56 protein-coding genes and 1 other RNA gene (2 of these 57 running past the window's edge) are annotated in these 57671 nt (G+C 39.9%); 25 read left to right on the top strand and 32 right to left on the bottom strand.

Annotated elements, in window-relative coordinates; genetic code table 11:
• The 4 genes from HMPREF2750_RS03450 to HMPREF2750_RS03435 all read left to right on the top strand — a co-directional run.
• Positions 1-486, top strand: partial view of a hypothetical protein gene (locus HMPREF2750_RS03450; RefSeq protein ID WP_070582575.1) — the 3' portion only. 60 nt of this gene lie to the left of the window's left edge; 486 of the gene's 546 nt are visible here — the last part of the coding sequence; the start codon falls outside the window, past its left edge; its stop codon occupies positions 484-486.
• Positions 487-564: 78 nt separating this feature from the next.
• On the top strand, positions 565-1137 hold the full coding sequence (locus HMPREF2750_RS03445) for a hypothetical protein (protein WP_243583385.1): 573 nt from the start codon (positions 565-567) through the stop codon (positions 1135-1137).
• Positions 1138-1252: 115 nt separating this feature from the next.
• Positions 1253-2515 carry a serine hydroxymethyltransferase gene (gene glyA / locus HMPREF2750_RS03440; RefSeq protein WP_049364889.1) on the top strand — a complete coding sequence of 421 codons (1263 nt, stop codon included), beginning with the start codon at positions 1253-1255 and terminating at the stop codon, positions 2513-2515.
• Positions 2515-2790, top strand: coding sequence for a DUF1294 domain-containing protein (locus tag HMPREF2750_RS03435; protein WP_070582573.1), 276 nt, complete (start codon positions 2515-2517; stop codon positions 2788-2790). Before glyA ends, HMPREF2750_RS03435 begins: the two co-directional genes overlap by 1 nt.
• Positions 2791-2864: 74 nt before the next feature.
• Here the strand turns inward: HMPREF2750_RS03435 and dsbB are convergent, their stop codons facing one another.
• Together dsbB and nhaB are read right to left on the bottom strand one after the other, a co-directional pair.
• Positions 2865-3398: a disulfide bond formation protein DsbB gene (gene dsbB, locus HMPREF2750_RS03430; RefSeq protein ID WP_070582572.1), complete on the bottom strand. Its 534-nt coding sequence runs from the start codon at positions 3396-3398 to the stop codon at positions 2865-2867.
• A gap of 19 nt (positions 3399-3417) precedes the next feature.
• Positions 3418-4956 (bottom strand): Na(+)/H(+) antiporter NhaB, encoded by a 1539-nt coding sequence (nhaB, locus tag HMPREF2750_RS03425; protein ID WP_070582571.1) that lies wholly within the window; start codon positions 4954-4956, stop codon positions 3418-3420.
• Positions 4957-5091: 135 nt separating this feature from the next.
• On the opposite strand from nhaB, the gene fadR reads away from it, so the two are divergent.
• The 4 genes from fadR to ruvX are packed head-to-tail and all read left to right on the top strand — an operon-like array spanning position 5092 to position 7592.
• A complete protein-coding gene (gene fadR / locus HMPREF2750_RS03420; protein WP_070582570.1) occupies positions 5092-5820 on the top strand; it encodes a fatty acid metabolism transcriptional regulator FadR in 729 nt (242 codons plus the stop codon).
• A 58-nt stretch (positions 5821-5878) separates the two neighbouring features.
• On the top strand, positions 5879-6613 hold the full coding sequence (rsmE, locus tag HMPREF2750_RS03415) for a 16S rRNA (uracil(1498)-N(3))-methyltransferase (protein WP_070582873.1): 735 nt from the start codon (positions 5879-5881) through the stop codon (positions 6611-6613).
• Positions 6613-7173 (top strand): YqgE/AlgH family protein, encoded by a 561-nt coding sequence (locus HMPREF2750_RS03410; RefSeq protein WP_070582569.1) that lies wholly within the window; start codon positions 6613-6615, stop codon positions 7171-7173. Before rsmE ends, HMPREF2750_RS03410 begins: the two co-directional genes overlap by 1 nt.
• A complete protein-coding gene (gene ruvX, locus HMPREF2750_RS03405) occupies positions 7173-7592 on the top strand; it encodes a Holliday junction resolvase RuvX (protein ID WP_014064097.1) in 420 nt (139 codons plus the stop codon). The genes HMPREF2750_RS03410 and ruvX overlap by 1 nt, the downstream gene beginning before the upstream one ends.
• A 48-nt stretch (positions 7593-7640) precedes the next feature.
• Here ruvX and pgeF read toward each other — a convergent pair whose 3' ends face one another.
• A complete protein-coding gene (gene pgeF / locus HMPREF2750_RS03400; protein WP_070582568.1) occupies positions 7641-8378 on the bottom strand; it encodes a peptidoglycan editing factor PgeF in 738 nt (245 codons plus the stop codon).
• 1 nt (position 8379) lies between these two features.
• A complete protein-coding gene (gene rluD / locus HMPREF2750_RS03395; protein WP_070582567.1) occupies positions 8380-9354 on the bottom strand; it encodes a 23S rRNA pseudouridine(1911/1915/1917) synthase RluD in 975 nt (324 codons plus the stop codon).
• 109 nt (positions 9355-9463) lie between these two features.
• Here rluD and HMPREF2750_RS03390 point away from each other — a divergent pair, with 109 nt between their 5' ends.
• The 7 genes from HMPREF2750_RS03390 to HMPREF2750_RS03360 all read left to right on the top strand — a co-directional run bounded on the left by HMPREF2750_RS03390 (position 9464) and on the right by HMPREF2750_RS03360 (position 15933).
• Positions 9464-10255, top strand: coding sequence for an outer membrane protein assembly factor BamD (locus HMPREF2750_RS03390; RefSeq protein ID WP_049369527.1), 792 nt, complete (start codon positions 9464-9466; stop codon positions 10253-10255).
• 90 nt (positions 10256-10345) lie between these two features.
• Positions 10346-10543, top strand: a non-coding RNA gene (ssrS, locus tag HMPREF2750_RS03385) — 6S RNA.
• 26 nt (positions 10544-10569) lie between these two features.
• A complete protein-coding gene (locus tag HMPREF2750_RS03380) occupies positions 10570-11142 on the top strand; it encodes a 5-formyltetrahydrofolate cyclo-ligase (protein ID WP_070582566.1) in 573 nt (190 codons plus the stop codon).
• A gap of 135 nt (positions 11143-11277) precedes the next feature.
• On the top strand, positions 11278-13848 hold the full coding sequence (gene clpB, locus HMPREF2750_RS03375; protein ID WP_070582565.1) for an ATP-dependent chaperone ClpB: 2571 nt from the start codon (positions 11278-11280) through the stop codon (positions 13846-13848).
• A 111-nt stretch (positions 13849-13959) separates the two neighbouring features.
• Entirely contained in the window at positions 13960-14553 is a 594-nt protein-coding gene (gene mog, locus HMPREF2750_RS03370) for a molybdopterin adenylyltransferase (protein WP_070582564.1), read from the top strand.
• Between the two features lies 1 nt (position 14554).
• On the top strand, positions 14555-14893 hold the full coding sequence (gene glnB / locus HMPREF2750_RS03365; RefSeq protein ID WP_005697836.1) for a nitrogen regulatory protein P-II: 339 nt from the start codon (positions 14555-14557) through the stop codon (positions 14891-14893).
• The gene (locus HMPREF2750_RS03360; RefSeq protein ID WP_070582563.1) at positions 14893-15933 is read left to right on the top strand and encodes an AI-2E family transporter; all 1041 of its coding nucleotides are present in this window, start codon (positions 14893-14895) and stop codon (positions 15931-15933) included. Before glnB ends, HMPREF2750_RS03360 begins: the two co-directional genes overlap by 1 nt.
• An 82-nt stretch (positions 15934-16015) precedes the next feature.
• Here the strand turns inward: HMPREF2750_RS03360 and secF are convergent, their stop codons facing one another.
• The 9 genes from secF to HMPREF2750_RS03315 form a co-directional block, all read right to left on the bottom strand.
• Positions 16016-16990, bottom strand: coding sequence for a protein translocase subunit SecF (gene secF / locus HMPREF2750_RS03355; protein ID WP_005697896.1), 975 nt, complete (start codon positions 16988-16990; stop codon positions 16016-16018).
• A 10-nt stretch (positions 16991-17000) separates the two neighbouring features.
• Positions 17001-18851 carry a protein translocase subunit SecD gene (secD, locus tag HMPREF2750_RS03350; protein ID WP_032827432.1) on the bottom strand — a complete coding sequence of 617 codons (1851 nt, stop codon included), beginning with the start codon at positions 18849-18851 and terminating at the stop codon, positions 17001-17003.
• 23 nt (positions 18852-18874) lie between these two features.
• Positions 18875-19165 carry a preprotein translocase subunit YajC gene (gene yajC / locus HMPREF2750_RS03345; protein WP_005695468.1) on the bottom strand — a complete coding sequence of 97 codons (291 nt, stop codon included), beginning with the start codon at positions 19163-19165 and terminating at the stop codon, positions 18875-18877.
• A gap of 101 nt (positions 19166-19266) precedes the next feature.
• A complete protein-coding gene (locus tag HMPREF2750_RS03340) occupies positions 19267-19494 on the bottom strand; it encodes a sulfurtransferase TusA family protein (protein WP_005697892.1) in 228 nt (75 codons plus the stop codon).
• Positions 19495-19497: 3 nt separating this feature from the next.
• Entirely contained in the window at positions 19498-20010 is a 513-nt protein-coding gene (locus tag HMPREF2750_RS03335) for a hemerythrin domain-containing protein (protein WP_032827434.1), read from the bottom strand.
• 64 nt (positions 20011-20074) lie between these two features.
• Positions 20075-21223 carry a tRNA guanosine(34) transglycosylase Tgt gene (gene tgt, locus HMPREF2750_RS03330; RefSeq protein ID WP_070582562.1) on the bottom strand — a complete coding sequence of 383 codons (1149 nt, stop codon included), beginning with the start codon at positions 21221-21223 and terminating at the stop codon, positions 20075-20077.
• Between the two features lie 111 nt (positions 21224-21334).
• On the bottom strand, positions 21335-22426 hold the full coding sequence (gene queA, locus HMPREF2750_RS03325; protein ID WP_070582561.1) for a tRNA preQ1(34) S-adenosylmethionine ribosyltransferase-isomerase QueA: 1092 nt from the start codon (positions 22424-22426) through the stop codon (positions 21335-21337).
• Positions 22427-22619: 193 nt separating this feature from the next.
• A complete protein-coding gene (gene yegQ, locus HMPREF2750_RS03320; RefSeq protein WP_070582560.1) occupies positions 22620-23999 on the bottom strand; it encodes a prephenate-dependent tRNA uridine(34) hydroxylase TrhP in 1380 nt (459 codons plus the stop codon).
• A gap of 178 nt (positions 24000-24177) precedes the next feature.
• Complete coding sequence (locus tag HMPREF2750_RS03315; RefSeq protein WP_005700018.1) at positions 24178-25494, bottom strand: NCS2 family permease; 1317 nt, start codon at positions 25492-25494, stop codon at positions 24178-24180.
• A gap of 197 nt (positions 25495-25691) precedes the next feature.
• Between HMPREF2750_RS03315 and HMPREF2750_RS03310 the strand changes: the two genes are divergently transcribed.
• Positions 25692-26222: an inorganic diphosphatase gene (locus tag HMPREF2750_RS03310; protein ID WP_005695476.1), complete on the top strand. Its 531-nt coding sequence runs from the start codon at positions 25692-25694 to the stop codon at positions 26220-26222.
• A 970-nt stretch (positions 26223-27192) separates the two neighbouring features.
• On the opposite strand, the gene HMPREF2750_RS03300 is transcribed toward HMPREF2750_RS03310, so the two are convergent.
• Positions 27193-30426: a S8 family serine peptidase gene (locus tag HMPREF2750_RS03300; protein ID WP_070582558.1), complete on the bottom strand. Its 3234-nt coding sequence runs from the start codon at positions 30424-30426 to the stop codon at positions 27193-27195.
• A gap of 205 nt (positions 30427-30631) precedes the next feature.
• Between HMPREF2750_RS03300 and galE the strand changes: the two genes are divergently transcribed.
• The 4 genes from galE (at position 30632) to HMPREF2750_RS03280 (ending at position 35868) form a co-directional block, all read left to right on the top strand.
• The gene (gene galE / locus HMPREF2750_RS03295) at positions 30632-31648 is read left to right on the top strand and encodes a UDP-glucose 4-epimerase GalE (protein WP_070582557.1); all 1017 of its coding nucleotides are present in this window, start codon (positions 30632-30634) and stop codon (positions 31646-31648) included.
• Positions 31649-31728: 80 nt separating this feature from the next.
• Positions 31729-33003: an MFS transporter gene (locus HMPREF2750_RS03290; protein ID WP_070582556.1), complete on the top strand. Its 1275-nt coding sequence runs from the start codon at positions 31729-31731 to the stop codon at positions 33001-33003.
• Positions 33004-33101: 98 nt separating this feature from the next.
• The gene (adk, locus tag HMPREF2750_RS03285) at positions 33102-33746 is read left to right on the top strand and encodes an adenylate kinase (RefSeq protein ID WP_070582555.1); all 645 of its coding nucleotides are present in this window, start codon (positions 33102-33104) and stop codon (positions 33744-33746) included.
• A gap of 97 nt (positions 33747-33843) precedes the next feature.
• On the top strand, positions 33844-35868 hold the full coding sequence (locus HMPREF2750_RS03280; RefSeq protein ID WP_070582554.1) for a hypothetical protein: 2025 nt from the start codon (positions 33844-33846) through the stop codon (positions 35866-35868).
• A gap of 70 nt (positions 35869-35938) precedes the next feature.
• Here HMPREF2750_RS03280 and lipA read toward each other — a convergent pair whose 3' ends face one another.
• The 10 genes from lipA to HMPREF2750_RS03230 all read right to left on the bottom strand — a co-directional run bounded on the left by lipA (position 35939) and on the right by HMPREF2750_RS03230 (position 45841).
• On the bottom strand, positions 35939-36901 hold the full coding sequence (gene lipA, locus HMPREF2750_RS03275) for a lipoyl synthase (protein ID WP_014064079.1): 963 nt from the start codon (positions 36899-36901) through the stop codon (positions 35939-35941).
• Between the two features lie 62 nt (positions 36902-36963).
• Entirely contained in the window at positions 36964-37605 is a 642-nt protein-coding gene (lipB, locus tag HMPREF2750_RS03270; RefSeq protein ID WP_049364919.1) for a lipoyl(octanoyl) transferase LipB, read from the bottom strand.
• 1 nt (position 37606) lies between these two features.
• On the bottom strand, positions 37607-37885 hold the full coding sequence (gene ybeD / locus HMPREF2750_RS03265; RefSeq protein WP_049364920.1) for a DUF493 family protein YbeD: 279 nt from the start codon (positions 37883-37885) through the stop codon (positions 37607-37609).
• Positions 37886-37992: 107 nt separating this feature from the next.
• Positions 37993-39180, bottom strand: coding sequence for a D-alanyl-D-alanine carboxypeptidase family protein (locus HMPREF2750_RS03260; RefSeq protein WP_049364921.1), 1188 nt, complete (start codon positions 39178-39180; stop codon positions 37993-37995).
• Positions 39181-39198: 18 nt separating this feature from the next.
• On the bottom strand, positions 39199-40059 hold the full coding sequence (locus HMPREF2750_RS03255) for a septal ring lytic transglycosylase RlpA family protein (protein WP_049364922.1): 861 nt from the start codon (positions 40057-40059) through the stop codon (positions 39199-39201).
• Positions 40060-40112: 53 nt separating this feature from the next.
• Positions 40113-41228: a rod shape-determining protein RodA gene (gene rodA, locus HMPREF2750_RS03250; RefSeq protein WP_049364923.1), complete on the bottom strand. Its 1116-nt coding sequence runs from the start codon at positions 41226-41228 to the stop codon at positions 40113-40115.
• Complete coding sequence (gene mrdA, locus HMPREF2750_RS03245; RefSeq protein WP_070582553.1) at positions 41228-43204, bottom strand: penicillin-binding protein 2; 1977 nt, start codon at positions 43202-43204, stop codon at positions 41228-41230. Before mrdA ends, rodA begins: the two co-directional genes overlap by 1 nt.
• A 15-nt stretch (positions 43205-43219) precedes the next feature.
• Positions 43220-43687, bottom strand: coding sequence for a 23S rRNA (pseudouridine(1915)-N(3))-methyltransferase RlmH (rlmH, locus tag HMPREF2750_RS03240; protein WP_049372831.1), 468 nt, complete (start codon positions 43685-43687; stop codon positions 43220-43222).
• A 39-nt stretch (positions 43688-43726) separates the two neighbouring features.
• Positions 43727-44035 carry a ribosome silencing factor gene (gene rsfS, locus HMPREF2750_RS03235; RefSeq protein ID WP_070582552.1) on the bottom strand — a complete coding sequence of 103 codons (309 nt, stop codon included), beginning with the start codon at positions 44033-44035 and terminating at the stop codon, positions 43727-43729.
• Between the two features lie 153 nt (positions 44036-44188).
• Positions 44189-45841: a putative transporter gene (locus HMPREF2750_RS03230; RefSeq protein WP_070582551.1), complete on the bottom strand. Its 1653-nt coding sequence runs from the start codon at positions 45839-45841 to the stop codon at positions 44189-44191.
• 165 nt (positions 45842-46006) lie between these two features.
• On the opposite strand from HMPREF2750_RS03230, the gene HMPREF2750_RS03225 reads away from it, so the two are divergent.
• The 4 genes from HMPREF2750_RS03225 to mreD all read left to right on the top strand — a co-directional run bounded on the left by HMPREF2750_RS03225 (position 46007) and on the right by mreD (position 50663).
• Positions 46007-47797, top strand: coding sequence for an ABC transporter ATP-binding protein/permease (locus HMPREF2750_RS03225; RefSeq protein WP_070582550.1), 1791 nt, complete (start codon positions 46007-46009; stop codon positions 47795-47797).
• A 171-nt stretch (positions 47798-47968) separates the two neighbouring features.
• Positions 47969-49024 carry a rod shape-determining protein gene (locus HMPREF2750_RS03220; RefSeq protein WP_070582549.1) on the top strand — a complete coding sequence of 352 codons (1056 nt, stop codon included), beginning with the start codon at positions 47969-47971 and terminating at the stop codon, positions 49022-49024.
• An 86-nt stretch (positions 49025-49110) separates the two neighbouring features.
• Positions 49111-50175 carry a rod shape-determining protein MreC gene (mreC, locus tag HMPREF2750_RS03215; RefSeq protein WP_070582548.1) on the top strand — a complete coding sequence of 355 codons (1065 nt, stop codon included), beginning with the start codon at positions 49111-49113 and terminating at the stop codon, positions 50173-50175.
• Complete coding sequence (gene mreD / locus HMPREF2750_RS03210; RefSeq protein WP_070582547.1) at positions 50175-50663, top strand: rod shape-determining protein MreD; 489 nt, start codon at positions 50175-50177, stop codon at positions 50661-50663. Before mreC ends, mreD begins: the two co-directional genes overlap by 1 nt.
• A gap of 41 nt (positions 50664-50704) precedes the next feature.
• On the opposite strand, the gene rhlB is transcribed toward mreD, so the two are convergent.
• From rhlB to HMPREF2750_RS03170, 8 genes are all read right to left on the bottom strand, one after another.
• A complete protein-coding gene (gene rhlB / locus HMPREF2750_RS03205; RefSeq protein WP_070582871.1) occupies positions 50705-51964 on the bottom strand; it encodes an ATP-dependent RNA helicase RhlB in 1260 nt (419 codons plus the stop codon).
• A 90-nt stretch (positions 51965-52054) separates the two neighbouring features.
• The gene (locus HMPREF2750_RS03200; protein ID WP_070582546.1) at positions 52055-52336 is read right to left on the bottom strand and encodes a GNAT family N-acetyltransferase; all 282 of its coding nucleotides are present in this window, start codon (positions 52334-52336) and stop codon (positions 52055-52057) included.
• On the bottom strand, positions 52333-52539 hold the full coding sequence (gene yacG, locus HMPREF2750_RS03195; protein ID WP_070582545.1) for a DNA gyrase inhibitor YacG: 207 nt from the start codon (positions 52537-52539) through the stop codon (positions 52333-52335). The genes HMPREF2750_RS03200 and yacG overlap by 4 nt, the downstream gene beginning before the upstream one ends.
• Positions 52532-53152, bottom strand: a complete 621-nt coding sequence (coaE, locus tag HMPREF2750_RS03190) for a dephospho-CoA kinase (RefSeq protein WP_070582544.1) — start codon at positions 53150-53152, stop codon at positions 52532-52534. The genes yacG and coaE overlap by 8 nt, the downstream gene beginning before the upstream one ends.
• A gap of 84 nt (positions 53153-53236) precedes the next feature.
• Positions 53237-53914, bottom strand: coding sequence for a prepilin peptidase (locus HMPREF2750_RS03185; RefSeq protein WP_070582543.1), 678 nt, complete (start codon positions 53912-53914; stop codon positions 53237-53239).
• On the bottom strand, positions 53911-55134 hold the full coding sequence (locus tag HMPREF2750_RS03180) for a type II secretion system F family protein (RefSeq protein WP_070582542.1): 1224 nt from the start codon (positions 55132-55134) through the stop codon (positions 53911-53913). The genes HMPREF2750_RS03185 and HMPREF2750_RS03180 overlap by 4 nt, the downstream gene beginning before the upstream one ends.
• A gap of 8 nt (positions 55135-55142) precedes the next feature.
• Positions 55143-56522, bottom strand: coding sequence for a GspE/PulE family protein (locus HMPREF2750_RS03175; protein ID WP_070582541.1), 1380 nt, complete (start codon positions 56520-56522; stop codon positions 55143-55145).
• Between the two features lie 6 nt (positions 56523-56528).
• Positions 56529-56972 (bottom strand): prepilin-type N-terminal cleavage/methylation domain-containing protein, encoded by a 444-nt coding sequence (locus HMPREF2750_RS03170; RefSeq protein WP_049369499.1) that lies wholly within the window; start codon positions 56970-56972, stop codon positions 56529-56531.
• Positions 56973-57114: 142 nt separating this feature from the next.
• On the opposite strand from HMPREF2750_RS03170, the gene ampD reads away from it, so the two are divergent.
• Positions 57115-57671, top strand: the 5' portion of a protein-coding gene (ampD, locus tag HMPREF2750_RS03165) for a 1,6-anhydro-N-acetylmuramyl-L-alanine amidase AmpD (RefSeq protein ID WP_070582540.1). The gene runs 7 nt beyond the window's last position; 557 of the gene's 564 nt are visible here — the first part of the coding sequence; the start codon lies at positions 57115-57117; the stop codon falls past the right edge of the window.

Below are 57671 nucleotides of genomic sequence, written 5' to 3'. Positions count from 1 at the left end.
TCAAATGTTTCACAAAGCTCAACGTTAGATGGCGAATGGATTTGTCATACTATCCCGACGAAAGATAAACAAACTTATGATCGTTTAGATCATTTTGTCTTGAAATCTGATGGAACAGGTGCCTTGCGAGGAATTTCCTACATCGAATTGGATAAAGAAAAAGCTATTCGTTATTTAATAAAAGGCAAGGTGAAATGGCAGAGCCAAAATAATGTCTTGAGTTTTGATTTTATCAATCGTTCTATGGTACCGGCTCATAGTAAAAATGTGGCTAAAGTCATCAAGCAAAATAAAGTTCTACAAAAACAAGAAAAAGAAGAGTTGGCTGCATTTTATAGTAAATCTGCCAATCATACAGATATGCCAATTGAGCTGAAAAAAAATGGCAATCAATTTATTCTCGGTAAGGATTATGCGACCTGCCGACGAGTAACAGAGAATGACAAGGACATTCAGTTATTGAATAAGTGGTTTGTAAAGAAATAGGGTCGATTAAGAAAAACGAATACGATTTCAACCGCACTTTATTTTTAGGAGCGGGGACTGATTAATAAAAGGAGAATTATGATGAGAAAATTAGTATTAAGTAGTCTTGTCGCTGTATTGTTATCGGGATGTGCAACGGCGCATCAACAAACTGAACAGGAAAAAGCCTTAGTGGGCGATTGGATTTGCCATGTAAAACCTGCAGCCAAATCTCCTTTACCTGTTGAGCATTTTGATTATGTCACCTATCACGCAGATCAAACTGTACTTCTACGTGGTATTTCACAGATTGATACAAAAGAAGGCTGGATGCGTTATTTATTGCAAGCTAAAGCCAAATGGCAGGCGAATGATGGTAAGTTAAGTTATGACTTTACGGATCGTCTATTTAAAACTGCGCATTCACCAGAAGTTGCGAAAATTATTGAACGATCTCCAGAATTTAAAGAATTAGATAAGGAATTTGTTTCACCTTGTAATAACTGTGGTAATCATTTGGATATGAAGATTAAAATGAAAAGCCCAACAAGGATGACAAATTTTAATACTTATACGAAAGAAACCAGTCAATGCCATAAACTGGGAGCTGGCGAGAAAACAAAAGAAGTTAAACTAATTGAGAAATTAGTGAAAGAAAAAGGCTCGATTTAGATAAATGAATGTTTTTCATTGTAATAATGAAAAATATGATCGAAATTTTTGATTAAGTTTTTACTTGGAAACAGGTAAACTATACACAAATAATTCAAACAACGAGGAAAACACAATGTTTAAAAAAAGTATGAACATCGCTGATTACGATCCGGTTCTCTGGCAAGCCATTCAGGGCGAAAATCGTCGTCAAGAAGAGCATATCGAGCTTATCGCATCTGAAAACTATGCGAGCCCACGCGTAATGGAAGCGCAAGGTTCACAGTTTACTAACAAGTATGCTGAAGGCTACCCAGGTAAACGTTACTACGGCGGTTGTGAGTACGCAGACATTGTCGAGCAGTTAGCGATTGATCGTGCTAAAGAGTTGTTTGGTGCGGATTATGTAAACGTACAACCACACTCAGGTTCACAAGCCAATGCGGCGGTATATGGCGCATTAATCAATGCTGGCGATACTATTTTAGGGATGGATTTAGCACACGGTGGTCACTTAACCCATGGGGCGAAAGTGAGCTTCTCCGGTAAAATCTATAATTCTGTACTTTATGGTATCACTGCTGATGGTTTAATTGACTATGAAGATGTCCGTCAAAAAGCATTAGAGCACAAACCAAAGATGATTGTGGCGGGTTTCTCTGCTTATTCTCAAGTCGTAGATTGGAAAAAAATGCGTGAAATCGCGGATGAAGTAGGCGCGTATTTATTTGTGGATATGGCACACGTTGCAGGCTTAATCGCAGCAGGTTTATATCCAAATCCATTACCATACGCACATGTTGTCACAACAACTACCCATAAAACCTTAGGTGGTCCACGTGGTGGTTTAATCCTTTCTTCTTGCGGTGATGAAGAGCTTTATAAACGCTTACAATCTTCTGTTTTCCCTGCAAATCAAGGTGGTCCATTAGTTCACATTATTGCGGCGAAAGCAGTATGTTTCAAAGAAGCGTTAGAACCAGCTTATAAAGAATACCAAGCCAACGTAATTAAAAATGCGAAAGCAATGGTGGAAGTGTTTAAACAACGCGGTTATGACGTGGTTTCAAACGGCACAGAAAACCATTTATTCTTAGTGAGCTTCATCAAACAAGGCTTAACCGGTAAAGCAGCAGATGCAGCGTTAGGTAAAGCGAATATCACGGTGAATAAAAACTCAGTACCAAATGATCCACAAAAACCATTTGTGACCTCTGGTATTCGTGTTGGTACACCAGCGGTGACTCGTCGTGGCTTTAACGAACAAGACTGTCGTGAGTTAGCCGGCTGGATGTGTGATGTATTAGATGCATTAGGCAAAGAAAACGAAGAACAAGTGATTGCAGCAACCAAAGAAAAAGTATTGGCAATCTGCAAACGTCTTCCAGTTTACGCATAATGCTGATTCAGCTTTTATTTGTAATGTTAGCGGCGGTAAATATCGCCGCTTATTTTTTAATGTGGAAAGATAAAGTCCGCGCGGTTCGTCACGGCTGGCGAATTTCTGAAAATACTTTCTTTCTATTAAGCCTGCTTGGTGGGTTTATTGGTGTTTATTGCGGGATGAAACGCTTTCGTCATAAAACCAAACACTTTAGTTTTAAATTTGTCGTTATGCTCAGTGCCTTTATTTGGTTTATCTTAATGCCTTATTGGTATTTTTTTCTTGAATAACGTTGAGAACTGAATGATTTTCAATAATAAAAAAGCCTAGAGAATCTCTCTAGGCTTTTTAGTATGTAATTAGACTATTTAAAAATAAGGCGTCGATTTCGACTTTTCTTCACTTGTGAAAGTGTAATTAATCCCAACACAATGACATAGACAGCGAAAATAAATACCAACCATTGCACCATCGTGATGCCGAAAAGTGACCATTGGCTTTCGTTACAGCTGCCTGTTGGATTGAACACCGCAGGTAGCCATTTATGGAATGGTAACGTTTCTGGAAAGTTTGGTATAAATTCACATTGTTTCCATGGCGCAGGGTTCATTTGTAAATCAAGGTGACGAATGGAAATCATTAATCCTTTGATTGCACTAAATAAACCCACAATAAGAGCAAGAATGCGGACAATAAGCGAACTGGGGGCTAAGGCGCCGATAAAACCAGCAATAAATACCCCTACCATAGCTAAACGTTCGTAAACACAAAGCACGCAAGGTTGTAAACCCATGCCGTATTGAAAGTAAAGTGCGGTCGATTCTAAGGCAAATGCGGAAAATGCCAAAAAGATCCACGCTGAACGTTTAAGGGATAATTGCTTAAAAAAGTCGAGCATTCTTTCTCCTTATGCTTCATTAAATTGGAAGAATTAAGCCAAGGTTTGCAAGCCAAATCGTCATTCCTGGTAGGATAAATTCGATTGCAAGGAAACCAACTAGCGTTAATACGATAGTGTAAGGCAATGCCATGTAGACCATTCTACCATAAGAAAGTTTAATTAACGGTGCAAGCGATGATGTTAATAAGAACAAGAATGCTGCTTGACCGTTTGGTGTAGCGACAGAAGGTAAGTTTGTACCTGTATTGATTGCTACCGCAAGTAATTCAAATTGGTGCGGTGCAATTGCGCCTGTCGCAAGGGCATGTTTTGCTTCATTGATATAAACTGTTGCTACGAATACGTTATCAGAAATCGCAGAAAGTAAACCATTGAAACCGTAGAATAATGCTAACTGTGTTTTCTCTTCAGAACTTAATACAAAGTGAATAATTGGCGCAAAGAGTTTTTGATCGATAATCACCGCAACGACAGAGAAAAATACGACTAATAATGCCGTGAAAGGTAAACTTTCTTGGAATGCTTTACCAATAGCGTGTTCATCAGTTACACCAGTAAAGGTTGTTGCAAGGATAATCACACTTAAACCAATCATGCCTACAGCCGCTAAATGGAAGGCTAAACCTAAGATCAACCAAACCGCGATAACCGCTTGGACAGAAAGACGAATCTTATCTTGTTTAGACATTTTTTGTGCGTTTTCACGATCTAAATCCGCTAAGACTTGCCATACTTCTTCCGGTAGTTTTTCACCATAACCGAATAATTTAAATTTTTCGACTAAAATACAAGTGAGTAATCCGCAGATAAATACAGGGACTGTCACAGGAGCCATGCGGAAGAAAAATTCAATGAAATTCCATTTAGCTTGTTCTGCAATGATTAAGTTTTGTGGTTCACCTACCATGGTCATTACACCACCGAGTGCAGTACCGACACCAGCATGCATCATTAAGCTACGTAAGAAAGAGCGGAATTTTTCGAGAGTTTCATGATTTTTGATTTTGTTATCATCGGCAATATCAACCGCATCCTGTAGATTTTTCCCTGATGCCACTTTGTGATAAACCCCATAGAAACCCATGGCAACACTGATGATTACAGCAACAACAGTTAGTGCATCTAAGAAAGCTGAAAGAAATGCTGCACTAAAACAGAATGCTAAAGAGAGGACGATTTTAGAACGGATACGCACTAATAATTTGGTAAAGACATAAAGCAAAAGTTGCTTCATAAAATAAATACCGGCGACCATGAAGATTAAAAGTAAAACCACTTCAAAGTTTGCCACGATCTCCGCTTTAACGTGTTCGGCATTCGTCATGCCAATGGCAATGGCTTCAAATGCTAATAAACCACCTGGTTGAAGAGGGTAGCATTTTAATGCCATGGCTAGCGTGAAAATAAACTCCGCAACGAGTAGCCAGCCTGCAAAAAATGGACTAACAAAAAAGAATAAAATCGGGTTAATTACCAAGAAGGCAATAATGGTTAATTTATACCAATCTGGACTTGCGCCCAGAAAGTTTTTCATGAATGCTTGTGTGTAAGTCATATCGAACTCCGTTTTTTTATAGTCCTGTCATTGTAATATATACTGCTTTAAAGGATAATAGACCAGTTGAAGATTTATTGAATAAATCACATTTTTTTGATCTTTTTTAGATTTTTTTATATTTATTTCATACTCATGCAAACAGATAATACCCTTTTACGGGCTCAAAGCCCAGCCGCTCTTGCCGAAGAATATATTGTTAGAAGTATTTGGGATAATGTATTTCCCGCAGGCACCAATCTTCCTTCTGAGCGTGATTTAGCTGATAAAATTGGTGTAACACGCACCACATTACGCGAAGTATTGCAGCGTTTGGCTCGTGATGGCTGGCTTACCATTCAACACGGCAAGCCGACAAAAGTCAATAATATTTGGGATACAGCTGGTCCAAGCATTATTGAAACCTTAATTACTTTAGATCGTCAAAGTGCGCCATTAATCATTGAAAATATGCTTTCGTTGCGTAGTCGTATGTCTGAATCTTATATTTATGAAGCCGTAAAAAATTCGCCTAAAGCCTCGGTTGCTTTGTTTAAAGGGCTAGATTCATTAGAAAACACCGCTGAAAGTTACATGGAATTCGATTATGCCTTATTCCGTCAGTTTACCGTAATGGCAAATAAACCTTTTTATCGTTTAATTTTCAATAGCTTGCGTGGGGTTTATCATAAAATTGGTTTGCTATTCTTTAGTGATGAAAAACATCGCCAAGTGACACATGATTTTTATGTAGAATTGCGTGATATTTGTGAAAGAGGTCAATCCGATTTAGTGGTGGAATGTATTCGTAAACATAAGCAAGTGACTTCCGCTTATTGGCGAGCCATTTTAGAAAGCTTGCCAAAAGATTTAGCAACAGAATAATATGAAAAGTGCGGTTGAAAATGACCGCACTTTTTCCTTATATCAAAGACTCAATATTATGCGTATTCCAAGAATTTATCATCCAGAATCCCTTAAAAATCAATCTACTTGCCAACTTTCAGAGGAGGCGGCTAATCACGTAGGGCGTGTACTTCGTATGACTGAAGGTGAGCAAATTGAATTATTTGATGGAAGTAATCATATTTATCCAGCAAAAATTATTGAAGCGAGCAAAAAAGCCGTTAAGGTGGAAATTCTTGGTTGTGAATTGAGTGATAAAGAGTCGAATTTATTGATTCACTTAGGGCAGGTTATTTCCCGTGGTGATCGAATGGAATTCACCATTCAGAAATCTGTAGAGTTAGGCGTTAACGTGATTACACCATTATGGTCAGAACGCTGTGGCGTGAAGCTAGACGGCGAACGCATGGATAAGAAAATCCAGCAATGGCAAAAAATTGCTATTGCGGCTTGTGAACAATGTGGCCGTAACGTTGTGCCAGAAATTCGTCCGTTAATGAAGTTGCAAGATTGGTGTGCAGAAAATGATGGCGCGCTGAAATTGAATTTACATCCAAGAGCCCAATATTCAATAAAAACCTTGCCTTCGATTCCTAAAGAAGGGGTTCGTTTACTTATTGGTTCAGAAGGCGGTTTATCACCTCAAGAAATCGCACAGACTGAACAACAAGGATTTACTGAAATTTTATTAGGAAAGCGTGTACTACGCACAGAAACGGCTTCTTTAGCAGCCATTAGTGCGTTACAAATTTGTTTTGGAGATTTGGGATAATGATGGATTTACAAGGACAATTTTTAATTGCGATGCCACAGTTGGAGGATTATTTCCAAAATACCGTGGTGTATATGTGCGAGCATAATGAGCAAGGTTCGATGGGTTTAGTGATTAATCAACCCACCGATTTAAGCATTGCTGAACTGTATTCAAAAATGAATTTTATGATGAAAAATGACCGCACTTTTAGCAATGAACTTGTACTTGCGGGTGGGCCAGTACATTCTGAGCGTGGTTTTATTCTGCATAAGAAAGCCGCGAAGGAATTTGAGCATAGTTATAAAATTACCGATGAGATGTTTCTGACCACTTCGGCAGATATTGTGGAAACCTTTGGTTCAGAGGATGCGCCCGAAAAATATCTTGTTGCTCTCGGTTGTGCAAGTTGGACCGTAGGGCAGTTAGAACAAGAGATTGCAGATAATGCGTGGTTAGTGGCACCTGCTTCAGACACCATTTTATTTGAAACTATTTATGAAGATCGTTATCCCGCAGCGAATCAATTATTGGGGATTAATCCTCATAATTTTGTCTTTTCACAAGTAGGGCATAGTTAATGGGTATCACGGCAATCGCATTTGATTTCGGCACAAAAAGTATTGGTTGTGCGGTCGGGCAAAGTATCACGGGTACGGCGCAAGCATTACCAGCATTTAAAGCGCAAGATGGGATTCCCAATTGGGATGCTATTGAAAAATGCTTAAAAGACTGGAAACCTGATGTTATTGTGGTGGGACTGCCTTTAAATATGGATGGTACTGAGCAAGATTTAACACTTCGTGCGAAAAAATTTGCTAATCGCTTAAATGGTCGTTTCGGTATCAAAGTAGAACTGCAAGATGAGCGCTTAACGACGGTTTCTGCTAGAGATGAAATTTTCCAGCGTGGTGGTTATCGTGCTCTCAATAAAGGTAAAGTAGATGGAATTTCTGCTTGCTTGATTTTAGAAAGTTGGTTCGAAAACTATTCAGAATAAGCCAAAAACAAACCGCACTTTAAGGTGCGGTTTGTTGTATTTATGAGTTTATTTTTTTATCCAAATCAGACTCGCCATTCGGCCTGTTTTGCCATCTCGACGATAGGAAAAGAAGGTCTCTTTTTCTGTGAATGTGCAATGTTCACCGCCGTAAATTTGGGTAATCCCTAATTTATTGAGACGTTGTGTAGCGATTTGATAAAGATTACCAAGGTATTTTCCTACTTCATTTGGATCGGGTCGAAAAGCAGTTTCTGCAATTGGATCAAAAGCCATAAATTGCTTAATCACTTCTTTTCCTACTTGGAACGTATTAGGTCCGATAGCAGGCCCAAACCACGCAATAATCTCTTTTGGATCTGATTGGAAACATTTGACGGTTTCTTCTAAAACACCATCACAGAGTCCGCGCCAGCCCGCATGGGATGCAGCCACTTCAGTGCCTTGTTTATTGGTGAATAAAACTGGCAAACAATCAGCTGTCATCACCAAACAGACTTGGTTAGGTTGATTGGTGTAAACTGCATCAGCCTCTAAATTATTTCCCTCATAAGGTACTGTAATCACACGAGTGCTGTGCGTTTGAGTTAAAAACAACGGGAAATGTGGCAGATTAAGTTTTTCGACTAATAAAGTGCGGTTAGTTTTGACCGCACTTTTATCATCTTCGACATGATCACCCAAATTGAAACTATCGAAAGGCGGTAGGCTTACGCCACCTTCTCTTGTGGTTGTAAAAGCTTGAATATGTGGCGGAACAGTCCAGTTTGGAACAATGCTTTTCATCTTAATAATCCAATTCGTCTTTGTGTTCGAGGTAATCCGCTTTTAAGGCATTCAGTAATTCGACAAAGTCATCTGGTAATGGGGCATACCATTCCATCATTTCACCTGTAATAGGGTGAGTTAAACGCAACATAACCGCATGTAAAGCTTGGCGTTTAAAATTACGCAGAACCTCATTGAAGGCTTCGCTTGCATTTTTAGGTGGGCGAGGACGACCTCCGTAAGTTTGATCACCTAATAATGGATGTGCGATATGCGCCATGTGCACACGAATTTGGTGAGTACGGCCTGTTTCTAAACGTAAGCGTAAACGTGTGTAATTACGGAAATTCTCCATAATGCGATAGTGCGTCACAGCCGGTTTACCCATTGGGTGAACCGCCATCAATGTGCGTTTTGTGGCATGACGAGCCATTGGCTGATCTACTGTGCCGCCTTTGGTCATAATGCCACAGGCGACGGCTTCGTATTCACGAGTGATTTTACGTTTTTGTAAGTCACGCACGAGTTTGGTTTGCGCTGGAATGGTTTTAGCGACAACCATGAGACCCGTTGTGTCTTTATCTAAACGATGCACAATTCCTGCGCGCGGTACTTCGGCAATAGGTGGATAGTGATAGAGTAGCGCGTTAAGTACCGTGCCATCCGGATTGCCCGCACCAGGGTGAACCACAAGATCTTTAGGTTTGTTTATCACGATAATATCGTCATCTTCATAAACGATATTGAGTGGAATATTTTGTGGCTCAAAACGGTTTTCATCTTCCACTTCTACCGAAATTTCAATTTGCTCTCCGCCATAAACTTTTGCACGTGGAATATCGGCAATTTCACCGTTCATTTTTACCTGTTTTGCTTCAATCCAGGTTTTTAAACGCGAACGGGAATATTCTGGGAACAACTCTGCGAGGGTTTGGTCTAAACGCTGTCCCATTTGTTCGGGCTGAATTTCAGCCGTTAAGGTCATTTGTGGCATAAAAAATCCATCTAAAAATTTAAAAAGTTGGCTTATTGTGTAATGTTCTATACAATATTCGTTAATTGTAACTTATTTATTGATTTTCGTAAAAATTAAGGAAAAAAGAATGCGTAAAATAAAATCTCTTGCACTTATTGCATTGACCTCATTCGCGATTGCAGCTTGTAGCAGTGGTAATAAAGAAGTAGAGCAAGCTTCTGTTGATGATCTTTATGCAAAAGGGGCAGCAGCATTGCAAGAAGGAAGCTATTCTGACTCGATTCGTTATTTAAAAGCAGCAACAGAACGTTTCCCTGGTAGTACTTACCAAGAACAAGCAATGCTTGATTTAATTTATGCAAACTATAAAACACAAGATTACACAGCAACGTTGGTTACCGTAGATAACTACTTACACCAATTCCCACAAAGTCCAAACCGTGACTATGCAGTGTATATGGCGGGTTTAACAAACTTAGCAACGGCCGATAACATGATCCAAGATTTCTTTGGTATCGATCGTGCAACGCGTGAAACAACTTCAATGAAAACGGCGTTTTCTAACTTCCAAAGTTTAGTACGTGCGTTCCCAAATAGCCCATATTCACAAGATGCAGTAGCACGTATGGCGTATATTAAAGACTCATTAGCTCGTCATGAATTAGAAATTGCGAAATTCTATGCAAAACGTGATGCGTGGGTCGCGGTATCAAATCGTGTAGTGGGTATGTTACAACAATATCCGGATGCAAAAGCGACTTACGAAGGCTTATTCTTAATGAAAGAAGCTTACGACAAAATGGGTTTACAACAATTAGCAAGTCAAACTCAACAAGTCATCGATGCGAATAAAGATAAACAGTTTGCAGATGTGAAAAAACCGGAAGAGTCTGATTTAATTCAACCTGTTAAAAAATAATCCCGTCCCTTGTGGGACGTGCTTGAATAAGCAAATTATTCAAATAAAGGCTAGTCAAACTAATCAAATTGAGCTAGTATAAATTTAAAAGATTTCCTGGGGTGTTCGTGGATGGGTTATGTCCCTGAGCCGATACTTAGAACTTTATAAATCGGTTTCCCGCCATTGGTGTGTAGGCTTGACCTTTGACTTTGTCATTGGACTAAAGAAACCTAAAAATGGCCTTACCGGTTTCCTTGGACCGTCGGGTTCAAGGACTACTACTCGTAGCGGCACTCTGGGACCTTCCTTTAAAATCCATTCCTTCCAATCGAATGAAATCAACACAGCAAACGCTTCGCCATCAACTCCGTCAACAAATTCGTAAAACACGAGCAAATTTGACCGCACTTCAGCAACAACAGGCAGAAGATTCCATTACTCAGCAAGCGCTTGCATTAATTGAAGAACGAAATGCGCAGCATATTGCTTTGTATATTTCCTTTGATGGAGAAATTTCAACAGAAAAACTGATCAAAATTCTTTGGATGCAAGGCAAACAGGTTTATTTGCCTGTCTTACACCCTTTCAATCCGAATCACCTTTTGTTCTTACGCTATTTGCCTGAGACACCGATGCTGAAAAATAAATTTGGCATTTTGGAGCCCAAACTTAATGTACAAAACGTATTGCCTTTGAAAGAGTTAGATATTCTTTTTACGCCACTCGTCGCGTTTGATAAACAAGGAAATCGTCTAGGCATGGGCGGTGGTTTTTATGACCGAACTTTACAAAATTGGCGAAATTCTTCTTTTATCCCCGTGGGATTAGCTCATCAATGTCAGCAAGTCGAACAACTTCCAACAGAAGTATGGGACGTGCCACTTCATCAAATCTTAGTTGCTTAAACCTATCAAGAAGTAAAATTTGATAGAAAAAATTAAAAATTGTCGATTTTTTCTCTTGAAATACCAAAAAAGGGTCTTATCTAATTACTCATAAAGGGGATGACCCCGAGTATTTAATGCAGGAGAAGATAAGATATGAATATTGAAAAATTTACCACTAAATTCCAACAAGCACTCAGTGAAGCACAGTCATTAGCGCTTGGTAAAGATAATCAGTTTATCGAACCAGTGCATTTATTGGCCGCACTTTTAAATCAACAAGACGGTTCAATTGCACCTATTTTGACAGCAAGTGGCGTGAATGTGTCGTTATTACGTAATGAATTAAACGCAGAATTGAATAAATTGCCACAAGTGTCAGGTAACGGCGGTGACGTACAAATTTCTCGTCAATTACTCAACTTATTGAATTTATGTGACAAATTAGCACAACAAAAACAAGATAAATTTATTTCCAGTGAATTGTTCTTATTGGCAGCGCTTGAAGAGCGTGGCGCATTAAATGACATTTTGAAAAAATGTGGTGCGAAAAAAGAACAAATTTTACAAGCGATTCAACATATTCGTGGAGGAGAAAGCGTGAACGATCAAAATGCAGAAGAAAGCAGACAAGCTCTTGAAAAATATACCATTGATTTAACAGCTCGTGCTGAAAGTGGCAAACTCGACCCAGTTATTGGCCGTGATGAAGAGATTCGTCGAGCGATTCAAGTATTACAACGTCGTACCAAAAACAACCCAGTATTAATCGGTGAGCCTGGTGTTGGTAAAACTGCTATCGTGGAAGGTTTGGCACAACGTATTGTTAATGGTGAAGTACCTGAAGGCTTAAAAAACAAACGTGTACTTTCTTTAGATATGGGTGCTTTGATTGCCGGTGCGAAATACCGCGGTGAGTTTGAAGAGCGCTTAAAAGCTGTTTTAAATGAATTATCAAAAGAAGAAGGTCGCGTGATCCTCTTTATTGATGAAATTCATACCATGGTTGGTGCAGGTAAAACTGATGGTGCGATGGATGCCGGTAACTTATTAAAACCAAGTTTAGCACGTGGTGAATTACACTGTGTGGGGGCAACAACACTAGACGAATATCGTCAATATATCGAAAAAGATGCGGCACTTGAACGTCGTTTCCAAAAAGTCTTTGTGGATGAGCCAAGTGTAGAAGATACCATTGCGATCTTACGTGGTTTGAAAGAGCGTTATGAGATCCATCACCATGTAGATATTACTGACCCAGCAATCGTAGCAGCGGCAACACTTTCACATCGTTATATTTCCGATCGTCAATTGCCGGATAAAGCCATCGACTTAATCGATGAAGCTGCTTCTAGCATTCGTATGGAAATTGACTCTAAACCAGAGCCGCTCGATCGTCTTGAGCGCCGTATCATCCAATTAAAATTGGAACAACAGGCATTACAAAAAGAAGAGGACGAAGCCAGCCGTAAACGTTTAGAAATGTTAGAAAAAGAGCTTGCTGATAAAGAACGTGAATATGCCGAACTTGAAGAAGTATGGAAGTCAGAAAAAGCAGCACTCTCTGGTTCTCAACACATCAAACAAGCGTTAGATGCAGCGAAAACTGAAATGGAGCAAGCGCGTCGTGCTGGCGATTTAAGTAAAATGTCTGAGCTTCAATACGGTCGTATTCCAGAATTGGAAAAACAACTTGCTGCCGCTGAAACTGGTGAAGGCAAAGAAATGAGCCTATTACGTTATCGTGTGACTGATGAAGAAATTGCGGAAGTGCTTTCTAAAGCAACAGGTATTCCTGTTTCTAAAATGATGGAAGGCGAGAAAGAAAAACTCTTACGCATGGAAGAAGAATTGCACAAACGTGTGATCGGTCAAGAAGAAGCAGTAGATGCCGTAGCGAACGCGATTCGTCGTAGCCGTGCAGGGCTTTCTGATCCTAACCGCCCAATTGGTTCATTCTTATTCTTAGGACCAACGGGTGTAGGTAAAACCGAGCTTTGCAAAACCTTGGCGAAATTCCTCTTTGACAGTGAAGATGCGATGGTTCGTATTGATATGTCAGAGTTTATGGAAAAACACAGCGTATCTCGTTTAGTGGGTGCGCCTCCAGGCTATGTCGGCTATGAAGAAGGTGGTTACTTAACGGAAGCGGTGCGTCGTCGTCCATATTCGGTGATTTTATTGGATGAAGTGGAAAAAGCACATGCGGACGTATTCAATATCTTATTACAAGTATTGGATGATGGTCGTTTAACTGATGGTCAAGGTCGTACAGTGGACTTCCGTAACACCGTGGTGATTATGACCTCTAACTTGGGTTCTGATTTAATCCAAGGTAGCAAAGACGAAAGCTATGGTGAAATGAAAGCCTTAGTGATGTCAGTGGTGAGCCAACATTTCCGTCCGGAATTCATCAACCGTATTGACGAAACTGTGGTATTCCACCCACTTGGTAAAGATAATATCCGTGCGATTGCAAGCATCCAATTAGAACGTTTAGCAAAACGTATGGAAACTCGCGGTTACGAATTAGTGTTTACTGAAGCGTTATTAGATTTCATTGGTGAAGTGGGTTACGACCCAATTTATGGGGCGCGTCCATTAAAACGTGCAATTCAACAAGAGATCGAAAACAGCTTGGCACAACAAGTTCTATCTGGTCAATTATTACCAGGTAAAGTGGTCACAGTGGATTATGTGGATGGCAAAGTTCAAGCCAGACAATAATTTGTAAAATGAAAGCCATTTAGTGAAAGCTAAATGGCTTTTTTATGCTTTGGTAAAAGATAAAATAGGGTAGAATGACGCTGTGTATTGCGTATAAAAATGAGGAAAAAAATGACCGCACTTTTAAAAATTGGTTTGGTTTCAGTATCAGATCGTGCATCAAGTGGTGTGTATCAAGATCAAGGGATTCCAGAATTACAACAATGGTTAGAGCTAGCGTTGGTGGATCCTTTTGAAGTGGAAACGCGATTAATTCCAGATGAGCAACCATTAATCGAACAAACGCTGAAAGAATTAGTGGATGAGCACCATTGTCATTTAGTGCTCACAACGGGCGGTACAGGACCTGCAAAACGTGATGTGACACCTGATGCAACGTTAGCAGTAGCTGATCGTGAAATGCCAGGATTTGGTGAGCAAATGCGTCAAGTGAGTTTACATTTTGTGCCAACAGCAATTTTATCTCGTCAAGTTGGTGTGATTCGTAAAAACAGTCTAATCTTGAATTTACCAGGTCAGCCAAAAGCCATCAAAGAAACCTTAGAAGGCGTGAAAGATGAGCAAGGCAAGGTCTTAGTGAAAGGGATTTTTAGTGCAGTGCCTTACTGCTTGCAATTAATCGACGGTATTTATATTGATACGAAACCAGAAGTGATTGCGAGCTTCCGCCCGAAAGCCGCACGCCGTGAAAATTTGGAGAAATAAAATGAAAAAAATCGAAGCCATTATTAAGCCATTTAAATTAGATGATGTGCGTGAAAATTTATCTGATATTGGCATTAGCGGAATGACCGTGACTGAAGTCCGTGGTTTTGGTCGCCAAAAAGGGCATACAGAGCTTTATCGCGGTGCGGAATATATGGTGGATTTTCTACCTAAAGTGAAAATGGAAATTGTCGTGCCGGATGATTTACTTGAACAGTGCCTTGAAACCATTGTTGAAACTTGCCAAACAGGGAAAATCGGTGATGGGAAGATCTTTGTTTATGATGTAGAACGCGTGATCCGTGTTCGTACAGGCGAAGAAAATGAGGAAGCCATTTAGTGGAAAAAAACTTAAATTTTAACCGCACTTTAGTCGCAATGGCGGCTTTAGTGATTGTGTTTGCGGGAATTAAACTGGCGGCGGAGATTGTCGTGCCTTTTTTATTGGCATTATTTATCGCCATTATTTGTTCGCCAGTGATTAAAGCGATGACACAACGCAAAGTGCCACATGGCATCGCCATAGCCTTGTTGTTTATCTTAATTTTAATCGTATTCTTTTTCCTGGTGGGATTAATTAACAGCAGCGTGCAGGAATTCACACGCTCGATTCCTCAATATAAAGTGCTGCTTTCGGAACGTATAAATGACGTCATGGCGTTAGCTCAAAAACTGAAATTGCCGATTGTGATTTCTCGCGAAGCCATTATGGAGCATTTTGATCCAAGTGTGATCATGAACTTTGTGAGCCGTTTATTATTAAACTTTTCTGGCGTGGTGACGAATGTTTTTGTGTTGATCTTAGCGGTGATTTTTATGCTGCTTGAAGCGCCAACCATGAAGCATAAACTTGCTTTAGTTTTAAGTGATAATGAACATGATGTTGTCGCGGAAGAACATCACATCGATCGTATTTTAGATGGTGTGATTAGTTATCTTGGTGTGAAAACGGTGATTAGTCTGCTTACCGGCGTCTCGACGTGGATTTTGTTGGATGTAATGGATGTCCAATATGCGATTTTATGGGCAACCTTAAGCTTCCTATTAAATTACATTCCAAATATTGGTTCGATTATTGCAGCCGTGCCGATTGTTGTCCAAGCGTTATTGCTGAATGGATTTGGTGTGGGTATGGGCGTGACAGCTGGTATCATTGCATCAAATATTGTGATTGGTTCAATAATATTACCAAAAATGATGGGAAAAACTTTAGGGCTTTCTACCTTGGTCGTATTCTTTTCGTTGCTTTTCTGGGGATGGTTGCTCGGTACGGTCGGTATGTTACTTTCAGTGCCGCTGACAATGGCGTTTAAAATTACCTTGGAAAGCTCAGAATCAACGAAGAAATATGCGGCTTTATTAGGTGATGTAAACGACTAAAGTGCGGTCATAAAATGTCATAATTTTAGCAATAAAAAAGCCACCGTTATGGTGGCTTTCTTTTTATCTGATGTTTAATAGATTAAGGTAAATCATCTACTTCTTTATCCACTTTTGGTGGAATCATATGTTCACGGCGTAGGCCGATATCATAAGCAATCGCAATCGCGATAAAGATTGATGAATAAGTACCGAAACCGATACCAATTAATAACGCTAATGAGAAGTTATGAATTGATGGACCACCAAAGAAGAACAAGGCAATCACAACAAGAAGCGTTGTGAGAGATGTCATGATGGTTCTCGATAAGGTTTGCGTTAAGGAAATATCAATAATATCGATGGTTTCTACACGGCGAATTTTACGGAAGTTTTCACGCACACGGTCGAATACCACGATACTATCGTTGATAGAATAACCTACAACGGAAAGAATCGCCGCCACGAAGGTTAAATCCATTTCGACTTGTAATGCAGAGAATACACCGAGTGTAATCACCACGTCATGCGCAAGTGAGGCAATACCACCAAAACCTAAACGCCATTCAAAACGTGAACCCACGTAAATTAACATCATTGCCAAGGTCGCAAGGGTTGCATAAACCGCACCTTGAGCCAGCTCTTCACCGACGTTCGGGCCGACGAATTCGATACTGTTAATATGAATATTAGGGTCAATTGTTTGGAGCATGCTTTTAACGTGATCACCAATCGCAGAGTCGTTATTGTCAGCCGGTAAGCGAATCATCACGTCTTGTACAGAACCGGTTGTTTGTACAATTGGGCTTGCAATCCCGTTTTGATTTAATGTGCCACGGATTTTCTCTAAATCAGCCGGTTGTGAGAAGTGCGTATCAAATACCACACCACCGGTAAAGTCCAAGCCCCAGTTGAAGCCTTTTGTCACAATGAAGAAGAGGGAAATCGCCATTAAAATTGCGGAAAATGCATACCCTACAAATCTCACTTTCATAAATTCAGTGAGAGGGAATGGCAATTTAATCCCATTCACTTCACGGATAAAATGTCCGTTTTTATCTTTTGCAAATAATCTCATCTTATCCTACCTAAATTGATAATTTTTCAAGACGTTTACCGCCGTATAGGAAGTTCACGATAGCGCGTGTTCCGGTAATTGCTGTAAACATTGAAATTGCCACACCTAATGCAAGAGTTACCGCAAAGCCTTGAATTGGGCCGGTACCCACAGCATAAAGAATGATTGCCGTTAAAATTGTGGTTAAGTTCGCATCGAAGATAGAGGTGAATGCACCGTTATAACCTTCGTTAATGGCTTGTTGGATTGGACGACCATTACGAATCTCTTCTTTGATACGCTCAAAAATAAGTACGTTGGCATCCACCGACATCCCCAGGGTTAATACGATACCCGCAATCCCTGGCATGGTGAGTGTTGCACCTGGTAGGATAGACATCAAACCGACTAATAAAACGATATTAATCACCAATGCAAAGCTTGCGATAATACCGAAGATTTTATAGTAAATCAGCATGAAGACAATAACGGCAATTAAGCCCCAGAAGCTTGCATTGATACCTTGTTCTACGTTTTGTGCACCAAGAGAAGGACCGATTGTACGTTCTTCAACAATTTGCACTGGCGCGATTAATGCACCTGATTTTAATAACATAGAAAGGTTTTGTGCTTCTGCAGAACTGCTTACACCTGTAATTTGGAAGTTAGAACTGAAGCGACCTTGAATAGTAGCAACGTTAATCACTTCTTCACTTTTCTCTAAAATGGTTTTGCCATTTTCGTCTTTTTTACCGTTGTCTTTGTATTCTACATACAAGGTTGCCATTGGTTTTTTGTAGTATTTCTTGGTGGTTTGCGACATGATTTCGCCGCCTTCACTATCCAAGGTTACACTTACTTGTGGCGTACTGGTGTTTTGGTCTAAGCCTGAGCTTGAGTTGATGATGTGCTCACCACCTAATACAGCACGTTTGTAAAGTGCAACAGGTCTACCTTGACGGTCATATTTGATTTCTGTGTCAGAAGGCAACATGCCACGTGCTGCTGATTCAGGATTCACTAATGAATTCACAATACGGAATTCTAGTGTTGCAGTCGCCCCTAAGATTTCTTTTGCTCGCGCCGTATCTTGAACACCCGGTAATTCGATTACGATACGTTCTGCACCTTGACGTTGGATAACCGCTTCAGCTACACCTAATTCAGCGACACGTTTACGTAAAATCGTTAAGTTTTGCTCGATCGCTAAGTTACGTGATTCTGTCAATGACGCTTCAGAAAGTGCAAGATTTAAGGTGTTGTCACCAATGTCAGACACGTCTAATGTTGGGTGTAATTGACGAATAATACGCGCCGCTTTTGACATTTGATCAGCGTTTTCTAATGTGACCGTTGTACCAAATTTGTCACCGTTTTTAATTGCGGTAAATTGAATTTTTTCTTTACGTAATTCGCCACGTAATGTGTCTTGTAATTGTTCTTGACGTTTAGCCAAAGCAGAATTCATGTCCACTTCCATCAAGAAACGTACCCCACCACGTAAGTCTAAACCCCATTTCATTGGATTTGCACCAATGCTGCTTAACCAAGCCGGTGTTGCCGGTGCAAGGTTTAATGCGGTGGTGTAGTTAGTGCCAAGTTTTTCTGAAATTTTATCTTTGGCAAGAAGTTGGTCATCTGTGTTGGTGAAACGGGCTAAGATAGAGCCATTTTCAAGAACGATAGATTTAGTTGGAAGGTTATTTTCTTTTAGTACATTTTGTACTTCAGTTAATGCGGTGGTGTCTGCTTGTTGTCCGCGAGTACCGGAAATTTGCACCGCAGGATCTTCACCATAGATATTTGGAAGAGAGTATAAAGCACCAATGGCGACCACAAGGATCACCATTAGATTCTTCCATAATGGGTAACGATTTAACATAGTTTTCCCTTTAGGAATTTAAATTAGAGAGATTTTACAGAACCTTTCGGTAATACTGAAACGATGTAGTTACGGTTAATCGTGATTTCAGTGGTATCGTTTAACGCGATAACAATTTCAGCACCTTCGGTTACTTTAGTGATTTTACCAATCAAACCACCAGCGGTTAATACTTCAGTGCCTTTCGCTAATTCAGACATTAATTTTTTGTGTTCTTTATTACGTTTCGCTTGTGGGCGGTAAATCATAAAATAAAAAATTAAACCGAAGATCACGAAAATAAATAACGTGGACATTGGGCTTTGTGCTTCCATTGTGTTTTCCTTATAAATGAAAAGTTAAAAGTGTGCGTAAAATACCATAAAACGGCATTCAGTAAAAGCCGATGAAGGCAATAACAACCAGAATTTTAGGATTAATTGATTTTTTTCAAGCAAACTTCGAAGATTTGTTCGGAAAGCCAATGCTGATTCACTAATTCACATTGATTTTCTTCACAAAAAACAACAAAATTTTCCACCGCACTTTGACGATTTAATTGCAATACTAATTCATCATTTGGCGCTAAATTTGCTAAAGCCTTCTTCGCTGTTAAAAGCGGAATCGGGCAGGAAAGTGCGGTCAAATCTAATTGATATTTCATGATTTAAGCTTGGCGACGAGCAAACATAATTTTGCCCATCGCTGTCAGTTGTTCTGCTGATAAATATTGCTTACCGAGCTCAAATAACGGCTCTTCAAGAGCAATGTGTCTATCATAACTCGCCACAAACAGCGTAATCAGCCTTTCATCTACATCAGTGCGTTTCTCTGCAATCAATTCCTCTAACTGTTCAGAAAGTTTTGCCCAAGTTTCATGCAAAGTAACATGTTGGCGTTCTAATTCATCTACTGATTCTTTCGCTTGAGGCGCTTTTTCAATTAAAGCGGGAAAGAAGTCTTTTTCTTCGTCATCATGATGAAGGGGCGCCGCGTGATTAAAATACTGCAAAATGGTTTTCACATCATTTAATACAGCTTGATTCACGCCATTCTTTTCTAAATAGCCAGGAAGAATAGTGAGCTGCTTGCAAAAGCGTTTCACCTTGCTATGACAGGCATAAAGCATATCAATCGGCTCATTCCAAGTGGCAAATTGTTGAGGTTCAAGGATTTGCATAGGGTTTCCTTTGTTAAAAAGTGCGGTCAAAAAACATTTCATTTTTCTACCGCACTTTCATCAATTATGATTTATCCGCTAATTGTAATGGTGGAACAGGTTTGCCCATGCGAGCATAGAATTCCACCACAAAATCATCAAAACGATCGTCTTCGATAGCTTGACGAATTTCCGCCATTAAACGTTGATAATAGCGTAAATTGTGAATGGTATTTAAGCGCGCACCTAAAATTTCACCGCATTTATCTAAATGATATAAATACGCTTTGGTGTAGTTTTTACAGGTGTAGCAATCACATTCAGGATCTAACGGGCTAGTATCATCACGGTATTTTGCATTACGGATTTTAACAATACCATCTGTCACGAATAAATGGCCGTTACGTGCATTACGGGTTGGCATTACGCAGTCAAACATATCAATACCACGACGTACGCCTTCCACTAAATCTTCTGGTTTACCCACGCCCATTAAATAACGAGGTTTGTCAGCCGGGATTTGTGGGCAGATGTATTCTAAAATACGATGCATGTCTTCTTTGGGTTCGCCTACCGCTAAACCGCCCACCGCATAACCGTCAAAGCCAATATTCACTAAGCCTTCTAATGAGACTTTGCGTAATGCTTCAAACACGCCGCCTTGGATAATACCGAATAGCGCATTTTTATTGCCTAATTCATCAAAGCGATCGCGGCTGCGTTTTGCCCAACGAAGGGACATTTCCATGGATTTTTTCGCATAATCAAAAGTCGCTGGATAAGGCGTACATTCATCGAAAATCATCACGATGTCAGAACCCAAATCATATTGAATTTCCATGGATTTTTCAGGTGAAAGGAAAATGCGCTCACCATTAATTGGATTTTGGAATTTTACGCCTTCTTCGGTGATTTTACGTAATTTACCTAAACTAAATACTTGGAAGCCGCCACTGTCAGTCAAAATCGGACGATGCCATTGCATAAAGTCATGTAAATCACCGTGTTTACGCATCACTTCTTGACCTGGACGAAGCCATAAATGGAACGTGTTACCCAATAAAATTTCTGCACCTGTCGCACGCACTTCTTCTGGTGTCATGCCTTTTACTGTGCCATAAGTACCCACTGGCATAAATGCAGGGGTTTCTACGCTGAACGTGCCTTGAGGACGTTCAAATACCAAGCGACCACGACGTGCGCTACCGCTGGTTTTATCTAATTCATATTTCATTTTTTTCCTTAACGAATAAACAGTTCGTAGGTTGTTGTTCAATAAAAAAGCCTGTTAGTACAGGCTTCTTGATAGGTATTTTATGAGTTGGTTGAAAATAAGTCAAACCACTTATTCTAAGCCTTTCACATTGGGATTTTGGGTAATGAACATTGCATCGCCATAACTGAAAAAACGATAGCGATTTTCGACCGCACTTTTATAGGCATTCATGGTGTGGCTAAAGCCTGCAAAGGCAGACACCAACATAATCAATGTACTTTCTGGCAAGTGGAAGTTGGTAATCAACGCATCCACCACACGGAATGATTTGCCTGGGTAAATAAAAATGGACGTATCTGAAAAATAAGGTTCAATTAAATCTGGGTTGCCATTTTCTTCTGCTGATAGGGCGGCGGTTTCAACAGAACGCACGGATGTTGTGCCTACCGCAATCACACGTTTGCCCGCTTTTTTCGTTTCAATAATGGCATTGCAGACTTCTTGAGAAAGCTCCACATATTCCGCGTGCATAATGTGATCTTCAATATTTTCAACACGTACGGGTTGGAATGTACCGGCGCCCACATGCAAAGTTACAAATTCAAAATTAACGCCTTTTTCGTGTAATTTTTGTAAAAGCTCATCATCAAAATGCAAACCAGCTGTTGGTGCAGCCACTGCACCTGGCACTTTGTTATATACGGTTTGATAACATTCTTGATCCGCTTCTTCATCAGGGCGATCGATATAAGGCGGCAAAGGCATATGACCGATTTCTTGTAACACATCAAGTACATTGCGACTTTTATCCGCTAATTCCACCTCAAAAAGGGCATCTTGACGACCGACCATAATCGCTTTTACGCCATTATTTTCACCGAGCTTATCTTCACCTAAAAATAATTCAGCACCTTCTTTCGGAGCTTTTGATGAACGAATATGCGCCAAAAAATGATGTTCACTTAATACGCGTTCAACCAACACTTCAATTTTCCCGCCACTGGCTTTACGACCAAACATACGAGCAGGGATCACGCGCGTATTGTTAAAAATCAATAAATCACCTTCGTCGATTAAATCCAATACATCAGTAAAAGTGCGGTGAGAAATTTCCCCGTTTTCGCCATTGAGTTGTAGCAAACGGCAAGAAGAGCGATCTTCTTTAGGATAACGAGCGATCAGCTCATCAGGTAAGTCAAAATGAAAGTCAGAAACACGCATAATTATAAATAATGAAAGCTAAAAATGGGGCATAGTCTAGAGCTATTCGGAGGAAAGAACAAGAAAAAAAGCCCTTTCAAAAAAGTGAAAGGGCAAAATATTTGGAGTCATACTATGAGTTGTTGAATTAACAAATCAGGTATGGAGTGTATTATAGTACACTTATTAACAAATGCAACATTTTTTTAACAATTTAATTGTGTGGATTGCGCGTGTTGGTGTTGACCAAGTTACGCATTAGCAACGCATAATCAAGTTGGATATCTTGTGGCACATCTAAGAACACAAAGTGGCCATCGCCAAGTGCGGCTTCCACATTCTCGTTTTTGCGATTGAGCATTTTTTCAATTTTAAAAACGATGTTGCCTTGTGGGGTCATCATTTCTACTTCATCGCCAAGCAAGAATTTATTTTTTACCGCCACTTCAGCCATGCCTTGTTCGTTACGTTTACCGGTAAATTCACCGACAAATTGTTGGCGTTCAGAAATAGAGTAGCCGTATTCGTAATTTTGGTATTCATCGTGCGTATGACGACGTAAGAAACCCTCGGTATAACCACGATGAGCAAGGGATTCCAACGTATCCATTAAGCTTTCATCAAATGGTTTGCCCGCAGCCGCATCATCAATGGCCTTGCGGTAAACTTGTGCGGTTCTAGCACAGTAATAGAATGATTTAGTACGGCCTTCTATTTTTAAAGAATGCACACCAAGTGCGGTCAATTTTTCCACGTGTTGTACTGCACGCAGATCTTTTGAGTTCATAAAGTAAGTGCCGTGTTCATCTTCAAACGCCGTCATTTGTTCATCTGGCTTTTGTGATTCGGTGTAAAGGAAGACTTTATCTGTTACCGCACCTTCACCCAAGGTTGGTGCGACATTTTTCACTTCGATTTGTTGAGCGGGATCGATTTTCGGCACGATGTTACCCACTTCATCCGTGGTGCCTTCTTCCATTTTGTATTCCCAACGGCAAGTATTGGTACAAGTGCCTTGGTTTGGGTCGCGTTTGTTGATATAGCCTGAAAGCAAGCAACGACCAGAATACGCCATACATAACGCACCGTGTACGAAAATTTCGAGTTCGATATCTGGCACGTGTTGGCGAATTTCAGCGATTTCTTCGATTGATAATTCGCGCGATAAAATCACACGCGTTAACCCCATTTGCTTCCAGAATTTTACCGTTGCCCAGTTTACCGCATTTGCTTGTACAGAAAGATGAATATCAATATCCGGGAAGTTTTCACGCACCAACATGATTAAGCCTGGGTCAGACATAATTAAGGCATCGGGGCCCATGTCGATCACAGGTTGTAAATCTTTGATAAAGGTTTTGAGCTTGGAGTTATGCGGTGCGATGTTCACCACTACATAGAATTTTTTGCCAAGTGCATGGGCTTCATCAATCCCGATTTTTAAATTGGCATGATTAAATTCATTGTTACGTACACGTAAGCTGTAACGTGGTTGGCCTGCATAAACGGCATCTGCGCCATACGCGAAGGCGTAGCGCATATTTTTAAGGGAGCCCGCAGGGGAGAGTAATTCAGGTTTAAATGGGGTTGTCATAATGTTCTCTTGTCTGATTTCAGGTCAGTAGCTTGCTTTTGGCAAGCCGTATTAAAGGCCTGTATTTTAGGCGGATTTAGGGATTTGTAAAGTAAAAGTGCGGTTGGTTTTTCGATTGTTTTTAATACACAAAATAAAAAAGGCGAACCATTCATTCGCCTTATCAAGATGCATTTAATTAAATCGCCCAGCCGCCAGCATAGAATGCGACAAGTACAATGGCGATGATAATTGTACCGATGTTGAGTTTTTTCACATCGCCACTTACGATGCGACCGATAACTAATGCCGCAAAGCCAAGCATGATACCGGTTACGATGTTTGCCGTTAAAACGATGAATACCGCGCAAACTAAGCCGCTCATTGCGCCTACGAAATCATCGAAGTCTAATTTGCTCACATTGCTTAACATTAATAGGCCCACATACATTAACGCTGGCGCAGTTGCGTAACCTGGCACTAAGAATGCAAGTGGTTGGAAGAATAACATTAATAAGAATAATACGCCGACGACGATAGCGGTGATACCCGTTTTACCGCCTGCGGCTGTCCCTGCTGCAGACTCGATATAAACGGCTGCTGGCGCAGTACCAAATAAGCCTGAGAATAAGCTACTTACAGAGTCAGAGGTTAAGGCTTTACCACCGTTGATGATTTGTCCGTCTTTGTCTAATAAGTCAGCTTGTCCTGCAACTGCGCGAATAGTACCTGTTGCGTCAAATACCGCTGTCATCACTAAAGCAAAGACAATCGGTAAAATGGCAGGTTGTAATGCACCTTGGAGATCTAATTGTAAGAAAAGTGAGTTTTCACCAAAGGTTGGCATTTTGAAGATTTGACCATTGAATGTTACGTTTGGATCGAAGATTAAACCTACGATAGTAATCGCGATGATGACCCATAAAATCCCGCCTTTCACTTTCATTTTTTCTAAGCCGATAATAAATGCAAGACCGATTAAAGACATCATTACTGGGAAAGAGGTGAAATCGCCTAATTTAACCGGTAAACCCGCTTGGTTGCCGACCACTAAGCCTACGCCATTTGCGGCGATTAAAAGTAAGAATAAGCCGATCCCGATCCCTGCACCGTGCGCAATGCTTGACGGTAGATTACGTAAGATCCATGAACGAATACCTGTTGCAGAAATTAAGGTGAACACTAAACCCATGAGGAATACGGCACCTAATGCCACAGGAATAGAAACATGTTGACCTATCACTAAGCTAAATGCGGTGAAAGCGGTTAATGAAATGGCACAGCCGATCGCCATTGGCGCATTTGCCCAAAAGCCGATTAAGATCGAACCAAGACCTGCCACTAAACAGGTTGCGATAAAGACAGATTCAGCCGGAAAGCCTGCATCACCAAGCATTTTAGGCACAACAATCACGGAATACACCATGGCTAAGAAGGTGGTTAAACCCGCAATGATTTCTTGACGAACCGTTGAACCGCGTTTACTGAGTTCAAAGGTTTTTTCTAAACTTGACATAAAGTCCCCTAGGTTAATAATCAAAAAGATGTGCTATTTTATAGTAAATCATTTAAAAGTAAACGTTTGCGCAATCGTTTTTTGTCAGTCTGGCGGGAAAGTGCGGTCAGTTTTGAGGATGTTTTTCGCATATTTTTTTATCGACTAAAAACTGCTATACTCTGAAAGTTTTTAACGTAATCAAAAAAGGAAAAACAATGGCTGATTTTAATCAAATTTTAACGCCAGGCGATGTAGATGCCGGCATTATCAATGTGGTAAATGAAATTCCAGAAGGGAGCTGCCACAAAATCGAATGGAACCGTAAAGTTGCAGCGTTCCAATTAGACCGTGTTGAGCCTGCGATCTTCGCAAAACCAACTAACTATGGTTTCATTCCGCAAACTTTAGATGAAGATGGCGATGAGTTAGACGTTTTATTATTAACTCGTCAACCACTTGCAACGGGTGTATTCCTTGAAGCAAAAGTAATCGGTGTGATGAAATTCGTTGATGATGGCGAAGTGGACGATAAAATCGTTTGTGTGCCAGCAGATGACCGCGATACAGGCAATGCATACAACAGCCTTGCCGATGTACCAGCGCAATTAATCAAACAAATTGAATTCCACTTCAACAACTACAAAGCATTAAAAAAACCAGGTTCAACGAAAGTGACTCACTGGGGCGATGTAGAAGAAGCGAAAGAAGTGATTCGTGAATCTATCAAACGTTGGAATGAACGTTAATTTTTCATTTTAATGAATTAAAAAGGCATCAGATTGATGCCTTTTGTTTTTATAGATGAATAAAAGTATAATTAAAATTCGCTATATACACTTCTAGAATCAGCATGTTTTTAACCATATTCCTAATATAGGAGGAACCTTAAGCGGGGAGAATGGTAATAGATAGATACAGTATGAATATAATAAATAGATGATGGTGAATTATGAAGGGTAAATTTTTAAATTTATTATTTATTATTGTTATAGGTTCTTTTTTGTTAAATTTATCAATGTTTGTTGTGGCTAGGATTTTATATAATATTGAAAATAACAATGATATTCTAAATATAAATTTTTTAGATTATTTTAATTATGGTTTTATAGAACGTTTAAAAATGATTGCAATGCATTCTTTTATGTTTTTTGTTTTGGTTCTGTTTTTTATAAAAAATAAACTATAGGCTGCTATATAACAAGGTCTGGGGTGAAGTAAGGGGGGGGGGGATTTAAAAATGTTTATGTTTTTATTCATTCGTGAAACTTTGGCTATACACCACGCACCATCTTTTTAAAAGGGAGTCTATATGCAAAGTAGATTAATAGAGTTTTTAGTTTATTTTATAGGTTATTCTCTGTTCGTATTTCTATTTTGTTTTATTGGATTATCTTTTCTTATGATATTATTTAATATTTATTGTGAGTTTTTGGAATATATCTATGAAGGATGTTACTGATGTATTGTCATTTAACTTATATGGTTTTTCTAGATTATCACCATTAATAGTATTATCAATTCTTATATCTAAAAAACTAAGAAGTAGGAGGGTATAGGAAGAGTTTAATCTTAGGTGTTAAGTTCTTTGAAACTTGTAGTCTGTTTGATATTTAAACAGACTATAATTTAAAATACAGAAGTATAAAGTGCGGTCAATTTTCAAAGAGTTTTAAAACTTCTCAAAAACTGGCCGCACTTTTGTCTTATTGAATATCGTTAAAATGAGAAACGTAATTCTGCATTAACATTATTGGCTTTGGTATCGTGGTTATAAGCACCTTGATAGCCGACTTTCATACTCAATACTGGTGTAAATTGAGCTTGTAGTGCCACACCTGTCGTGACGACATTTTTCAATTCTTTACCATAAAGATTCGCTACACCTTGGTTATTGATAACTAAGCTGCCTTCAGCGGCTTTATCTTTATGGAAACGATGATAAGCCACATCACCTAATAGATTTAATTGAACGCCACCGATTGCAAATGGAATGGATGGACGTAAACCTGCAGAGGTGACGATTAAATCACGATTGTTGTCTTTTAACTGCACTTCGTCTTTTGTCACACCTTTGTTTTTGATGTGCATATAGCTTACGCCAGCATAAGGTTCAATCGCAAAATGTTCGCCTTTTAAGCCAGTGTAGGCAAGTTCAGCAAAGACATTTTGTGTTTGGCTATGGGTTTTCACACCTTGTGCAAATTCAGCGCGTTGTTCGTGTTTACCCCAGCTTTGAATAAAGCCAATTTTCGGTGTTAACAGGTTGAAACGATGTTCAGCTGTTAAGCCTAAATGCACGGCACGATCTTTCGAAGTGCGGTCAATTTTGTGGCTATTTTGTGTTGAACCAACAAATACACCTAAATGTTTGTTTGTATCAATGGTTGCATCAACACCCACAAGTTGATTGTACGCATGACTGCTTAAACTATCCGTGCTGAAGTGGGTGAAGGTGCCACTTGTCCAAATTTGTGTGCCGGTATTAAGTTGTGCTCTTACTGCACCCGGTTGGGCAAGTTGCTGACGAAGCAATAAGCCATTTAACACATTGTGTTGTTCGGCCGCGAGATCTTCATCATAGCTTAAACGAGCAAAGGCTTGGCGAGCATTCTCTTTTGTACCCCAAATAAGGCTTTGATATGCCGCACTGTTTGTTGCTGCATCTAAGGCATTGGCGATAGCCACTTCATTTTCAGTCGTCGCCGCAGATGAAAGGGCTTTTTTCTGAACAGTCACTTTCAACGTATTCGCATTACTTTCATTTTTAACGGCAAAGAAATCATAAGTACGAGGTGTTTCAACTACCGCATTTTCAGCCCCCACAAATGAGCCAGTACCTTGCACAGATACCGCTTTTTGTGGATCTTTTTGTAATTGAGGCAGAATTTCTTCATCAAATTTATTTGGCACTAAAACAGAACCGTCTGCAAAGGTTGCATTGACGTTAGCAATACCATTATTCAGTAAGAAACGACCACCTTTTTCTACTGTCGCAGTGACCGTTTTCGCGGTGCTAGTTAAGGTTTCAGTAACAAATCCATTCTCACTTGGTTTAGTGACTTCCGCTTTCGGTAACACTTCCAATGTTGCACCTTGTTTTACGATGACTTGTTGTGCCGAATCAAGGGATTGATTTAACCCTGAAAGCTGACCTTCATTCACGGTAATCTCACCAGTGAAGCTGTTATTACCAGTGAGGGTTAAGGTGCCAGTCCCATTTTTAGTTAATGCACCAACATAGCCTTGTGCAGCACGTTCATTACGAGCGGCTTCACGCGCTAAACCTACTTGATATTCTGCTTTTTCTTCAGCTGTCGCGCCTGCACGATTTTGCATTAATGCTTCTAATTCTGCTTTGCGTGTAGCCCAAGTCGCGGCTTCAGCTTGATCTTCGACTTGACGAGCTTTGATGGCTTTATCGCTAATATCATTTGACCAAACATCATTTTGATTGAGGTTGATTTTCATGTTTCCTAAGAATTGACCTGGGCCAAACATGGCTTTGCCAAGATCTAAAATTCCCCAACCCCAAACGTTACTTGGTACACCTTGTTCAGTTTCCCAACGTTCTAATGGTTTACCTTCAAGCCCTTTGCGAAGTGTGGTTTGTCTTGCTGTAGTGAGCATAACATCGCGTGCTTGATCAGTTGTCATGTATGGATAGCGAGAAAAGATAACACCTAATGCACCACTTACGTGAGGCGCAGCCATTGAAGTACCACCAGCTGATTTGTAAATAGGGTCACCATAAGTATTGTTGTCTTGTAATTGAATGTAGGAGGAATAGATGTTGGCGGATGGCGCTGCAATCGTCCACCATTTTGAATGGCCGGCGAGGTTAAATTCTTGAATATCTGCGCCTGCTTTTTCATCACTCACATCGTCATTTGAGTCATTCGGATAGCCTTCACCACCGACTTGCCCCGTGACATTTACCCAGTATTTCTCAGCATCAGGTCTGAAATAAGGCAACATAGCACGCGTAAAAGATTCAGCCATCATGCTACGGTTACCCGCCGTGAAGACTTGAATCACTTTTCTATTTTTAGCCACTTCATAAGCCGCATCAACAAAGTTTTTCTCACCACTGGTGACAAATTGATAATAAGCTTTTTCAGCTTCGCCTAAGTTACTTAAATAAATATGTGCCGCAGGACTGGAAATTGGCTCAGGTGCTTTTGGTACATCATAATATTGCACACCATATTCAGGCACATCACGCCAATCATATTTTGGTTTATAGCCTTGTGCACCGGCAAAGGATGAATTGACACGACGGTTTGAACCCCAACTGTTATTAATCACTTTTGCACCGGCATCTGCTAGGGCAGAGTAGCCCTGTAAGAAGAAACTATAGTCTTGGTTTGGGCCATAGGTCATGTTGTCGTTACCACCAGTATTGGCAGAATACAGATTAGCGCCGAATGCTACACCATGCATCTCATTGCCATCACGGCTTGCCGCCATTGTACCGCCAACGTGCGTACCGTGTGCATCATTGGTATATTTATGCCATGCACCGTCAATATTGAAGGCTTCACCTTTAGTGAAGATGCCATTATCTGTTTTATCAAAATTGCGTTTGCCGTTTTTTACTGGTTCATTTTTATTAATTGGACCATTTCCCACCGATGCATCGGGATAACGCATGCCATCTTTACTATAAGTCCCTTCTGTTTTTACAACGTGGATTCGACCGTCTTGAAATTCAGGGTGGTTTAATAGTACGCCAGAATCCATCACGCCGATTTTTACGCCTGAACCATTAAAGCCAAGGGCATAAGCCGTGGAGGCATTCATTGAGGTTAAGCCCCAGTCTTTGAGGTATTCAGCGCTTTCCCAACTTTTGGTATTACCGGCTTGTCCTTGTTCAGAATAAGCAGCTGCATTGGCGGCATACCAACCAACAAGTAGTGCGAGTGCGGTTTTTTGAAGTGTTTGAGGTTTCATATTGTCTTCCTTTATCTTTTTGATTTTAGGTGACTATTATTCGCCTCATCGCGAAGCACTTCAATGACTCAAATTAAAATTCCAGAGAAAAATGTTTATTCTGTGACAACGATCACACCAAAGTGCGGTCAAAAGAGGGGATAAATTTATGTATCGTAGAAATCAATGTTATAATTTGTGAACAAAAATAATTAAGGAGTAACTCATGGCTATTTTAGTAACGGGTGGCGCAGGCTATATCGGTTCACACACTGTAGTGGAATTATTAAATGCAAATAAAGAAGTGGTGGTATTGGATAATTTATGCAATTCATCCCCAAAATCTTTAGAACGCGTAAAAGAAATCACGGGCAAAGACGTGAAATTTTATGAGGGCGATATTTTAGATCGTGCTTTATTACAAAAAATTTTTGCTGAAAACAGCATTCAGTCGGTAATCCATTTTGCGGGTTTAAAGGCCGTGGGCGAAAGTGTTCAGAAACCCGCTGAATACTATATGAATAATGTTGCAGGTACGATTGTTCTCATTCAAGAAATGAAAAAAGCAGGTGTATGGAACTTTGTATTTAGTTCATCTGCAACGGTTTATGGCGATCCGGAAATTATTCCAATTACAGAAGATTGCAAAGTGGGCGGTACGACCAACCCTTACGGTACCTCTAAATACATGGTGGAACAAATTCTGACTGATGTTGCGAAAGCTGAACCACAATTTAGTATGACGATCTTACGTTATTTCAATCCAGTGGGTGCACACGCAAGTGGCTTGATTGGTGAAGATCCAAACGGTATCCCAAATAACCTATTGCCTTACATCAGCCAAGTTGCGATTGGTAAATTACCGCAACTTTCGGTGTTTGGTAGCGATTATGATACTCATGACGGCACAGGTGTACGTGATTATATTCACGTGGTGGATTTAGCGATTGGTCACTTAAAAGCATTAAATCGCCATGAAAATGACGCAGGTTTACACATTTATAACTTAGGTACAGGTACCGGTTATTCTGTGCTGGATATGGTGAAAGCGTTTGAGCAAGCGAACAATATTAACATTCCATATCGTCTTGTTGCGCGTCGCCCTGGTGATATTGCAACATGCTATTCCGATCCAAGTCTTGCTGCGAAAGAGTTAAATTGGACTGCTGAACGTGGTCTTGAGCAAATGATGAAAGACACCTGGAATTGGCAAAAAAATAATCCGAAAGGATACAGAGATTAATCTCACTCTTGTTGGGCGGAGCATCATTCCGCCCCTAATATTTTAATCAGATAAAACACGCTCAAAAATAACCGCACTTTATGTCAGAACAATCCCTTTCTAGTCAAATCTTTACCCGAAAAATGCTGATCTGTGTCTTCACTGGATTTAGTTCGGGGTTACCACTTTTCGTGTTATTGCAAATGTTGCCTGTATGGTTGACAGATAAAGGGCTTTCCGTTGAATTAATCGGTGCATTGACAGGGGTGATGGTGCCATATGGTTTGAAGTTTTTATGGGCGCCATTATTAGACCGCTATTTTCCGCATTTTTTAGGTCGTCGTCGTAGTTGGTTATTGATTTCTCAAGTGATTTTACTGATTTCGCTTTATGCGATTAGTCAGTTTGATCCTGTGGCAGAGTTAAGTACGGTGGCTAAAATTGCCACATTTATTGCCTTTTTCTCTGCAACACAAGATATTGTACTCGATGCTTATCGTCGTGAAATTTTAACGGATAATGAATTAGGATTGGGGAACACCATCCATATTAATGCTTATCGCGTTGCAGGTTTAATTCCTGGCGGGCTCTCGCTTTATTTAGCGACGATTTATCCATGGGAAACCGTCTTTTTATTGACCGCACTTTGTATGCTAGCGGGCATATTTATGACGCTCTTTTTAGCGAAAGAACCGCAGATTGCACAAGTCGATCGTGATCAACCTTTCTATATGGTGTTTTGGATACCGTTAAAAGAGTTCTTCCAACGCAAAGGTGTCGCCCAAGCCATCGGTTTTTTACTCTTTTTGTTCTTGTATAAATTTGGCGATTCATTTGCCACCACGTTACAAACGAAATTCGTCTATGACATGGGCTTTGAAAAAGAACATATTGCGTTGGTAGTAAAAAGCACTTCACTTTGGGCAAGTATCTCAGCTGGTCTTGTAGGCGGTGTGATCATGCTTCGCCTAGGGATTAACCGTGCATTATGGGTATTTGGTTTTATCCAATTGATTACGATTGGTGGATTTATTTGGTTGGCTGCATTTGGACATTTTGACCATATCGGTGCAGCAGAACTTTGGAAATTAGGTTTCGTGATTGCGGGTGAATATATTGGTGTTGGTCTTGGTACCGCAGCTTTTGTCGCCTTTATGGCTCGCGAAACCAATCCGCTTTATACAGCTACTCAGCTAGCCTTATTTACCAGCCTTTCTGCTTTACCGAGTAAAGGGCTTGGTATGTTGTCGGGTTACTTAGTCAAAGCAGTAGGGTACTATCATTTTTTCTGGATTTGTTTATTCCTCGCTATCCCAGGAATGATTTGTTTATTCTGGGTGGCGCCATGGAATGAAAAAGGAAATGAAAAAGCTTAAAATAAAATAAAGTGCGGTTAAAATTAACAGCAAAATCATTTGACCAAACAAGGCTTTAACGGTATTTTAAACAGGTCTATTATTTATTGGAGATTCGTATGAAAATTATTCTTTTAGGTGCACCTGGTGCAGGAAAAGGCACACAAGCACAATTTATTATGAACAAGTTTGGTATCCCACAAATTTCAACAGGGGATATGTTCCGTGCAGCGATTAAAGCGGGGACAGAATTAGGCAAACAAGCAAAAGCATTAATGGATGAAGGGAAGTTAGTACCGGATGAATTAACCGTGGCGTTAGTAAAAGATCGTATTTCTCAATCAGATTGTGCAAATGGTTTCTTATTAGATGGTTTCCCTCGTACGATTCCACAAGCGGATGCGTTAAAAGAGTCAGGCGTAAAAATTGATTACGTTTTAGAGTTTGATGTACCAGATGAAGTGATCGTTGAACGTATGAGTGGCCGTCGTGTACACCAAGCGTCTGGTCGTTCTTATCATATCGTTTACAACCCACCAAAAGTGGAAGGTAAAGACGATGTAACGGGTGAAGATTTAATTATCCGTGCCGATGATAAACCAGAAACGGTGTTAGATCGTTTAGCGGTTTACCACAAACAAACCAGCCCATTAATTGATTATTACCAAGCTGAAGCGAAAGCAGGTAATACGCAATATTTCCGTTTAGATGGTACTCAAAAAGTGGAAGCTGTAAGCCAAGAGTTAGATAAAATCTTAGGCTAAAATAGACTGGAAACTGACCGCGCTTTGAAGAGAAAAGTGCGGTTAATTTTTCAAAAGGATTTTGAGATCGTAAATTGAGATCGTATTTGGGGACATTATGAGCAAGAAAAGAACAATAGCATTGACGATTTCGGCTATCGCAGTGGCACTTGGGATCGGCGCACAATTTTACACCAATCATAAAATCGATCAGGTGTTAAAAAATTTCCCTTATTCTTTGGATAACCAAGCAACCTTAAATGTGACGCAAACCGCGAAAAACTTTTTTATTCGTGAGTTGATCTTTAGTGTAAAAGATAGCGATGCGAAAAGCACAAATGTGATTTCAACTAAGCTCACCGCACTGCCTTTCTTCATTACAGCGGAGTCTCAGTTATCAGATCAATTAGTTCGTCAATTAAATAAAACATTAAATATCACGATTGATAAAAACACGATTAATAGTAAATTTTCGCCAGTAGGGGATTATTTACAGTCTGATATTTTGACGGAATTCCGTGATTTTGCGAATAAGTCCCAAAACCTTTCAATCGGTCTTCATTTCTTAAAAAATAAAGAAGTTGAGCTAAAAACAACCCTAAGCGGTTTTAACTACGATAAAGACACGAAACTTGAAGAAATTGATGGTGAAGCTCGCCTCATGCCTGTCGGTGCAAATCAATACGACCTATCAAGTATTGACTTAACCGCGAAAAATGCCGAAGTGGCGTTGCTAAATGGGGAAAACACCCATGTTTATATGAAAAATGCGACGTATCATTTTGACGTAAAACCAGGCGAAGCAGATAAGCGTGATCTGAGTACAAAATTCAGCAGTGATATTTTACGCATTGCCAATAAAAGCCGTACGACAGAAGAAAGCCAAGCAACAGCGGGTGGTTTGAATTTATTAGTTAAGCAAAATGGTGTGCCAAGTGCGGTCAATTTTCATCATGAATTTAAAAAATTAAGTGATGGCTCCCTAGACATTAAAGATGGCGTTAATTTGTTAACGAAAATTTTTACACAAAACGATCGTTTTGATGGTTTGTTATCCGTGCTTTCTGTCAATGTGCCTAAAAATAATCAACCTTACTTTAACTTACAAAATGCCGGTCTTGAACTTAAGTTGGCGAATACCGATTTAACTAAAGCCAATGTGGATTTCAAATTAAATGTTGAAAGCGTGAAGCAAACTCCTGCCGATGAAGAGCGTAAATGGGAAGCTAAAGGCGGTAAGGTTAGTGTTCAGTTAGATGATTACAACGTGGCAAACGAATTGGCGTTTGTACCGTTTTTATTAGATGCTTTTGCAGAGAAAGAGGCTCCGGCAAAAGACAATAAAGATTTCTTGAATGCCAAAGATAAATGGGTGAAAGAGTTTAGTGGTAAAACCAATATTGAGGCCGCATTAAAATCATTTAATATGGCCGATTTAGTGCTTGATGAGGTATCAGCCAGTGATAAGACGGAAACTTTAGACAATGATCAATATAATGAACATATTACATTGTCAGCGAATAAAGCTAGTTATCCAAGTGCAGGTTTCCAATTTGAAAAATTAGCGGTTGATGCACCATTTAAAATTAATCACAGCAAAGCGCATTTATCAGCAAGATTTTGCTCAGCACCGTTTTATGGGGCCTTATGCAGCACGCATTTAACGTCTGCCACATTTGATAAGTACATTAAAAACTCTTGGAAAGAGCTTGATTTAATCGTTGATAATGCAACGTTGAATTTAAATCTAAATACTTATCCTGAGACCAATGCTTATCCAGTTAAATTGGAAGTGAGTGGTATTGTGCCTCAAGTGCCCGAAGATGAGTCATCAGACATGATTCCAGACAATATTGAAGGCACATTTAATCTGACATTAAGTAAAATGTTGTTTGATGATCAAAATGAAAAAGCCTTAGCCATTAAGGAAAACTCATACTTTTGGCAATATTTAAGTAGTTTTGTGAAACATGATGGAAAACTTCACCGAGAATTTGTAGAAGAAGGTGATAATTACGTTTCTAGAGTGGAAAAAACAGAAAATGGCTACTTAATTAATGGTCGTACGCTTGAAGATCTTCGTCAAGAAAGCATGATGGAGAGTGATGAGGGCGAAGAAGAGAAGCCAGCAGCAACTGACTAGTTGAAAGGATAATATAAGAAATGACCGCACTTGCGATTCAAAGTGCGGTCATTTTTTTAGCTGTTTTTGATTACTTTACTAATCCACCACTTGCTTGTAAATCAGCATGGTAGGAAGAGCGAACAAATGGGCCACAGGCCGCGTGTTCAAAGCCCATCGCGTTGGCTTTATCACGGAACTCATCAAATTCGGCTGGTGGCACATAGCGCGCAACCGGTAAGTGATGGCGACTTGGTTGGAGATATTGACCCAGTGTAAGCATGGTTACGCCGTTTGCACGTAAGTCTGCCATCACTTGAAGAATTTCCTCATTGGTTTCACCCAATCCCACCATTAAACCTGATTTAGTTGGAATGTTTGGGAACATTTCTTTGAAATCATGAAGCAATTTTAAAGACCACTGATAATCAGCGCCCGGACGAATTTCTTTATACAAACGTGGCACATTTTCCAAGTTGTGGTTGAACACATCTGGTGGATTGTCTTTTAATTTTTCTAAGGCTTGAGTAATACGTCCACGGAAATCAGGAACTAAAATCTCAATTTTGATGCCAGGGTTTAATGCACGCACTTCTTTTACACATTCAGCAAAATGACCTGCACCACGATCAGGTAAATCATCACGGTCTACAGAGGTAATCACCACATATTTCAACTTCATATCTTGGATAGTTTCAGCTAATTTACGTGGTTCATCCGGATCAGGCGGTAATGGTTTACCATGTGCAACATCACAGAAAGGGCAACGACGAGTACAAATCGCCCCTAAAATCATAAAGGTTGCTGTGCCATGGTTAAAGCACTCGTGTAAATTTGGACAAGACGCTTCTTCGCAGACAGAATGTAGGCCATGACGACGCATCCCGTTTTTGATGGTCTCGATCTTTAATGAGCTAGATGGCAATTTGATTTTCATCCATTCCGGCTTTTTCAATAATTCTTGATTAGGATCGATGTTTTTAACAGGGATGATTGATGTTTTGGCTGCATCACGGTATTTCACACCGCGTTCCATTTTAAAAGGCGTTGACATTGTTCTTTCCTAAAGAAAAATGCCTGATTCAGGCATTTTTAAATGAGTTATAAAAGTGAATGTTATAAATTTGTAACATTATAGCCCAAAAGTTCGGCAAAGTGTTTAATTAATTTTGGGGAAACCTTGTCAAGTGCCGCCTCTTCTTTACCAATAAAGTCAGCAAGCTGACACATTTCAAGCCCTGCATAGCCACAAGGATTAATGTAATGGAAAGGGTTGAGATCCATATTGATATTAAACGCGAGCCCATGGAAAGAGCAGCCTTTGCGAATGCGTAAACCTAATGAACAGATTTTTTTGCCATCAATATACACGCCAGGTGCATCAGGTTTGGGATAACCTTCAATGCCGTAGTCTGCAAGGGTTTTCACAACAGATTGTTCAAGTGCGGTCACTAATTGACGAACATTTAAATGTTCATGACGTTTAATATCAATGAGCACATACATGACCTGCTGACCAGGACCATGATAGGTAATTTGACCGCCACGATCCGATTGAACAACAGGGATATCACTGTGTTGTAATAAGTGTTCTGGTTTGCCAGCTTGGCCTTGTGTGAAAACAGGATGATGCTCAACTAACCAAATTTCATCGGTGGTTTCTGCATTTCGATTATCCGTGAACTCCTGCATTTTATGCCAGATTTCTTGATAATCTTGTAATCCTAATTGACGGACAACTAAATCAGTATTGCTCATCTTAGAGAACCATTTTGACGCCTTCAACTTTTGCAAGTTCTTTGTAGAGGGTCTCTACTTGCTCAAAGTTTTGCGCGACGATATCAATCGAAACGGAATTATACGTACCTTTACTACTGCGTTTTTCCTTTGGAATATAATCACCCGGTAAATACTTTTGTATCACCGCAACGATGTCTTGTGCTAAGCCCTCACGATTAACACCTGCGACTTTAAATGTCATTGCAGCAGGGAATTCCATTACTTCTTTTAGTTTTTCATAATCATTTTCGGTTGTCATTTTGCATCCTTATTTAAGAGTAAGGTGCGTGAATCAGTTAAATTCACACACCTTACGAATTTATTGATGTGATATAAATGGGGAAGTGCGGTTAATTTTCAAGGTGTTTAGTCAAATAATCCTTTAACTGTTAACACTAACCAGTCCCAACCTTTACCTAAGAAGCCGCCTTCTTGTACATCTTCTAATGCTTGAAGATTTACGGTAGCGACATCTTTGCCGTCTAATTGATAAACAATTTTACCCACCACTTGACCTTTTGCTAAAGGTGCTTGTAAGTATTTGTTATCTAATTCATAACGTGCTTTTAAGTCAGTCTGTTTACCTTTTGGTACAGTGATAAAGCCATCTTCTAAGACACCAAGTTTAACGTCACCTTTATCACCGTAGTAAACAGATTGTTTTGAAATTTCTTCACCTGCTTTTTGAGTTTTTAAGGTTTCAAAGTTAGCAAAACCCCATTGTAAGAGTTTTTTACTTTCTACTTCACGGCCTTTATAGGTCGGTACACCCATTACAACAGAAATTAAACGCATATTGTTTGGACTTGTTGCTGATGCGACAAGGTTATAACCTGCTTGGCTTGTGTGTCCGGTTTTCATACCATCAACGTTAATGGTTTTATCCCATAATAAGCCATTACGGTTAGGTTGTTTGATTTTGTTGAAAGTAAAGTCTTTTTCTGCGTAGATTTTATATTCTTCCGGTAAATCACGAATAATATGCGCACCAATAATCGCCATATCACGTGCAGTTGAATATTGGTTTGGATCGTCTAAACCATGTGGTGTGGTGAAGTTAGTATTTTTTAAGCCAAATTGTTGAACATATTTATTCATGGTATCAACGAAGTTAGCCACGGTACCCGAAATATGTTCAGCTACAGCAACACAGGCATCATTACCAGAAACAATGATAATCCCTTTGTTTAAATCACCCACAGACACTTGTTGATTTAAATTTAAGAACATTTTTGATGAATCAGGGAAATTTCTACCCCAAGCGCTTTCGCTAATTGTCACCATATCTTCATTATGGATTTTACCTTGTTTTAATGCTGCACCAACCACATAGCTAGTCATCATTTTTGTTAATGAAGCAGGGTATTGGCGTTGGTCAGGGTTAAGTGATGCAAGTACCGCACCAGAATTGTAATCCATTAAAACATAAGTTTGCGCATTCACTTCCGGCACTGCGATACCGTATTGAATGTCTTCAGCCGCAGCAAATGTTGAGGCTGCCATTAATCCCGAGAAGAGTACAATTTTTTTCAATTTTGCAGATTGTTTTAACATAGCATTTCCTTTAATAGCTTATTGGTTTTTATAAGTATAAACGATTACGGGTTGCCCATTGATCGTTTTTTGTAATTTTGTTTTTAATTGATTAATATCCGCTTGATCCGCTAATGGGCCAAAATGGATTTCATAGTTTTGCCCATTTTGGTTAATTTCCGTTTTGATGTCATATAACGCGAGTTTTGTGATGATGCTTTCTGCTTGGCTTTTTGACGACAGCGCGAGTAGTTTTAGCTTGAAAACAGTTTTTGCATCGTTTGTGCTGTCTAAGTTTTGATTTTTTTTTTCGCTATTTTTATTGACGACTAAACGCTCACTGGCTTCTTGCGTTTTAGCATGCTTGGCAAGCGTTTTTGCGCCCGCACCTGAAATTTGACCTTTGTGATCCACATGTAAAGCTTCAATTCTTACTTGCCCTGTACCACGAGCAATAAGGCCTAATTCTTTTGCGGCAGAATGAGATAAGTCAATGATACGTTTCTCACTAAACGGACCACGATCATTAATTCGCACAATCACCTTGCGATTGTTATGTAAGTTTGTAACAACCGCATAAGAATTCAAAGGTAAGGTTTTATGTGCGGCAGTGAAAAGTGCCGAATCATAGCGTTCACCATTAGCTGTTTTACGACCATTAAATTTATGGTGGTAATAACTTGCTGTCCCTTCTTTTGAATAGGATTTCGCTTCATCACCTTGTGTGGTGTATGTTTTACCATTCACTTCATAGCTTTGTGGTGCTTGAACGGTCGTAGTAATCGACAGCGAATCCCCTTGAATACCATACATTTTTTGCGTATCGGCAAAAGCAGAAAAACTTGAGCTGCTTATCAAGGTAAAAAGTGCGGTCGTTTTTAAGATGTTTTTTAATGTCATACTTATTACTTTCAAGATTATCGGTGCTCTTCATAAGAAAGCCAAAAGGGAAATTAGTTCCCTTTCATAAAGCGGGGTTTGTGAGTATGAATAGACATCACTAAACCAAAGCTTGCCATGATGGCGACATATGAGGTACCGCCGTAGCTAAAGAGAGGTAAAGGCACCCCTACAACAGGCAAAATGCCACTCACCATACCAATATTCACGAAGACATAAACGAAGAATATCAGTGTGGTTGCACCAGCAAGAATACGCCCGAAAGAGGTTTCTGCATTTACCGCAATTATTAAGCCACGGATAATAATAAACAAATAAATTGCCATCAGAATAAGAAAGCCGACCATTCCATGTTCTTCACTCATCACGGCAAAAATAAAATCAGTGTGTGGTTCAGGCAAAAATTCTAATTGGGATTGTGTCCCTTGCATCCATCCTTTGCCAGATATACCGCCTGAACCGATAGCAATTTTGGATTGCAAAATATGGTAACCCGCCCCAAGTGGATCTTTCTCGGGGTCAAGTAAGGTTAATACACGCATGCGTTGGTAGTCATGCATTAAATACATCCACATGATAGGAATAAATGCCGCTAAGCCAACTACAGCAGCAAGAATAAGCCACCAACTCATCCCCGCTAAGAATACCACGAATAAGCCCGATGCACTAACCAGAATTGATGTGCCTAAGTCTGGTTGAATAGCCACAAGTAAAGTTGGCACAATAATCATGGCGATAGCAATAAAGGTTTCGCTCATTTTCGGTGGTAGTGGACGATTACCTAAATATACCGCAACCATTAATGGTACCGCGAGTTTGACAATTTCAGAAGGCTGAAAGCGAATAAAGCCAAGATCTAACCAACGTTGTGCCCCTTTACTGGTTGTTCCGATAGCATCAACCAAGATCAGCATGATAAACCCCACCAAGTATAAGTAAGGGGCGAGTCGCTGATAAAATTTAGGGGGGAGTTGCGCCATAATCATCATGACAGCAAAACCTAATATGACCTGAATAATACGATTTTGGAACATCACTTCACTGGCGCCGGATGCACTATAAAGCACAAGCATGCCATAGGCTGTAATAGCAGCTAATCCAATAAATAATAAAAAATCAATATGTAAGCGTTGCCATAATCGCAGGCATAAAGGCACTTTTTCTTCCATTATTCATTCTCACTTGGTTGAGATTCTAGTGCTGGCGCATCTAAATCAGTTTGGTCCGTCTTTTTCTCTTTTTCAGCATTTTCTTGACGTTCAATTTGTGGCAAGCGTTTATTCAAGTAGAAATCCATAATTTGCCGTGCAATTGGTGCTGCATTACTTGAACCACCACCCGCGTTTTCTAAAATAATCGTCACAACTAATTTCGGATCTTCATAAGGCGCATAAGCCGTAAACCAAGCATGGTCATGTAATTCTTTTTTCAATCCCGCTGCATTATATTTTTGGTTTTCCTTTAAGCTGAACACTTGTGCTGTACCGGATTTCCCAGCTACGTGGTAATTCGTACCGATAAAGGCTTTTCGTCCTGTCCCTGCACCTGAATTCACCACATTGAACATGCCGCGCTTAGCTGCATCCCAATAAGCTTGTTTCGGATCGGTAATATCTTCATATAAAAGTGGGTCTTGATACGGCTCAATGGTGGCACCTTCAACGGATTTCATTAAATGTGGCGTATGAATTTTACCGTTATTGACCACAATCGAGGTGGCTTTTGCCACTTGTAATGGTGTCGCTGTCCAATAACCTTGACCAATCCCCACTGATATTGTATCGCCTTGCACCCACGGTTTTTTATAACGTTTTTGTTTCCATTCTTTACTCGGCATATTGGCCGTGGCTTCTTCTTGAATTTCAATACCTGTTGGCATACCAAACCCAAAACGTTTCATCCACATGGAAAAACGATCAATACCTAAATTAAAGGCAGTTTGATAGAAGAAGGTATCCGATGATTCAGTAATGGCTTTGTTTAAATCCGTATAACCATGCCCTGTTTTTTTCCAATCTCGGAAACGTTTTGTTGAGTTTGGTAATATCCAGTAACCCGGGTCAAAAATCGTGGTATTAGGGGTAATCACCCCTTCAGTTAATGCCGCAACAGCAACGAATGGTTTTACAGTAGAGGCAGGCGGGTACACGCCTTGTGTCGCACGACTGTAAAGTGGTCGAGTAGGATCTTCTAGTAAACGTTTGTAATCACTGGAAGAAATGCCATCGACGAATAAATTATTATCGTAGCTTGGTGTTGAAACCATCGCTAATACACTGTTATCTTTCGGGTCAAGCACCACAACAGCGCCTTTTTGACCTGAAAGGAGCGACATAATATAGCGTTGAAGGGTAAAATCGATAGTTAGATGAATACTTTTACCCGCGGTGGCTGGTTGTTCACGTAGTTTACGAATAACTTTACCACGGTTATTAATTTCAACCTCTTCGAAACCGGTTGTACCATGGAGTTGTTCTTCGTAATAACGTTCAATACCCAGTTTCCCCATGTCCGTAGAACCGGAGTAGTTAGCAAATTTTTCTTCTTTTTTTAGGCGCTCAACATCTCGGTCATTAATGCGTCCAACATAACCCAAAATATGAGTCATGGCTTCGCCATATAGGTAATTTCGTTTGAAATAAGGACGTACATCAAGGCTTGGATATTTATACTGGTTTACTGCAAAACGGGCAATTTGTTCTTCCGTTAAGCTTGGTTTGAGTAAAATCGGCGTATAGCGTGTACCACGACGGCGCTCTTTTTTGAAATGCTCAATGTCTTCATCAGTGAGTCCCACAACATAGCGCAATTCTTCAAAAGTGCGGTCTAAATTTTCTGTTTTTTCTGGCACGATATATAAACCGAAAAAAGTGAGGTTTTCTGCCAGTAACTCGCCGTAACGGTCGTAAATTAATCCGCGAGTAGGAGGAAGCGGAAGTAATTTAATACGGTTACCATTTGAGCGAGTTTGATACATGTCATAATTCACCACTTGGAGATGGTAAATATTAGCAAATAGCACACCGCTTAGGGCTAAAATACCGATGAATGCTACCAATGTTCGACGTGCAAACAAGTTCCGTTCCGCTTTTTTATCGCGGATCGGTTCATTGGTTGGTGCAGAAAAGAATTTTTTTAAATTCATCGGTAATGTAATACGTTATTCTCTGTGATAAGGGTGGTTTGTCGTCAGTGACCACGCGCGGTATAAACTTTCTGCCACGACAACTCGCACTAATGGATGGGGCAGTGTGAGTGGTGACAGGGACCAACTTTGTTCTGCTGCAGCTTTACATTCAGGGGATAAGCCTTCTGGCCCGCCAATAAGCAGGCACACATCACGACCATCATTTTTCCAACTCTCTAATTGCTCAGCAAGTTGTGGCGTTGTCCAAGGTTTGCCTGGGATATCTAATGTTACCACTTTACCTTTTCCGCAAGCGGCAAGCATCGCTTTACCTTCTTGCTCTAAGATGCGTTTAATATCCGCATTTTTTCCACGCTTGCCTGCAGGAATTTCAATGAGTTCAAAAGGCATGTCTTTAGGGAAACGACGTTGGTATTCTTCAAATCCAGTTGTCACCCAAGCCGGCATTTTTGTGCCTACAGCGATTAATGTGATTTTCATCCTTTTCCCTTTTAAAACACAGTCAAAATTGACCGCACTTTATGCCCAAAGTTTTTCTAACTGATACATTTCACGTGCATCACGTTGCATAATATGTACGATGGTTTGACCGAGATCCACCACGATCCAATCAGCTGTATTACGACCTTCTTCACCAAAGGTTTCATAACCGGCTTTTTTACATTCTGCAATAAGGTTATCGGCCATAGCTGCGACTTGGCGGCTAGATGTGCCGGTACAAATAATCATATTTTCAGTAATCGATGATTTACCTTTTACATCAAAATGCACAATTTCGGTGCCTTTTAAATCATCGAGTTTATCAATTACAAATTCAATTAATGACATTTCTTTTCCTATCTAAATGAAGCGATGAATTCTATCATTGAATGAGGGAAAGGGGTAGGCTTGGGGCTGATTTTATTTGAATTGTTTTATGGTCGTAATGCTGCTTAGTAATAAAACTTGGGGCAGTTATTCTGCCCCAAGTTTGAAAGGGTATTAAACCCATAAAAGAATCGCTAACAATTGCGGTGAAATGATCCGTAAGAACATTGTGAGCGGATAGACTGTCGCATAGGAGAGTGCGGCGGCACCGCTTCCTTCTTTCAGTTCATTCGCGAAAGCAAGTGCAGGAGGATCCGTCATTGACCCTGCTAATAGACCACAGAGTGAAAGATAATTTAATTTTACATATAAACGTGCAATGATACCTACAATCATTAATGGTACAAGAGTGATGAAAATACCATAGCCCATCCATTCAAGACCTGAGCCATTGGTGAGCGTGTCCACAAAGCTACCACCAGATTTTAAACCGACTACAGCAAGGAAGAGCACAATACCAATTTCGCGTAAAGCTAAGTTAGCACTTGGTGGCATAAACCAATAGAGTTTACCGATAGAGCCAATTCGAGCCAAGATCAATGCGACGACTAATGGTCCACCTGCTAGCCCTAATTTTAATGCCACAGGGAAGCCTGGAATATAGAAAGGAATAGAGCCGAGTAATACCCCTAAGCCAATCCCAATAAATACCGGCAGCATTTGCACTTGTAGCAGTTTCTGTTTGGCATTCCCGATCACTGAAATAGCTTGGTTGAGAATGTCAGTTTTTCCCACCATGTGTAATACGTCACCAAATTGAAGTGTTGTATGTGCAGTTGGTACCAGTTCCACGCCCGCACGATTTAAACGTGAAATGACGACACCGTATTTTTGATGAATGCCAAGATGACGAATTTGTTTTCCTAGAACCTTTTCATTTGTCACGACCACGCGTTCAGAACGAATTTCGCCACTCAAGCTCGCTACAGGGATATCTACTTCTTCCCCAATAATGAGGTGCATTTTTTTCAAACCTTCAGGATTACCGACCAAATGTAAAATATCGCCAAGTTGAACATCGGTATCCGCTTTCGGCACAATGACGAGCTCACCTCGTTTCAAGCGAGAGCATACGACATCTTCATCATCAAAACCAGGAATCTCAATCAAATGGATACCATTGAGATTAGTATTGGTGACTTTCAAAGACATGCTTTTGAGCGCTTCTTTGTCATGACCACTTTCTTTTTCAAAATTTGCTGCTTCCTCATCCACTTTAATTTTAAAGAAAAGACGAATAAGCCACATAGAAAGTAAAATGCCACAAATTCCAAAAGGATAAGCCATTGCATAGGCCATCCCCATGTTAGACGTCGTTTGCGACATGCCTAATTCAGAAAGAATTTGCTGACCCGCACCGAGGGATGGGGTATTGGTTACCGCCCCAGAGTAAATACCAAGGGCTACATCAAGAGGAATATCCGCAAGCTTATAAATGAGAATTGTCACCAGTGCACCAAGTGCAACGATTAAAATGCCTAACCCATTTAAAGTTAAGCCTGATTTTCGTAAGGAGGCAAAAAAGCCGGGACCTACTTGAATACCAATCGTATAAACAAACAGAATTAAGCCGAACTCTTGCACGAAATGTAATGTATGACTATCTAATTTAATGCCATATTGGGTGGTGAAATGGGCAACTAAAATCCCCCCAAATAGCACCCCCCCAATACCAAGTCCTACACCTTTAATTTTGAAATGCCCGATCCATAGACCAATTACGGCAACGAGGGCAAGCAAACTAATGGTAATCGCAGTTTCACTCATACCGACCTCTAATTTATTAAAAATTTAACTATTTTGGATTATATCAATTTGATTTCTTACCCGCTTGTGACAAAGTCAAAAAATGTTATCTCTATCACATTTTTTCTTGCTTAAAAATAAACACCGCCTAAAATGACCGCACTTTTTTGATTTTATAGGTTGATTATGGATTACGCTCAAGAGGCTATTAATTCGCTTTTATGGATAGTAAAAACATTAGCGATGACGGCTGTTGTTTTTAGCTTTGGTATATTCTTATTAGTTCGTTTTACCCACTGGGGCAAACAATTTTGGCAATTTGCGGGCGGGTATCTTTCACCACGTCGAAGTATTAAGCCTTTGCTATTTTTCTTATTAATTGTAGCGATGACATTAGTCAGTGTGCGTATTAGCTTGGTGCATTCCGAATGGTATAACAATATGTACACGTCCTTACAGGAATTTAATGAACCTGTATTTTGGGATCAAATGGTATTGTTTTGTGTGATTGCGACAAGCTCTGTCATGACAGCATTACTTAGCTATTATTTAGAACAACGTTTTTCTATTAATTGGATTGAATGGTTGAATAGTCAGTTAGTCGATAAATGGATGGATAATCGTGCGTACTATAAGACCCAGTATGTTGCCGCTAACTTAGATAACCCCGATCAACGTATTCAACAAGATGTGCAATCTTATGTGAGAGCCTCGCTTTCCTTAAGCACTGGTGTGATTGATGCTGTCACCTCGATGATTTCTTACACGATCTTATTGTGGGGATTAGCGGGGCCAATGATTGTATTTGGTACTGAAATTCCACGCATGATGGTGTTCTTGGTGTTTGCTTATGTGATTATCACTACTGCGATTGCATTCCGTTTAGGACGTCCATTAATTATGTTGAATTTCGTCAACGAGCGCTTAAACGCTAACTATCGTTATTCTTTAATTCGTATCAAAGAATATGCGGAAAGTGTAGCATTTTATGCGGGTGAGAAAGTTGAGCGTAGCCAACTTTATAAACAATTCGGATCGGTAATCAATAACATGTGGGATATTGTTTATCGAACTTTAAAATTTTCTGGTTTTAACCTGGTGGTTAGCCAAGTTTCGGTTGTGTTCCCTTTGCTCATTCAAGTGGGACGTTATTTCGAGAAGCAAATTAAACTCGGCGATCTGATGCAAACGCTACAAGTATTTGGTAAGTTGCATTCAAATCTTTCGTTCTTCCGTAATTCTTACGATGGTTTTGCCGGATACAAAGCCACATTAGATCGTTTAACGGGCTTTAGTTATGCGATTGATATGGCAAATCGTCAATCTACTTCCCATTTACACGAACATGAAACTGACGTGATCTTTAAGAATTTAACCATCAGTAATCCATTTGGAAAAACCTTAATTGAGAATTTAAATTTGACGCTACCAAAAGGTTCAACCCTATTAATTCAAGGTAGTTCTGGTGTGGGGAAAACTACGTTGTTGAGAACCGTGGCAGGGCTGTGGGCGTATTCTGAAGGGGATGTATATTGTCCAACCCATCAGCTTTTCTTATCACAAAAACCTTATTTACCACAAGGCAGTTTATTGACTGCGCTGGCTTATCCGAATGAAGAACAGGCCTTTAATCGTGATGAGATGATTGAAGTATTAAAACAAGTGTCTTTAGGGCATTTACAAGATCGTTTAGAACAAGAGCAAGATTGGACGCGTATCCTTTCTCTCGGTGAGCAACAACGTTTGGCTTTCGCACGTTTGTTATTACATAAACCAAACGTCGCTTTCTTGGATGAAGCAACTGCGAGTATGGATGAAGGCTTAGAAGATACGATGTATCGGCTATTAAAAGAACGTTTACCTAATACAACGGTTATTAGCGTGGGGCATCGTTCAACTTTACAAGCTTTCCATCAGCAACAATTGATGATTTTAGGTAACGGGAAGTGGCGATTCACTGACCGAAATCTCGTATAAAACACCATTAAAATTGACCACACTTACCTTGTTAGAAAAAATACTGAGGTAAGTGTGGATGAACAAAGTAAAAAATCCTGTTATCAAACTCAATTTTTTGATACATTTAGGACAATTTTTTTCTATGCTCAGAAATGAGTAATTTTTCACCAAACTAATGACGGAATTCTTATGTTATTCAAAAAAATTCGTGGTTTATTTTCAAACGATCTTTCAATCGATCTAGGTACAGCAAATACATTAATTTACGTGAAAGGCCAAGGCATCGTACTTGATGAACCTTCAGTTGTGGCAATTCGTCAAGATCGTATGGGCGCATACAAAAGTATTGCGGCAGTAGGTAAAGAAGCAAAACAAATGCTTGGTCGTACCCCAAAAAGTATCGTGGCTATTCGTCCGATGAAAGATGGTGTTATCGCTGATTTCTCTGTGACTGAGAAAATGTTGCAATACTTTATCAAACAAGTACATAGTGGTAACTTTATGCGTCCAAGCCCGCGCGTACTCGTTTGTGTACCAGCTGGTGCAACTCAAGTTGAACGTCGTGCAATCAAAGAATCAGCATTAGGTGCAGGTGCACGTGAAGTGTATTTAATTGAAGAGCCAATGGCGGCAGCAATCGGTGCAAACTTGCCCGTTTCTACCGCGATCGGTTCAATGGTTATTGATATCGGTGGTGGTACCACTGAAGTGGCGGTGATTTCTTTAAACGGTATCGTGTACTCCTCTTCGGTACGCATCGGTGGTGACCGTTTTGATGAAGCAATTATTTCTTATGTTCGTCGTACTTTTGGTTCTGTGATTGGTGAGCCAACTGCAGAGCGTATCAAACACGAAATTGGTACAGCGTACATTCAAGAAGGTGATGAAATTTTAGAAATGGAAGTGCACGGTCATAACCTTGCTGAAGGTGCACCGCGTTCATTCAAATTAACCTCGCGAGATATACAAGAAGCTCTTCAACAACCATTAAATGGTATTGTTGCAGCAGTACGTACGGCACTTGAAGAATGCCAACCAGAACACGCAGCGGATATTTTTGAACGCGGTATGGTGTTAACAGGTGGTGGTGCTTTATTACGCAACATTGATGTATTGTTATCAAAAGAATGTGGCGTGCCAGCAATCATCGCAGAAGAACCATTAACTTGCGTAGCTCGTGGTGGCGGTGAAGCAATCGAAATGATTGATATGCACGGCGGCGATATTTTTAGCGACGAAATTTAATCTCTAAAAGTGCGGTCAGAAAAATCGGCGTTTTTAATTCGTCTGATTTTTTGACCGCACTTTTCCTTTCAACCCTAGGACAGTGAATGAAACCCATTTTTGGTAAAGCACCACCATTAGGTATTCGACTCGCATTAGCAGTGATAGCTTCGATGACACTCATTTTAGTTGATGGGCAAACCTCATCAATGACGAAGGCGCGTAGTGTCATGGAAACTGCTGTGGGGGGCTTGTATTACCTTGCGAATGGGCCAAGAACGGTTCTAGATGGTGTATCAAGTAACTTGGTGGATACCAATAAACTGCTTATTGAAAATAAAGTATTGCGTGAGCAGTTGCGTGAGAAAAATGCTGATCTTTTGTTATTGGATCAACTTAAGGTAGAAAACCAACGTCTCCGTTTACTGCTTAATTCGCCTTTACGCACGGATGAATATAAAAAGATTGCTGAAGTGCTCACAGCAGAAACCGATGTCTATCGTCAGCAAGTGGTGATCAATCAAGGTGAACGTGATGGCGCTTATGTCGGTCAGCCAGTGATTGATGAAAAAGGGATGATCGGACAGATTATATCTGTCGGCGAGAATACAAGCCGAGTGTTACTTTTGACTGATGTGACCCATTCTATTCCTGTGCAAGTTTTACGTAATGATGTACGCGTGATCGCGAGTGGCACAGGGCACTCAGATGAACTTACCTTAGATAATGTGCCTCGTTCTGTGGATATTGAAAAAGGCGATTTATTGGTGACTTCAGGTTTGGGCGGACGTTTTGTGGAAGGCTATCCTGTGGCTGTTGTGCAAAGTGTTTCTCGTGATGGCTCAAATTACTTTGCAACGGTGAAAGCGAAACCTTTGGCTGAGTTAGATCGTTTACGTTATTTGCTTTTACTTTGGCCGAGCAATCTTGATATGTCGAAAGTCAAATCCATGTCGCCGGAAGAAGTACGTCGCCTTGTACAGCAACGTTTAGAAAGTCAAGCTAATGAAGCAACTCATTCAGTGAGTAAAACCAAAATTACAGATGATCAAGAGGATGGAGTACAGCCGCATACAGGAAAAGAAATTGTGGATCCTGACATTCCGACTACAATGCCTCAGCAAGAGGAACCCATTTCTCCAGATCAGCAACAACATAGGGAAGAAGACTAATGCAAGGGCGTTTTATTTTTCAATGGGCGACCATTTTATGCTTCTTTGTTGTGGCATTAATTATGGAATTAGCCCCATGGCCAGCAGGCTTTCAAGCTTTTAAACCGTCTTGGTTGGTTTTAGTTTTGCTTTACTGGACGCTTGCGTTACCTGATAGAGTAAGCATTGGTTGGGCATTTTTACTCGGGGTTTTATGGGATATCGTGCTAGGCTCTATTCTTGGGGTTCATGCACTGGCGCTTTCTGTCGCCTTCTATTTTGTTTCCAAATATTACCTAATTTTGCGCAACCTTTCTCTTTGGTTCCAAAGTTTATTGGTACTTCTTTTTGTTTTTGCGATTCGAGTGGCTATTTTCTTGGTTGAATTCTCTTTGCATGGGGCATTTTTCAACTGGCAGGAAATCTTTGGTGCCATCGCATCAGGTGTGTTATGGCCATGGGTTTTCTTATTGATGCGTACTACACGTCGAAGAGTCGGATTACATTAATCATAAAAAAAGCTGATGAAGGAGTTCATCAGCTTTTCTTTTTAGTTTTTACGACGGTAGTTTGTTTTTCTCGTCGTAGTATTTCTTGTTTGAGGCGCAGGATTGCGTTTTAAACGATAAGGTTTTGGAATATCACTAATCAATGAATTCGGATCATATTGACTGACCGGAATAGAATGACCAATGTATTCTTCAATCGCTGGTAAATTCATCGCATATTCTTCACAAGCAAAGCTGATAGACACCCCACTTTCACCCGCTCGACCAGTACGGCCAATACGATGAACGTAATCTTCTCGATCATCGGGTAGATCAAAGTTAAAAACATGAGTCACGTCTGAAATATGTAATCCACGCGCTGCAACATCAGTTGCAACGAGAATATCGAGCTCACCATCTGTAAATTGTTTGAGCAATGAAAGACGTTTTTTCTGTGCTACATCCCCTGTGAGTAATCCCACACGATGGCCATCTGCCGCTAAATAGCCCCAAATTTCTTCACATTTATGTTTAGTATTTGCAAAGACAATACAGCGCTCAGGCCATTCTTCTTCCATTAACGTCAGTAAGAGGGGGATTTTATCTTCATTTGAGGGATAGAAGAGTTCCTCTTTAATTCGATGTCCCGTTTTTTGTTCTGGTTCAATTTCAATGTATTCTGGGGAATTCATATCTTCAAAGGCAAGTTCGCGCACTTTGTAAGAGAGCGTTGCAGAAAAGAGCATGGTGAGGCGTTCTTGCGGAGAAGGACATTTGCGTAATAAATAACGAATATCACGAATGAAACCTAAATCAAACATGCGATCCGCTTCATCTAGTACTACAACCTGAACATCATCTAAACGGATAATGCCTTGTTTCACGTAGTCAATCACACGACCAGTGGTACCAATTAAAATATCCACGCCGGCTTCAATCGCTTTAAGCTGTTTATCATAGCCATCTCCACCATAAGCAAGTGCGGTTCGTAATCCACTTGTTTTAGCTAACAATTCTGCATCATTATTAATTTGTACTGCTAGTTCACGGGTTGGAGCAAGAATTAATGCGCGAGGTTGATTGGTGGCAAAATCAGGTTGATGCGTTAATAAGTGATGAAAGGTTGCCGTTAAAAATGCCATCGTTTTACCTGTGCCGGTTTGCGCTTGGCCTGCAACATCTTTTCCTTGTAATGTGATAGGTAATGATAACGCTTGAATAGGGGTGCAATATTCAAATCCCTTATCTTGTAGGGCTTTTTGTACGATAGGATGTAGTGGAAGATCAGTAAATCGCTGCTGACTTAAATAGTTTTCTTGCATAATAAATAACAGGTTCTCAGAAATAAATGGGGCTAAGGATAGCACGAAGCCGGAAAAATATCCTTAAAAATAAAACGCTTATTAATAGGTTTAAGCTTGGGGTTGAGCAGATTGGGTTCGTTCCCATTTTCTTGCAATATAGCTACAAGTTGGGTGCAAAGTGAGCTTTTTAGCCTGGATAAAATGAATTAAGGCTTGATAGAGTTTGTCTGCCACACCTTGTCCTCGAAGAGAATCATCAACAAACGTGTGATTAGCATTAATGGTATCGGGTGTTTCATAAAAATAAGTGAGTTTCGCGATTTTCTTACCTTGCTCATCGAGTAAGAAAAACTCACCCTGTTCACCATTATCATGATGCTGAAGACTCATTTGATACTCCATTCATCACTGAGAGAGGGATCCATGGCAAAATCTGCTGTGTCACTTGGAATGGCTTTTTCTTCTGCAGCCCATTCCCCTAAATCAATGAGTTGGCAACGTTTGCTACAAAAAGGGCGAAATTGGCTTTCCTGTGTCCAAGGTACAGGCTTTTGGCATGTCGGGCAGGGGACTTCAAAAATTTCATCAGACATTTTTCTTTCTCGATTCACTTAAATAAAATTGGTGCAATTCTAGCACTTTTTGTTTTAAGTGCGGTAAGTTTTCTGGCAATTTTGCATCATTTGAAATGATATCATCTGCCCATTTTAATCTTTCTTCACGGCTAACTTGTGCATTCATAATAGCTTGAATTTGCTGAATATTATTATGATCTCTCGATGACGCACGAGCCAGCTGAGTTTCAGGTTTTACATCGACAACAAGTATGCGGTCACAAAGCATGGTGAGCTTATTCTCAATGAGCAATGGGACGACAAATAACGCATAAGGAGCAGTCTGGCTGTTTAACTGGGCCAACATTCTTTCGCGAATAGCGGGATGTAATAAATGATTGAGCCAGTTTTTCTCATCTTCGTCTGCAAATACTTTTTTTCGTAGCTCGGCCCGATTTAATTCGCCTTCTTCAGTCAAAATTGATTTTCCAAAGTGCTCAGCAATTTGAGCAAGCAGCGGCGAGCCTTTTTCAACCACTTCTCTTGCCACAATATCTGCATCAACAATAGGGACACCAAGTTCAACAAAAAGATTTGCAATTGTGCTTTTTCCACTACCGATGCCGCCAGTTAGGCCTACAATATAAGTCATAATATTCCTTGCTACTTGATTTAGGGGATGTTTTACATCTATCCCCTAAACACAATATTTTTCAATGTTGCCAATATATTACATTTATAGGGTTATTGCACTGGTGACGATTAACGATATGCAAAGAAAGGGCGCAAAAGGTAAAACAGGTTTGCGAGAAATCCAATAGACTATGATGCCTAATAGACAGGCGATGAATAAGAAAAGTGGTAAGTGTGCGATGGTGAGATAAGCACCTATTCCTAAAGCAAGCCAATAATCGCCACGGCCTAACGCTTCCTTCTTATAAAACCATTTAGACAAATGATAGATAATATAAAAAACACCGAAAAAACTAACCGCACTTTCTAAACTTTGAGAAAGCGTTAGAATTGAAAATTCTTGATGTGCGCCGAATAAACCCAAGAAAAATAAAAAGAGGCAAGGTGTAGGTGAAATCAGTTGATAATGCCAGTCTAGCCAACTGATAACAAAAAGTAGACTAAGAGTAATCGCGAGCCATAAAGTAAATAATTCATCCTGAAGAAAATAACAGAGTGCAGCAAAACAGAGTCCAAACCCTAAAAAATAAAGACAAATATGACCGCACTTTTGAGATTGAATCGCTGCTTTTTCGCTATGGAAAATAGGACTGTTTTCAGGATAAAGTTCGATATAGTTCTGATAAATTTCTTGTTGTAGATTGGGGATAAAACGATCAATATAAAACCAAACAAAGATACCCGCTAAACCACCCAATAAGAAAAAGGCTAATATCATCATTGGATTACGGATCCCATATTAAAAATCGGCAGATACATGCCCATCATAATAATACCGATTAAACTACCAATGATGAGCATCATTAAAGGCTCTAAAAGTTGGGAAAGTAAATCAATTTGATGATTGAGCTTTTCTTGATAGTTATCAGCAATATGACGCAACATCAACGCAAGTTTTCCACTTTTTTCTCCAATCTGTAGCATTTGTTGTGCTTCCATTGGGAAAAGATGACTACTGACACTTTCTGAAAATGGATAACCTTGCGAAACCCACTGTAAAATTGACCGCACTTCTTGTTGTAGCAGAATATCACCTTTTAAGGTACGTTGTGTTTGCCAGGTTTGTTGTTTTGGGAGGAAGCTATTTAACGCAGGCGTTAATGCCACTCCGGATTGAAGCATTAATTGCAGGTTATGGCTAAAACTGATTAAACGAGAAAGGCAAATGATATTGCCCCAAATCGGCATACGATTAACTAGCGCATTCTTTTTTTGATTCAGCCAAAGGGAATGTTTTAATGAGATTTTCAGCATAAAAATAACGAAAATACAGACAATCATCAAGGTGATAAAGTGATGCTGTAAGAATTGGGACATGGCTAATAACACGGCGGTTAATGTAGGTAGCTCAGCAGAATTTTCGCCATACATTTCAGCAAATTGCGGTACAACGAAGAGTAATAAAATCAACGTAAGTGAAAGCGAAATACCTAATACCATGGCAGGATAAAGCATAATTTTTTGCAATTTGCGTTGAAGCGTTAATGATTGTGTTCGACGTTCGGCAATTTTAGTGCATACCTCTGCCAGTTTTCCTGTCATTTCTCCCACTTGAATAAGTTGAATCTCTTGAAAGTTTAAATACTTTCCTTGTATTTCCAAGCTTTGTGAAAACGGAAGACCACTTTCAATTAACTCAATTAAGGCACCAAGCCACTGATGCAAACCCAATTGTGTGCAGTTGTCTTGCAAAATATGTAATGCATTTTTTAATGGAATGGCAGAACTGAGCAATGTAGCCAGTTGATTCAATAAAGCACTGATTTCTGCATTTTTCGGTTTCTGATTAAGTTGCCAATCTTGTTGCAAGCGAATGTGACTAAAACCTTTTGCAATTAACAGAAATTGTGCGGCTTGTTTAGATTGAGCAACAAGGCTACCTTTTTGCCATTGTTGTCGCTGATCATAGGCTTGGAAATAAAAGAGTTTTTGCTTTGCCATAGAGACTCCTATTTTTTACCTAACACACGTTGAATTTCATCAAGATCGGTGATGTTATCTTTTACTTTTTCTAATGCACTTTGATAAAGTGAATCGAAATCAGTTTGGTAACAGTTATTTTCACATTGTAAAAATTGATACACCCCAATACGCCCTTGATACCCCTGATGGCAATCGCAAGACTCACTAAAATGTTGACTGCACTTTAAGCAACGTTTACGCACCAATCGCTGTGCGATAACTAATAAGAGACTGTTTTCAATTTCATGAGATTGAATGCCTAATTGTTGTAAGCGTGAAATGGCTGAGATGGCATCGTTGGTATGTAAGGTAGAAAGCACTAAATGGCCGGTTTGAGCCGCTCTTAATGCCATCAATGCACTTTCTTCGTCTCGAATTTCACCAAGCATAATAATGTCGGGATCTTGTCGTAAAAATGTACGAAGTAATCGGCTAAAATCTAAACCGATTTGCGGATTCACTTGAGTTTGAATAATACCTTCTAATTCAATTTCAACGGGATCCTCTGCCGTCATAATATGTTTATCTGGCGTATTTAGCCATTGAAGTGCGGTATAAAGTGAGATACTTTTTCCGCTTCCCGTTGGTCCAGTCACAAGAATTAAACCTTGCGGTTGGCTGAGTGCATGTTGAAATTGACTTTGTTGCTTTTGTGTCATACCCAACTCAGCAAAACTTAGTTGGACAGGTTTATTTTGTTGTAACCGTAATACCGCTTTTTCTCCCCAATGCGTGGGCAAGGTAGAAAGGCGGAAATCTAAAATATCGGAGAATGTCGTTTTGAATTGAAAGCGGCCATCTTGTGGTAGCCGAGTTTCACTGATATCCAGTTTGGCTAAGAGTTTTAAACGAGAAATTACACGATTGGCGAGTGATTTACTGATAATCGGTTGTGGTTGGAGTACGCCATCAATACGTAAACGAGTTAAGAGCCCATTTGGCTGAGTTTCTAAATGAATATCGGAGGCATTTTTTTGTAGGGCGGTTTCAAAAATACCATTTAATAATTGAATAACGGGTTCATCTTCATGAGATAAATTAGCTGTGTTTTCGTCTTCTGAATGATGGTAAAACGTCGTTTGTTCTTCGATTTGATTGGCTTTAGGTGCAAGGGATTGTAAAAGTTGTTTGAGTTGGGGCGTTTCAAATAAAATCGGTTCAACTAATTTACCGCTTAAAAAAGCAAAGGTTTCACAAGCTGCAAGATTATTGAGTGAATCCACAGCAAGCCATAAATGGTGCTCGTCTTCTTTAAGAGGGAGTGCAAAGTAACGTAACAGCAATGCTTGTTGCTGTTGATTTTGTTGCCAATATTGTGGCGAGATTTGGTAAATCTCGCCATTTTTTGCGATTGCTTGATAAGCCATGTTTCGCTATTTAGCTGAAGAGCAGAAACCTGCAGGGAATAAATCTGCATTGCTTGGGCAAGCGGTTGTCCAGGTGACACCTGATGAGGTTGAACCTGTCGCCGTTAAAGAATAACTGATCCCATCTAATGCACCATTTCCTGTCACCGTAATCACCCCCGATTTCGTGGTGATGGATTTGACATAGCCTTTTGCAGTAGTGATGTCTGCTGCAATGCCATTTGAACCACCTGAACAGTTTGTCGGGGCATTGGTGCTATAGATACATAGTTCCACATCAGATTTATAAGGTGCAGAAGCTTGTAACAATTCGGAGATAGCCGCTTTTTTGGTATAATTTTGATAAGACGGAATGGCGATCGTTGCGAGAATAGCAATAATCGCAATTACGATCATCAATTCAATTAACGTAAAACCTTTATGTAAAGGTTTAGAAAAAGTCAGTTTCATTAAATTAAATTTCCTTTTGGTTGAATAAAAAAATGCCAGAATTGGCGGCAACATTGTCTAAAAGGGAAAAATGAAAGTAAAACTGACCGCACTTCTTTTGCGATCAAGATCGCAAAAATGAAATTTAATCGTAGAAAAACAGATGAATAAGATAAAAAATGGCTGGTTAAGCCAGGCAAGAAAAGTGATTTCACCACATTTTGATGAACGTCCTGATGTAGCGGATATTTCATTACTCGTCATTCATTACATCAGTTTGCCGCCAGAACAATTTGGTGGTGGATATGTAGATGATTTTTTCCAAGGTAAACTCGATCCAACCATCCATCCCTATTTTGAGGAAATTTATCAATTTCGCGTGTCTGCCCATTGTTTAATTGAACGGGATGGCAAGGTGACACAGTATGTTAGTTTCAATGATAGAGCATGGCATGCGGGGCTTTCTTGCTTTGAAGGACGGGATAAATGTAATGATTTTGCGATTGGGATTGAGCTAGAGGGCAGTAATGAACAACCTTTTACAGCGGAGCAATACCAAGTGCTTGCTGCATTAACACGAGATATTATGCAAGCTTACCCGAAAATAACGCTCGATCGTATCGTTGGGCATTGCGATATTTCGCCTGGTCGTAAGATCGATCCAGGTCAATATTTTGAATGGAAACGCTATTTCGCGTTAGTTAAAAAAGGCTTGTATGA

Origin of the sequence: Haemophilus sp. HMSC066D02 (assembly GCF_001810545.1) — a bacterium.
GTDB lineage: Bacteria > Pseudomonadota > Gammaproteobacteria > Enterobacterales > Pasteurellaceae > Haemophilus_D.
The sequence above is the reverse complement of the archived record's forward strand: the minus strand, read 5'-3'. Positions and strand labels throughout refer to the sequence as shown.

What these genes read in the sequence shown, in the direction of transcription:
- HMPREF2750_RS03445 (WP_243583385.1), top strand. Translation starts at nt 565, where the DNA reads ATGATGAGAAAATTAGTATTAAGTAGTCTTGTCGCTGTATTGTTATCG.
- glyA (WP_049364889.1), top strand. Translation starts at nt 1,253, where the DNA reads ATGTTTAAAAAAAGTATGAACATCGCTGATTACGATCCGGTTCTCTGG.
- HMPREF2750_RS03435 (WP_070582573.1), top strand. Translation starts at nt 2,515, where the DNA reads ATGCTGATTCAGCTTTTATTTGTAATGTTAGCGGCGGTAAATATCGCC.
- dsbB (WP_070582572.1), bottom strand. Translation starts at nt 3,398, where the DNA reads ATGCTCGACTTTTTTAAGCAATTATCCCTTAAACGTTCAGCGTGGATC.
- nhaB (WP_070582571.1), bottom strand. Translation starts at nt 4,956, where the DNA reads ATGACTTACACACAAGCATTCATGAAAAACTTTCTGGGCGCAAGTCCA.
- fadR (WP_070582570.1), top strand. Translation starts at nt 5,092, where the DNA reads ATGCAAACAGATAATACCCTTTTACGGGCTCAAAGCCCAGCCGCTCTT.
- rsmE (WP_070582873.1), top strand. Translation starts at nt 5,879, where the DNA reads ATGCGTATTCCAAGAATTTATCATCCAGAATCCCTTAAAAATCAATCT.
- HMPREF2750_RS03410 (WP_070582569.1), top strand. Translation starts at nt 6,613, where the DNA reads ATGATGGATTTACAAGGACAATTTTTAATTGCGATGCCACAGTTGGAG.
- ruvX (WP_014064097.1), top strand. Translation starts at nt 7,173, where the DNA reads ATGGGTATCACGGCAATCGCATTTGATTTCGGCACAAAAAGTATTGGT.
- pgeF (WP_070582568.1), bottom strand. Translation starts at nt 8,378, where the DNA reads ATGAAAAGCATTGTTCCAAACTGGACTGTTCCGCCACATATTCAAGCT.
- rluD (WP_070582567.1), bottom strand. Translation starts at nt 9,354, where the DNA reads ATGCCACAAATGACCTTAACGGCTGAAATTCAGCCCGAACAAATGGGA.
- HMPREF2750_RS03390 (WP_049369527.1), top strand. Translation starts at nt 9,464, where the DNA reads ATGCGTAAAATAAAATCTCTTGCACTTATTGCATTGACCTCATTCGCG.
- HMPREF2750_RS03380 (WP_070582566.1), top strand. Translation starts at nt 10,570, where the DNA reads ATGAAATCAACACAGCAAACGCTTCGCCATCAACTCCGTCAACAAATT.
- clpB (WP_070582565.1), top strand. Translation starts at nt 11,278, where the DNA reads ATGAATATTGAAAAATTTACCACTAAATTCCAACAAGCACTCAGTGAA.
- mog (WP_070582564.1), top strand. Translation starts at nt 13,960, where the DNA reads ATGACCGCACTTTTAAAAATTGGTTTGGTTTCAGTATCAGATCGTGCA.
- glnB (WP_005697836.1), top strand. Translation starts at nt 14,555, where the DNA reads ATGAAAAAAATCGAAGCCATTATTAAGCCATTTAAATTAGATGATGTG.
- secF (WP_005697896.1), bottom strand. Translation starts at nt 16,990, where the DNA reads ATGAGATTATTTGCAAAAGATAAAAACGGACATTTTATCCGTGAAGTG.
- secD (WP_032827432.1), bottom strand. Translation starts at nt 18,851, where the DNA reads ATGTTAAATCGTTACCCATTATGGAAGAATCTAATGGTGATCCTTGTG.
- yajC (WP_005695468.1), bottom strand. Translation starts at nt 19,165, where the DNA reads ATGGAAGCACAAAGCCCAATGTCCACGTTATTTATTTTCGTGATCTTC.
- HMPREF2750_RS03340 (WP_005697892.1), bottom strand. Translation starts at nt 19,494, where the DNA reads ATGAAATATCAATTAGATTTGACCGCACTTTCCTGCCCGATTCCGCTT.
- HMPREF2750_RS03335 (WP_032827434.1), bottom strand. Translation starts at nt 20,010, where the DNA reads ATGCAAATCCTTGAACCTCAACAATTTGCCACTTGGAATGAGCCGATT.
- tgt (WP_070582562.1), bottom strand. Translation starts at nt 21,223, where the DNA reads ATGAAATATGAATTAGATAAAACCAGCGGTAGCGCACGTCGTGGTCGC.
- queA (WP_070582561.1), bottom strand. Translation starts at nt 22,426, where the DNA reads ATGCGTGTTTCTGACTTTCATTTTGACTTACCTGATGAGCTGATCGCT.
- yegQ (WP_070582560.1), bottom strand. Translation starts at nt 23,999, where the DNA reads ATGACAACCCCATTTAAACCTGAATTACTCTCCCCTGCGGGCTCCCTT.
- HMPREF2750_RS03315 (WP_005700018.1), bottom strand. Translation starts at nt 25,494, where the DNA reads ATGTCAAGTTTAGAAAAAACCTTTGAACTCAGTAAACGCGGTTCAACG.
- HMPREF2750_RS03310 (WP_005695476.1), top strand. Translation starts at nt 25,692, where the DNA reads ATGGCTGATTTTAATCAAATTTTAACGCCAGGCGATGTAGATGCCGGC.
- HMPREF2750_RS03300 (WP_070582558.1), bottom strand. Translation starts at nt 30,426, where the DNA reads ATGAAACCTCAAACACTTCAAAAAACCGCACTCGCACTACTTGTTGGT.
- galE (WP_070582557.1), top strand. Translation starts at nt 30,632, where the DNA reads ATGGCTATTTTAGTAACGGGTGGCGCAGGCTATATCGGTTCACACACT.
- HMPREF2750_RS03290 (WP_070582556.1), top strand. Translation starts at nt 31,729, where the DNA reads ATGTCAGAACAATCCCTTTCTAGTCAAATCTTTACCCGAAAAATGCTG.
- adk (WP_070582555.1), top strand. Translation starts at nt 33,102, where the DNA reads ATGAAAATTATTCTTTTAGGTGCACCTGGTGCAGGAAAAGGCACACAA.
- HMPREF2750_RS03280 (WP_070582554.1), top strand. Translation starts at nt 33,844, where the DNA reads ATGAGCAAGAAAAGAACAATAGCATTGACGATTTCGGCTATCGCAGTG.
- lipA (WP_014064079.1), bottom strand. Translation starts at nt 36,901, where the DNA reads ATGTCAACGCCTTTTAAAATGGAACGCGGTGTGAAATACCGTGATGCA.
- lipB (WP_049364919.1), bottom strand. Translation starts at nt 37,605, where the DNA reads ATGAGCAATACTGATTTAGTTGTCCGTCAATTAGGATTACAAGATTAT.
- ybeD (WP_049364920.1), bottom strand. Translation starts at nt 37,885, where the DNA reads ATGACAACCGAAAATGATTATGAAAAACTAAAAGAAGTAATGGAATTC.
- HMPREF2750_RS03260 (WP_049364921.1), bottom strand. Translation starts at nt 39,180, where the DNA reads ATGTTAAAACAATCTGCAAAATTGAAAAAAATTGTACTCTTCTCGGGA.
- HMPREF2750_RS03255 (WP_049364922.1), bottom strand. Translation starts at nt 40,059, where the DNA reads ATGACATTAAAAAACATCTTAAAAACGACCGCACTTTTTACCTTGATA.
- rodA (WP_049364923.1), bottom strand. Translation starts at nt 41,228, where the DNA reads ATGGAAGAAAAAGTGCCTTTATGCCTGCGATTATGGCAACGCTTACAT.
- mrdA (WP_070582553.1), bottom strand. Translation starts at nt 43,204, where the DNA reads ATGAATTTAAAAAAATTCTTTTCTGCACCAACCAATGAACCGATCCGC.
- rlmH (WP_049372831.1), bottom strand. Translation starts at nt 43,687, where the DNA reads ATGAAAATCACATTAATCGCTGTAGGCACAAAAATGCCGGCTTGGGTG.
- rsfS (WP_070582552.1), bottom strand. Translation starts at nt 44,035, where the DNA reads ATGTCATTAATTGAATTTGTAATTGATAAACTCGATGATTTAAAAGGC.
- HMPREF2750_RS03230 (WP_070582551.1), bottom strand. Translation starts at nt 45,841, where the DNA reads ATGAGTGAAACTGCGATTACCATTAGTTTGCTTGCCCTCGTTGCCGTA.
- HMPREF2750_RS03225 (WP_070582550.1), top strand. Translation starts at nt 46,007, where the DNA reads ATGGATTACGCTCAAGAGGCTATTAATTCGCTTTTATGGATAGTAAAA.
- HMPREF2750_RS03220 (WP_070582549.1), top strand. Translation starts at nt 47,969, where the DNA reads ATGTTATTCAAAAAAATTCGTGGTTTATTTTCAAACGATCTTTCAATC.
- mreC (WP_070582548.1), top strand. Translation starts at nt 49,111, where the DNA reads ATGAAACCCATTTTTGGTAAAGCACCACCATTAGGTATTCGACTCGCA.
- mreD (WP_070582547.1), top strand. Translation starts at nt 50,175, where the DNA reads ATGCAAGGGCGTTTTATTTTTCAATGGGCGACCATTTTATGCTTCTTT.
- rhlB (WP_070582871.1), bottom strand. Translation starts at nt 51,964, where the DNA reads ATGCAAGAAAACTATTTAAGTCAGCAGCGATTTACTGATCTTCCACTA.
- HMPREF2750_RS03200 (WP_070582546.1), bottom strand. Translation starts at nt 52,336, where the DNA reads ATGAGTCTTCAGCATCATGATAATGGTGAACAGGGTGAGTTTTTCTTA.
- yacG (WP_070582545.1), bottom strand. Translation starts at nt 52,539, where the DNA reads ATGTCTGATGAAATTTTTGAAGTCCCCTGCCCGACATGCCAAAAGCCT.
- coaE (WP_070582544.1), bottom strand. Translation starts at nt 53,152, where the DNA reads ATGACTTATATTGTAGGCCTAACTGGCGGCATCGGTAGTGGAAAAAGC.
- HMPREF2750_RS03185 (WP_070582543.1), bottom strand. Translation starts at nt 53,914, where the DNA reads ATGATGATATTAGCCTTTTTCTTATTGGGTGGTTTAGCGGGTATCTTT.
- HMPREF2750_RS03180 (WP_070582542.1), bottom strand. Translation starts at nt 55,134, where the DNA reads ATGGCAAAGCAAAAACTCTTTTATTTCCAAGCCTATGATCAGCGACAA.
- HMPREF2750_RS03175 (WP_070582541.1), bottom strand. Translation starts at nt 56,522, where the DNA reads ATGGCTTATCAAGCAATCGCAAAAAATGGCGAGATTTACCAAATCTCG.
- HMPREF2750_RS03170 (WP_049369499.1), bottom strand. Translation starts at nt 56,972, where the DNA reads ATGAAACTGACTTTTTCTAAACCTTTACATAAAGGTTTTACGTTAATT.